Raw genomic sequence first — 55,418 nt, 5'->3', positions numbered from 1 at the left:
TGGTCGGAGCGAGAGGATTCGAACCTCCGACCCCTAGTCCCCCAGACTAGTGCGCTAACCGGGCTGCGCCACGCTCCGACACCCCGAAGGGTCGGCGGGTGATAGCTTTCAAGCTTGCGTGGCGCAACCCTTATCCGACGATGTCCTCACGCCTGTGCCGGCCTGACATGCGGGTCGTGCTTGTCGGGTGTCGTGTCGTGCGGATCCTGGCCGCGCTTTCGCGCGAACCGGATGAGGATCTTGCGGATCACGACGTAGAAGACCGGGGTGAGGAACAGGCCGAACACCGTCGCGCCGATCATGCCGAAGCAGACGGCGGTGCCGAGGGCCTGCCGCATCTCGGCGCCGGGGCCCGTGGCGATGACGAGGGGCACGGTGCCGAGGATGAAGGCGAAGGCCGTCATCAGGATCGGACGCAGGCGCAGACGGCAGGCTTCCACTGCCGCGGCGACAGGTCCCTTCTTCTCGGTCTCCTCGAGCTGGTGAGCGAATTCGACGATGAGGATCGCGTTCTTGGCGGCCAACCCGATCAGCACGATCAGACCGATCTGGGTCAGGATGTTGTTGTCTTGGCCCCGTAGCTGCACAGCGCCGAGGGCCGAGAGGACGCCGGTCGGCACCACGAGGATGATCGCCAAAGGCAGCGCCCAGGATTCGTACTGTGCGGCCAGGACGAGGAACACCAGGAGCACGCCGAGGCCGAAGACAAGGATCGCTGTGTTGCCGGCCGCCTTCTGCTGGAAGGCGATTTCGGTCCAGTCGTAGGCGTATCCCTGCGGCAGGCTCTGGGCGATCTTCTCCATCGCATCGAGGGCCTGGCCAGTGGAGATTCCGGGTTTGGCGTCGCCCTGGATCGGCACCGAGTAGAACAGGTTGAAGCGTTGCACGATCTGCGGGCCGGTGATCTCCCGGATCGAGGCGAGCGTTCCCATCGGCACGAGGGCGCCGGTGGAGGAGCGAACCTTGAGCTGCTCGATGTCGCGCTTCTCCAGGCGGAAGGGGGCATCGGCCTGGGCACGGACCTGGTAGATGCGGCCGAAGGTGTTGAAGTCGTTGACGTAGGCGCCGCCGAGATTGGCCTGCAGCGTCGAGAACACGCTTTGGAGCGGCACGTTCAGCATCCGCGCCGTGGTCCGGTCGATGTCGATGAAGAGCTGCGGGGTGTCGTTGCCGAAGGTGGTGAAGACGCGCTGGACGTCATTGCTCTGGTTGGCCTGGCCCAGCACTTCGTTGACCGCAGCGAGAAGCGGCCCGATCTCCGAACTCTGGCGGCTCTCGATCTGCATCTTGAAGCCGCCGCCGGTGCCTAAGCCCCGGACGGGCGGTGGCGGGATGAAGAGGACGCGGGCCTCCTGGATGCCGGCGGTCGCCTTGAAGACGTCGCCGGTGATGGCGGCGGCGGTTCTACCGGTCGCCGCACGCTCCTTGGCTCCCTTGAGGGTTAGGAACATCACCGCGCCGTTGGTGGTGTTGGTGAAGGTGGCGCCGTCGAAGCCCGAGATGATGACCGCGTTGGCGACGCCGTCGACCTCTTTGGCGAGTGCGGCGGCCCTGCGCACCACCGCTGTCGTGCGCTCCAGGGCCGAGCCTGCGGGCAACTGGACGACGCCGATGAGGTAACCCTGGTCCTGTTGAGGGATGAAGCCCGTCGGCGTCGTCGCCGCGAGGTGCAGGGTCCCGGCGATCACCGCAGCGTAGAGCACGAGCATGCCGAGGACGCCGATCATCTTGCCGGTCAGGAAGCCGATGACGCGGGCATAGCCGTGCGAGAGCTTGTCGAAGCCGCGGTTGAACATGTCGGCGCACCAGGCGACGAACCGCGACAGGAAGAAGGTCGGCTTCTTGTGCTCGTGGTGAGGCTTGAGCAGGATCTTGCAGAGCGCCGGCGACAGCGTCAGCGAATTGAACATCGAGATGATGGTCGAGGCCGCGATCGTCAGCGCGAACTGCTTGTAGAACTGGCCCGAGATGCCCGGGATGAAGGCGGTCGGGATGAACACCGCCGACAGGACGAGGGCGATGGCGATGACGGCCCCGCCGACCTCGTCCATGGTCTTGTGCGCGGCGTCTCCTGGCGAGAGCCCCTCGGCCATGTTGCGCTCGACGTTCTCGACCACGACGATCGCGTCGTCGACGACGATGCCGATGGCGAGGACGAGACCGAACAGGGTCAGGTTGTTGATCGAGAATCCGAGCGCCTGCATCACCGCGAAGGTGCCGATCAGCGAGACCGGAATCGCGATCACCGGGATCAGGGCGGTGCGCCAGCTCTGCAGGAACACCATCACCACGACGACGACCAGTGCGACCGCCTCGAACAGCGTCTTGTAGACCTCGTAGACGGATTCCTCGATGAACTCGGTCGGGTTGTAGGCGATCTTGTATTCGACCCCCGGCGGGAAGTTCTTCTTGATCGTCTCCATGGTCTGGCGGACCTGCTTGGCCGCTTCCAGGGCGTTGGTGCCGGGACGCTGGAACACGCCAACGCCGACCGCAGGCGTCGCGTTCAGGAAGGACTGAGTGGTGTAGAGCTGCTGGCCGAGCTCGACCCGCGCGACGTCCTTGATGCGCACCAGGCGGCCGTCGCTCGCCTTGACGATGACCTCTGTGAACTCCTCCGCCGTCTGGAAGCGGCCCTGCGACTGCACCACGAGCTGGAAGGCATTGTCCTTCGGGGCCGGCGGCGCACCGAGAGCGCCGGACGCGACCTGGACGTTCTGCTCCTGAAGGGCCGAGACGATGTCGCTGGTGGAGAGGCCGTAGGCGGCGAGCTTGTTGGGATCGAGCCAGATCCGGAGCGCATATTCCGAGCCGCCGAACACCGTGATGTCGCCGACCCCGTCGAGGCGCAGGAGCTCGTCGCGGATGCGCAGGTAGATGTAGTTCGAGAGGTAGTTCTGGTCGTAGGAATTGTCGGGCGAGAGCAGGTGCACGACCATCATCAGGTCGGGCGAGGACTTGCGCACGGTCACGCCGAGGTTGCGCACATCCGGCGGCAGGCGCGGCTGGGCGACCGAAAGGCGGTTCTGCGCCAGCACGTTGGCGATATCGAGGTTGGTGCCGACCTTGAAGGTGACGGTGAGCTGCATGGCGCCGTCGTTGGTCGACAGCGAGGTCATGTAGAGCATGTTATCGACGCCGTTCACCTCCTGCTCGATCGGCGTCGCGATCGTCGCGGCGACCGTCTCGGCGTTGGCGCCCGGATAGGAGGCGCGCACCACGACGGTAGGCGGCACGATCTCGGGATATTGCGCCACGGGGAGCGTTTCGTAGGCGACGTAGCCCAGGATCAGGAAGATGATCGACGTCACGGACGCGAAGATCGGCCGATCGACGAAGAAGTGGGCAAAGCGCATCGGTCAGACCTCTCGCCGCTGAATGGCCCGAAGGACCCCGGCGGCAGCGTTTCTTCCTACACAAGTCGCCGTCAGCAGGCCGAGACGCCTCCTTCCGGTGTCCGGGGCCCTGGTCGCCCCGTCATTCACGCCGCCCGTCCCCTCTCCGTGAGATTCCCCCGAATGGGGCCTCGAAGGAGAACTCCAGTATCGTGGGCTGCCTCCTGGGGCGCCTCAGGACAGAATCGCCGGACGGGGCATATCGCAGCGCACCGCCCTTGCCGCTACGTCCGCGCCGGCGGCAGCGTCGTCGCCTCCGCCGCGACCTTGGCGCCGGGTCGGACGCGGGCAAGGCCGTTCACGACGACGTTCTCGTCGCCCTTGAGGCCCGAGCGGATCACACGGTAGCCGTCGACCTTGGGGCCGAGCTGAACGTCTCGCGTCGCAACCGATCCATCCTCGGCCACCACGTAGACGATGCGCTTGTCCTGATTTGCGGAGACCGCCTCGTCGGGCAGAAGAACGCCCTGAGCGGGCTTCGTAGCGGGCAGCGAGACGATGCCGAAGAGGCCCGGCTTGATGAACCCGTCGGGGTTCTCGACGGTGGCGCGCAGGAGAACCGTACCGGTGGCGTTGTCGACCCGGTTGTCGACGAAGTCGAGCAGGCCCTTGCGGGTCGGCTTGGCCTCGTTGGTGAGGGCGATCATGATCGGCGCGGCGTTCTGCTTCTGCGTCGCGCCCATGCCGATCTTGAGGGTGCTCTGGTATTTCAGGAACGAGCGCTCGTCGACCGTGAAGCTGAAATAGATCGGGTCGAGGGAGACGATCGTCGTCAGCATCGTCTGGTCGGTGATGACGATGTTGCCCTCGGTGACGAGACGGCGGCTGATGCGGCCAGAGACCGGAGCCTTCACCTCGGTGAAATCGTAGTTGAGCTGGGCCTGGCGCAGGGCGGCCTCGGCGCTGTCGACATTGGCCTGCGCGGTCTGCGAGGCCTGCCGGCGCTGGTCGGTGACCTGCTCGGAGATATTGCCCGACCGGCTCAAGGTCTGGGCGCGTTCGAGGTCGGTCTGCGAGAAAGTCAGGCCGGCCTTCGCCGAGGTGAGCGCGGCCTGTGCCTGGTCGAGGGCCGCCTTGTAGGGCCGGCGATCGATGATGAAGAGCGTGTCGCCCTTCTTCACGGTGGCGCCGTCCTGGAACAGCACCTTCTCGAGATAGCCTGTGACGCGCGCGCGGACCTCGACGTAATCGACCGCCTCGAAGCGGCCGGTATAGGTGTCGGTTTCGACGATCTCGCGCACGACGGGCTTGGCAGTCGTCACCTTCGGCGGCGGGCCGCCGGGGGCCTGCGCCTGTGCCGAAAGGGGCATCAGGATGGCGAGGCCCACCGTCACGAGACGGAGAATTTGTCGAGGCTTACGCATGTTCGGGTTCCCTGCGCATGCCGAGCTAGTGGTTCGTACCGCGGCACGGGGTGCGCTCGCGCACATGATCAGCCTTTTGTCATTTTGGCGACATTCGTCAGGCATCCACCGGCTCGCCGGCTGACACCCAGTCCTTGAAGCCGCCCCGGTAATGCGCCTCGATCGGGAGGCCGGCTTCCTGGGCAGCGTTGAGGGCGTGGACCGACCGCACGCCCGACATGCAGGAGAAGACCGGGCGTCGGGTGTCGTTGGCGATCAGTTCGGCGAGAGCCTGTGTGTCAAAGGTCGAGAGCGGGTGCGGCACGGCGCCAGGGATGTGACCCGCTTCGAATTCATGCGGCTCGCGCACATCGATGAGCAGGATCTCGTCGTCGGCGAGACCGCGCTTGATGTCGTCGCGATGAAGGTCGATCACGGTCATGGCTGGCCTCTCCCGATATCGGCGGGCCGCGGCCCGAAAGCCTTCGACCGCCACGCTGTACGACGGCAGTCCTTATTCACCGACCATGACATCCGCAAACCATCGCATCTGCAAATCGCGCTCCCCTCACTCGTGAAGCAGCGGCTCCGCGATGGTAAAGTGGTCGCCCCAGGTGGGGGCGGCATAATCCGCGAGGCGAGCCGCCATGGCCGCGCGCAATCCGGATTTCGGGTCGCTCACTGCGAGGATCGTCCGGCGCCAGCCGGCGCCGTCGAGGGGATGAAGGAACTCGGCGAAACCCGCCCCGATCTCGCGATGGACCGGGATGTCCGAGGCGATCACCGGCAGGCGGCAAGCCGCCGCCTCGACCACCGGGATGCCGTAGCCTTCGGCGAAGGACGGCATCAGGAGCGCGGTGGCGCCGCGCAGGAGGTCGGCAAGTCCGGCGGTTGAGAGGCCGCGCACCTCGGTGACATGGTCGGCGACCGCTCGACAACGATCGAGCATGTCGACGACGTTCTCGGCCTCCCAGCCACGGCGCCCGACAAGGACGAGGCGGGGCGTCTGCGGCCCGAGCTCCGCGGCGAGATCGCGCCAGAGATTGAGCAGGAGGAGGTGGTTCTTGCGCGGCTCGATCGTGCCGCAGACCACGAATGTTGGGCGTTCGGGAGCGAAGTGCGTCGGCCCTTCGGCGAAGGACGGCTCAACCCCGAGCGGCGCTACGGCAACCGGCCGCGCCGGCAACGCGCGGTGGGCGAGGTACCCCGAGAAATGCGCCGCGACATCCGCCGAGTTGGCAATGATCTGAGCTCCATGGCGCGCCATCGTCTCCATGCGCACCGCATGACGTTCGGCCTCGCCAGGCCGGCCGTATTCGGGATACGAGATCGGGATCAGGTCGTGGACGAAGAAGACGGTGCGGACGTCCTGTCGGTCGTAGAGCCAGTCGAAGCGCTCGGGTCGGTCGAGGCGCAGATGCGAGGTATGGAGATAGGTCGTGCCCTGCGGCAGCGCCTCGTGCCCGCCCGCCCGCAGAACGCGCAGGGCCGTCTCGACCCGCAGGCGACGCCGGGTGTCCCGAGGGCGCGGGGAAGCCGACGCAATCGCCGGCGCCGGGCCGGTTCCCAGCTTCGCGAGGAGGCCGCGATAGACTGCGTCGCCGGCCGCTTCGAGGGATTCTTCCCAACCCTCCGCCGCCGCGGCGACCACGGAAGCGGCGGCATCCCGGTCGAGGACGCGGGGCCCGAGCGCCGTCGAGACGAGGCCGAAGCGCTCGCCCGGCTGCGCCAACACGTGGCGGGCATAGGCGAGGTCAACCCGGTCGATCCCGCTCGGGCTCGGATGAGCGAGCCGGGTGATCATCCGGGTGAGGTCGACGGCGATGGCGGACATGATCCTCCGGGATCGGTCTGGGCGGTTTGTTGGCGCTGCCGAAACAGGCGCGACGCGCGACGCGACGCGGCGTCGGATATCCTCGGCGAGGCGGTATATCGCGGTTCGCCCGATCCGGCCTATATGCGGATCGGCAGCGCCCGAGGCCATCCGTTCGGCGGTCCTGCAACGGCCCCTTCGCCCGAGAGAGAGCGTCCCTTGTCCCCCGGCTATCTTCCCTTCGCGGGCGCCCTGCAGCTTCCCGCCTATACCTGCGACAATTGCGGCTTCTGGCAGCGCCATTTCGAGGCGCCCGCCTCCTGCCCGATGTGCCTCGATGCCCGCCACGTGGTGCCGCAGGGCGGCTGGCAGTTCTGGAGCGAGCGCGAGGCCCAGGATCGCTTTCCCTGCCATTGGGAGGAGCTGGAGCCGGGGGTCTGGCGGTTCTGGAACGAGCCGGTCTCGGGCATCGGGCCGAGCGCCTACCTGATCGTCACGCCCAATGGGAACATGGGTTTCGAGGCCTGTCCGGTCTTCAGCGAGGCGGCGTTGAAGCACATCGCGGATCTCGGCGGCATGCAGATCCTTTCGGCCTCGCATCCCCATTCCTACGGCGCCCTGGTGCAGCTGCAGGACCGGTTCGATCCCGAACTCTGCCTGCCGGCGGCCGACTTCACATGGAGCGCCGCCCTGCAGGTCTCTTGGCCCTACGACGACGTCCTGGAGCCGCTGCCCGGTCTCGAGCTCCACCGCACCGCCGGCCATTTCGACGGCCACGCGGTGTTGTTCGACCGGGCGCGAAAAATCCTGTTCTGCGGCGACGCGCTCAAGTTCGAGCTCGATCCGGCGGCCCCGCGGAAGGCCCTGACGATCTCGGCGCACAAGGCCTTCGTGCGCGGCGTGCCGCTGACGCGGGGCGAATTGCTGCGCTACCGCGAGGTCTTCTCCGCCCTCGACTTCGCCCAGACCTGGACGCCGTTCGAGCCGGCGGCGAATGTCGGCCGGGCGGAGGTGCTGGCGCTCATCGACGCGATGCTCTCGGCCCGGCCACATGCGGCACCGGTACCGTTGGACGACCTGAGGCGCTAGCTCAGTCGCGCTTGGCCGTCTGCCCGAACATCACCCTCTTGGCGTCCTCGCTCATGGGCTTGCCGAAGTCGGGATTGACCTCCACCGCGCGGGCATAGGCCGCCTTGGTGGCGGGGCGCTCGGCGATCGCCTCGAACCAGCGCTGCAGGTGCGGGAAGTCGCTCAAGGTCTGTCCCTGCTTCTCCCACGGCACGATCCAGGGGTAGGAGGCCATGTCCGCGATGGAATAATCCTCGCCGGCGAGGAAGGCCCTGTCGGCGAGGCGCCGGTCGAGGACGCCGTAGAGGCGGTTCGTCTCGTTGACGTAGCGGTCGATGGCGTAGGGGACCTTCTCCGGCGCGTATTGCGTGAAATGGTGGTTCTGGCCGAGCATCGGCCCGAGGCCGCCCATCTGCCAGAACAGCCATTGCAGCACCTCGGCCCGGCCATGCAGGTCTGCCGGGATGAATTGCCCGGTCTTCTCGGCGAGGTAGAGCAGGATCGCACCGGATTCGAACAGCGTGACCGGCTCCGTTCCCGAGGCCGGGACATGGTCGACGATGGCCGGCATCCGGTTGTTCGGCGCGATCTTGAGGAAGCCCGGAGCGAACTGATCGCCCTTGCCGATATTGACCGGCTTGATCGCGTAGGGGAGGCGGGTCTCCTCCAGGAAGAGCGTCACCTTATGGCCGTTCGGGGTCGGCCAGTAATACAGGTCGATCATCGCCTCGTCCTTCACTTCATCCCGTCGCCAACTCTCGGCGGCGCAGGTGGGGCCAGCGCGTGGCATGGTCAAGCCTGCATCCGATGATTCAAATGCGATCGGATTCGCGCACCCGGACTAAAGGGTTGCCGTGCCATTTCGCCTGAGGTGAGAGAGGCGGCAATGATCAGCGCGGTATCAATTTCGGCCGGAGGCATGGCGGCCGCTTCGCAGCGATACGCGGTCGCGGCGGAGGAGGTCGCGACGATCGGCACGAGCCTGCCCCAGGCGACCCAGATCGATCTCTCCGCCACCGCCGTGCAGCTGATCGAATCGAAGTTCGAAATCGGCCTGAACGCGGCCGTCCTGAAATCCTCCCTCGATACCGAAAAACGGGTTCTCGACATCCTGGTATGAGAGCCAGGCTCATTTGCGCGTGCGAAGGCCGCTTGCCCCCTGGTGGCGAAAACTCTATGCCCCAGAGGCGCGCGAGCGCGTCGGGGTGTAGCGCAGTCTGGTAGCGCATCTGGTTTGGGACCAGAGGGTCGTAGGTTCGAATCCTATCGCCCCGACCATTCGCCGTACGAGGCTGTTCGACCACAGACACGAGGCCGGAATCACCGATGTCGAGCGCGCGCATCTATCAGCCCGCCAAGGACCCCTCGCAGTCCGGGCTCGCCCGCACCAAGCAGTGGATCCTCGAATTCGATCGGACAGAGCCGCGCGAGACCGATCCGTTGATGGGCTGGACGAGCTCAGGCGACATGCTCCAGCAGGTCAAGCTCGAATTCGATACCAGGGAGGATGCGGTCGCCTACGCGACACGGGCCGGCCTCTCCTACAGGGTCGAGGAGCCGCAGAAGCCGGTGATGCGCAAGGGCCTGTCGTATTCCGACAATTTCAAGTTCAACAGGACCGCGCCCTGGACGCATTGAGCGCGTCTGACGGCATCCACGAGCCTCAGGGTTTGCGCGCCCTCCAGGCGGCGTAGGGCTCGGTCGCACCCGGCACGTCGAGATGCGCCAGCCGCATCGGCTGCTCGTCGAGCGGCCGGCACAACTCGGCATAGATCTCGGTGCCGAGGAGTCCGAACCCGGCCGCGGTCGCGGCGGCATTTGCGAAATAGCCCTCGCGGATGCCCGATAGCCGCATCGCGGCATGGCACATCGGGCAGGGCTGACCACTCGCATACATGATGCTGCCGGAGAGATCACGGTCGTTCAGGCGCTGGCTCGCCACCCGGAGCGCCACCATCTCGGCATGGCCCGTGGGATCGTTCGTCGCGTGGATGTTGTTGGCGACGCTCGCCAGGACCTCGCCGTTGCGGACGAGCACGGCGCCATACGGCGAGCCGCCATCTTGGACGTTGTCGGCGGCGAGTCTCACCGCCTCGCGCAGGTAATCCTCATGCGTGCTCATCGGCTGTTCTCCCAAGATGGTCAGAAAGCGTAGCGCACCCGGCAATAGGGGATGCGCTCGGCCATGAGGTCCTTGAAGCGGGCGATCCAGCGTCCCTTCCACGGGCTCCGGTAGCGCAGGTTGGCCCCGCCGCCCTCGGAGATCTTGGCCTCCTGGATGTCGGGGCGCCAGAGCAGATCCTCGGCCTTGGGGTGCCAGCCGAGATTGACCGCGTGGAGATCGGCATTGTGCGTCAGCATGATGATCTCGGCCTTGAGCTGAGCCTTGGCGGCCGGGCCGATCCCCGCGTCGAGGGCCTCGAACAGGTCTCGCCAATCCGCCTCCCAGCCCTCGTAGAGGATGACAGGCGAGAAATTGACGTGGACCTCGTAGCCGGCCGCCACGAAATCGTCGATCGCGGCGATCCGCTCGGCGATCGGCGAGGTCCGCACGTCGACGATCCGGGCGATCCGCTCGGGCATGAGCGAGAAGCGGATCCGGGTGCTGCCCCGCGGCTCGTAGGCGAGGAGGTCGCGGTTCACCGCCTTGGTGGCGAAGCTTGCCTTGGCGTTGGGAATGTCGCGGAACAGGGCGACGAGGTCGCGCACGGTACCGCTCACCATCGCGTCCACCGAGAGGTCGCCGTTCTCGCCGATATCGTAGACCCAGCGCGCCTCGTCGATGGTGTCGGGCTCCGGCAGGGCGCCCTGCTTGGCGGCATGGCGGCGGATCGCCTGCCCGATCGCCTCGACATTGACGAAGACCGAGATCGGGTTGGCGAACCCCTTGCGCCGCGGCACGTAGCAATAGGCGCAGGCCATGGCGCAGCCATTGGAGGTCGAGGGCGCGATGAAATGGGCGCTGCGTCCGTTGCGCCGCATCGTCAGCCCCTTCTTCACCCCGAGCACCAGGGTCGAGCGCTTGATCCGCACCCAATCCTCCACCGAGCCCTCGTTGCCGTGGAGACTCGGGATGTTCCAATGCGAGGGAACCTCGATGCGCCTGGCGTCGGGGAACCGATCGAGGATCTCGCGGCCGCGGGCGAAGTCCGGAACCGCCGGCTCGTGATAGATCGTGCCGATGTCGATGAGGTCGCGCGGGAGTGCCATGGTGAGCCGGCCCGCGCCCTCAGAGCCGGGCCAGGAGTTCCGCCTTCTTGGCCGCGAACTCGGCATCGGTGAGGACGCCCTTGCCGTGCAACTCGGCGACCTTCTCCAGCGTCGCGAGGACCTCGGAGGCCGTGCTCCGGGTGCTCGCCGAAACGGGCGCCGGGGAGGCGGCCGGCGGCCTCTGGGTCTCGGCCGGCCGCAGTTGGGAGGCCGCCTCCGGCTGCCAGGGTGCCGGCTCATGAGGAGCGGGAGGCACGTCTTGACCGTCGTCGACGCGCTTCAACTGGTCGAGGTCGACGCTGCCGCCGCGGCCGCTGAAACGCAGAGACTGGCTTCCGCCCTGCTGCTGCGACACGCCGCTGATGTCGTATTCGCCGGTATCGTACAGGGCGAGCACGTCCCCGGACTCGATGGCGAGCCGCCGGCTCTGCGGAAAATAAGCGTAGCGCAGGCCGTTCTGCGCGCCCGAGGTCGCGGGACGGCCGAGCCCGTCCGGCCACCAGCCGCCTGAGGACACGCTCGACCAGCCACCCGGGGGCAGCGAGCCGGCGAGTTCGGAGCAGAGCGCGGCGACACGGTTCTTGAGGTTCTGGTCGAACATCTGGCCGATCATGATCATGCCGCCGGCGGACCACTGTCCGAAGCCGCCGAGATCGGGATGGTTGAACTGCGCCATTGTGCCGTTTCCAGCTTCAAGTGCCTGGAGAAGATGGCGAACGGCGTCGAGGCCGACACCATGGCGATCGGCCACCGCCTGGAGGCCGTCGCCCGTCTCCAAATCCCGATCGGTCATGGCTTTCCCCTCGCAGCACCGACGATACCGACACTGAGCGTCGGTCGGCCTTTCTCGAAGAACTGGACGAAAGCGGAGAGCCTCGCAATCGGCACGATGCGCCGCAGCAAAAATTTCCCGGCCTCGCGGGAGCTTAAGCGGAAACGGCCGCGTTCACGTCGCGATCAGGCAATCCGTTCCGCGCCTACGGCGGGGCGGTGCCACCCCCGGAGCAATCATGGCCGACGATTCGACGTTTCAGGCAGGCCCCTTCTCTCAGGGACGCGCACCCCAATCGCGCATCCGCGAGGGTTCGCCCTATCCCCTCGGCGCCAACTGGGACGGGCTCGGCGTGAACTTCGCGCTGTTCTCGGCACATGCCACCAAGGTGGAACTGTGCCTGTTCGACGATGCGGGCGAGCGCGAGATCGAGCGGATCGAGCTGCCCGAATACACCGACGAGATCTGGCACGGCTATCTGCCCGATGCCCGGCCGGGGACGATCTATGGCTACCGCGTGCACGGGCCCTACGAGCCCAAGGCTGGCCACCGCTTCAACCATAACAAGCTGCTGATCGATCCCTACGCAAAGGGCCTCGTCGGCTCCATCACGTGGCATCCGGCCCTTTTCGGCTACCAGATGGAGAGCGGCGACGACCTGACGTTCGACGAGCGCGATTCGGCGCCGTTCACCCGTCGCAGCCGCGTCATCGATCCGGCCTTCACATGGGGCCGCGACCGCAAGCCGAACGTGTCGTGGGAGAAGACGGTCCTCTATGAGACTCACGTCAAGGGATTCACCAAGACCCATCCGCTGGTGCCCGAGCGGCTGCGCGGGACCTATGCGGGCCTCAGCAACCCGGCGGTGCTCGACTACATCAAGAGCCTCGGGGTGACCTCCGTCGAGTTGCTGCCCGTCCATGCCTTCGTGCAGGACGATTACCTTCAGGAGAAAGGCCTCGTTAACTACTGGGGCTACAACACGATCTCGTTCTTCACACCGGCCCGGCGCTACGCCGCCGTGCCGGATTTCGCCTTTTCCGAGTTCAAGGAGATGGTGGCCCGCATGCACGGCGCCGGCCTCGAGGTGATCCTCGACGTCGTCTACAATCACACGGCGGAGGGCAACGAGAAGGGGCCGACCCTCTCGTTCAAGGGCGTCGACAACGCCTCCTATTACCGGCTCCTGCCGGGCCAGGAGCAGTTCTACATCAACGACACCGGCACGGGTAATACCCTCAACCTGTCGCATCCGCGCGTATTGCAGCTCGTGACCGACTCCTTGCGCTATTGGGCCACCGAGATGCGGGTCGACGGTTTCCGCTTCGATCTCGCCACCATCCTGGGACGCGAGCCGCACGGCTTCGACGAGGGCGGCGGCTTCCTCGATACCTGCCTGCAGGACCCGGTACTGAACGGGGTCAAGCTCATCGCCGAGCCTTGGGATTGCGGTCCTGGCGGTTATCAGGTCGGTGGTTTCCCCCCGGGCTGGGCCGAGTGGAACGACCGTTTTCGCGACGACGTGCGCGGCTATTGGCGCGGCGACGAGGGACTTCTTCCGGCTCTCGCCTCCCGCATCACAGGCTCGGCCGACAAGTTCAACAAGCGCGGCCGCAAGCCGTGGGCATCCGTGAACTTCCTCACTGCCCATGACGGGTTCACGCTCGCCGACACGGTCTCCTACAACGAGAAGCACAACGAGGCGAACGGCGAGGGCAATCGCGACGGGCACTCGCACAATCTCTCGATGAACTATGGCGTCGAGGGGCAGACGGACGATCCCGAGATCAAGGCCGTGCGCCAGCGCCAGATGCGCAACATGCTGGCAACCTTGTTCCTGTCGCGCGGCACGCCGATGCTGCTTGCCGGCGACGAGTTCGCCCGCAGCCAGGGCGGCAACAACAACGCCTATTGCCAGGACAACGAGGTGTCCTGGGTGAACTGGGAGGCAATCGGAGCCAGCGAGCGCGATCTTGCCGCGTTCACGCAGCGCCTCATGCACCTGCGCTCGGCCCTGCCGATCTTGACGCGCGGCCGCTTCCTCACGGCGGCCTACGACGATGATCTCGGGGTCAAGGACGTGACGTGGCTTCGCCCCGACGGGGAGGAGATGACGACGGAGAACTGGACGCAGGGGGACGCGCGTTCGATGGCGGTCCTCCTCGACGGGCGCGCCCAGGCCACAGGCATCCACCGCCGCGGCGGCGACGCCACCCTGCTTCTGCTCTACAACGCCTATCACGACATGGTGTCGTTCACCCTGCCCGAATCGGTCGGAGGCGAGGCCTGGACCCGCCTCATCGATACCAATCTGTCCGACAGCCAGGAGGCGGCGCATGTGGGAATCGGAGAAACCTACGACGTGACCGGCCGCTCGATGCTGATGTTCGTCCTCAAGCCGAAGGAGGCGAAGGGCGAGGTCGCAACGGACATGGTGCGCTCGTACCATCACGTGATGCAGGCCTTCGAGCGAGCCAACATCGACGCGGTCCGCTTCGAGCCACCGACGGATTGAGGAGCCTGACTGAGCTGCAAGACAGCAGCCGGCTCAAGCTCCGACGGCAGCGGGCCTCGACATCGCGGCGGTGATCACCATCTCCCTGGGGAGCAAATTCCCCGGGGACGATCCCAGCGAAGCGATGGCAGCAGCCGGCCCGTCATGAACGATAGAGTTGGAATGCCCCTGTCCGGTGCTTCCCCACGGGTCGAGACGGGGGCGTCGTCCGAAGTCCGCAACCATCACAGCGACATCTTCTTCGCCGCCGTCGAGGCGACGCGGATGCCGATGATCGTCACCGACCCACGGCAGCCCGACAACCCGATCCTGTTCGCGAACAAAGCCTTCATCACGATGACGGGTTACGCGCCCGAGGAGCTCGTCGGGCGCAATTGCCGATTCCTTCAGGGCCCGGAGACCGACGAAACGACGGTTGCGGAGATACGCCGCGCCGTCGCGGAACGTCGGGAACTCGCCACCGAGATCCTGAACTACCGGAAAGATGGTTCGACCTTCTGGAACGCGCTGTTCATCGCGCCGGTCTATAATGCCAAGAACGAGCTGGTGTACTTCTTCGGGTCTCAGCTTGACGTGTCGCGCCGCCGCGATGCCGAGAACGCCCTGGTCCAGGCCCAGAAGATGGAAGCGGTCGGCCAGCTCACCGGCGGCATCGCGCACGACTTCAACAACCTGCTTCAAGTCATTGTCGGCTATGTCGACATTCTCGCCGCCGCCCTCGGTCAGCCAGACCCGGACCGCAGCCGCATGGGTCGAGCCACCGAGAACATCCGAGTCGCGGCCGAGCGGGCGACGAGCCTGACCCGACAGTTGCTCGCTTTCGCAAGCAAGCAGCGGCTCGAGGGACGCTCGGTCAACCTCAACAATTTGGTCCAGGACATGGTCGACCTCGCCGGCCGGACCTTGGGTCCGGGAATCTCCGTCGACCTCGCTCTGACGCCCGACCTCTCGACCTGCCGAGTCGATCCGACCCAGATGGAGGCGGCGCTCATCAACATCCTGATCAACGCCCGCGATGCGATGCCTCATGGCGGCCGCGTCACGATCACCACGGACAATCACGCGGTCGAGAAGGAAGGACGGGAATCGTCCGGGTTGGAGGCGGGCCGCTATGTCAGCGTCTCGGTGAAGGACGGGGGCTCGGGAATTGCGCCGGAGGTGCTGACCCGCGTGATGGACCCGTTCTTCACCACCAAGGAGGATGGGCAGGGCACGGGCCTTGGCCTCTCCATGGTCTACGGCTTCGCCAAGCAATCAGGCGGCAGCGTGCAGATCGAATCGGTCCTCGGAGAGGGCACGACGGTGCGCCTGTCCTTTCCCGCCGACGAGCGCCAGGAGCGGCCGTTGGTACGGCCCGTACCGAGCCCCGTCGAGCAGCAGGGCACGGAGACCGTCCTCATCGTCGACGACCGAGAGGATGTCGGCGAACTTGCCCGCACCATCCTGCGCGATTTCGGCTACACGACGCTGATCGCCCGAGACGGCCGCGAAGCCCTCGAGATCATCGACCAGACCGAGACGGTGAATCTTCTCTTCACAGACCTGATCATGCCCGGCGGCATGAACGGCGTCGTGCTGGCGCGGGAAGCCCGCAAGCGCAGGCCGCAGATCAAGGTTCTGCTCACCACCGGTTATGCGGAAGCCAGTTACGAACGAACTGACGCCGGGGCTTCGGAGTTCGATATCCTGAACAAACCCTACCGCCGCATCGACCTGATCCGACGGGTCCGCGCCGTCCTCGACGGGCCGACCGGCATCGATTGAAGCGGCGGGCCACGATGGAGCCGGCAATGCCACAGGGCGACAAGAGGAAATACACCGACAAGCAGATCCGCAAGGCCGAGCATATCGCCGATTCCTATGAATCGCGCGGCGTACCCGAGAAGGAGGCCGAGGCGCGGGCCTGGGCGACCGTCAACAAGGACGATGGCGGCGGCAAGAAGCCCGGCGGGTCGGGGCGGGCCAAGGCCACCGGTCATCCAGCTGCCCGCCGCGGAGGCACTGCCTCAGCCGGCCGGACCGCCGAGCAGCGCTCGGCCTCGGCCAAGAAGGCGGCAGAGACGCGCAAGCGCAATGCCGCGAAGGGGTAGTCAGCTCATCACCCGAGCGGACGCGGCATCCGGAACGGCAGCATCAGGCGCACCAGCGGATTCATGAACCGGTCGAGGGACAAGCTCTCGTGGACCGGCTTCACCGCCTTGCCGCACAGGGTCGAGGCGAGGAGCGAGCGGGCGTAGAACGGCGTATCCTCGAAGGTCCGCACCACTTCGGCGCGGCCGTCGTCGCTGCGGGTGGAGCGCGGCATGCGCCAGAATCCGGTCTTGGGTAGGCCGGCGGGGGAGGGCGGTTCGATCTCACGGGCGCTGCCGTCGGCGTCGAATCGCAGCGTCAGGTCCTGCGTGCTGCCGTCGCGGCGCACGACATCGTAGAGGATCGCCGCGCCCGGCTTCAGGTCGGCCCTGCACCAGGTCCACCGCGAAAATCCGTCTTCCAGGGGCTCGTCGCCGTGATTGGTGTCGAAATAGGCCGTACCCGACCAGGAGACGCCCGGCTCGGTCAGGTTCACCTCGACGGGAGAGGCGGGTGCCATCGGCCACCAGCGATGGCGTCCTCTCGCATCGAGGGTCTGAGGTGCCTGGGTGATGCCCGGCGGGTGGACCCGCACCGTGCCGCGCACCCGTGACGGGATAGGCGCCGTGACCTCGTCGAGGCGGATCGTCAGGCTGGTGCCGTCCCATTCGAGGCCGCTCGGGCCGATCTGGATGGTGCGGGCGTCCCGCGACAGGGATCGCTCGCCCCGTTCGGTCATGCAGAAGGCGTTGGAGCGGTCGCCGTAGAGGACGACGTTCACGGAACAATGGGCGAAGGGGTTCCGGCTGCGATCCCAGGCGTAATAGGGCGAGAACACGCTGCCGATGAAGGCGATGATGGTCAGCCCCTGGCGGCCGTCGTCGCTCAGGGCGTCGACATACCACCAGACATAGCCGCCCGGACCGACCGGGGTGTCGAAGCGCGGCGTGAGCCGTGATCGGCCATTAGGCTCTCCGCCGCCAGCCGGCCCGACTGCGCCGCCATTGGCACCCCCGGCCCCGGATGGACGCTCCCGCCCGCCAGATACAGCCCCTGCAGCCGCGTCCGCGATCCCGGCCGCTTGAACGACGCCATCCAGCCGTGAGAGGCCCGGCCGTACAGCGCTCCCCCCGTCGCCGGGAACAGGCCCGCGAAGCCCGCCGGGTCCGTCGTCACGCTGCCCGGCTCCTCGGCCAGCGTCAGGCCAGAGGCTTCGAGCCGCTGCCGCATCGTGGTCTCGCATATCCGCAACTCCGAAGGATCGAGGGGACGATCGCCGATGGCCGGCGCGTTGACGAGGCAGAGCAGGCGCTCGGAACCGCCCGTGGAGGGCACCGGTTCGTCGCCGCGGTCCTGGGCGCAGACATAGACCGTCGGGTCCGCGGGCAGGCGCCGGTGCCGGCGCAGATCCGCGAATTCGGCGGCGTAGTCGCGCGAGAAGAAGACGGTGTGCCGCAGAAGCGGGAAGCCCTCGGCCCGCGCGACCATGCAGGTCGTGACCGCGGACAGGGAGCGTTCTGCCGGGGCGAGGCGCTGCGTCACCCGCGCCGCCTCGGGGCCGAACAGGCCGGCGCCGAGCGCGCCGACATCGGCATTGGCGACCACCGCATCGGCGGCGATGCGCTCGCCGTTCGCGAGCTCGACGCCCGCGACGGCGCCGCCCTCGACGATGATCCGTTCGACCTCGGCGCAGTAGCGGAATCGGGCGCCGCGCGCCTCGGCGAGCTCGGCACAGGCCCCCGCGAGCCGGCTCAAGCCACCCTCGATCGACCAGACGCCCTCGGCCTCCACATGGGCGACGAGCATCAGCGTCGCCGGAGCCTCGAAGGGCGAGGCGCCGCAATAGGTGGCGTAGCGCCCGAAGAGCTGGCGCAGGCGCGGATCGCCGAAATACTCGCCGAGCGCTCCCCACAGGGTGGCGAAGGGCTGGATGCGCCAGAGGTCGCCAAGGCCCGAGAACCCGACACGGCGGGCAAGCTCCACCGGGCTGGGCCTAGCGCCGCGGATGAACGGCCCTTCGAGCGTGCGGTAGACCTCCGCCGCGCGCGCGCTGAACCGCCGAAATCCATCCGCCTCGCGGGGGCCGGCAAAGGCGCGCACCGCCTCCACCGAGGCCTCGTGATCGGCAAAGAGGTCGAGCTGCTCGCCCGGATCCCAGGCATGGCGGGCGAGGACCCGAGCGGGGGTGAGGGCGACGCTCGCCTCGAGATCGGCCCCGCATTCGGAGAAGAGCTCGTCGAAGACCCACCGCATCGTGAAGACCGTGGGCCCGGCCTCGACGGTGCGCCCGGCGGCCGAGACGCTGCGCATCTTGCCGCCGGGCCTTGCCCCCCGCTCGAGCACGGTGACGTCGAGCCCCGCATGGGCGAGGCGCAGGGCGGCTGCCAGCCCCCCGATACCCGCTCCGATCACCACGACCTTGCGATCCGTCACCGCCGCTACGCTCCCCTCGCGAAAACCTCGCTTGACGAGTGTCAATCTAATCTGACACTTTTGAATGACAACCACAAACGACATGGGAGTCGCCGGGATGGACGCCAGCAGACGCATCGAGACGGCTCTCGACAATGCCGTGGCCCATGCCGAGGCGCCCGGCGCTCCGCCGCGCCTTGCCGAGGCGATCCGCTACGCCGTGTTCCCGGGCGGCCACCGTATCCGGCCGCGGCTCTGCCTCTCGGTGGCTCGCGCCTGCGGCGACGACGATCCGGCAGCGGCGGATGCGGCTGCGGCGGCGATCGAGCTCCTGCACTGCGCCTCCCTCGTCCATGACGACCTGCCCTGTTTCGACGACGCGCCCATGCGGCGGCAGAAGCCTTCGGTCCATGCCGCCTACGGCGTGCCGCTGGCGGTGCTCACCGGCGACGCCCTGATCGTCGCCGCCTTCGAGACCCTGGCGCGGGGTGCGGCCTGCCATCCCCAGCGCCTCGCCGCCCTTGTCGGACTGGTCGCGAGGGCGGTCGGCTCACCGGCCGGCATCGTCGCCGGACAGGCCTGGGAATCGGAACTCACCGTCGGCCTCACCGAGTACCAGCAGGCCAAGACCGGCGCCCTGTTCGCCGCCGCGACAGTCGCGGGAGCCGCCGCCGCCGGTGCGCCGCCCTTGCCCTGGCGGCTGCTCGGCGAGTGCCTCGGCGAGGCCTATCAGGTCGCCGACGACCTCAGCGACGTCGCCTGCAGGCAGGAAGAGATCGGCAAGCCCGTCGGCCGCGACGCCACCCTCGGACGCCCCAACGCCGCGGCGCTACTCGGAATCGGCGGAGCGATGGCTCGCCTCAAGCACCTCGTCCGCGAGGCGATCGAGGTGATCCCGCCCTGCCCGGGGGCGGAGGTCCTGCGCGCCGAGATCGTGGCGCAGACCCGCCTGTTCCTCCCCGCGAGCCTCGCGGCCGAACCGCTGCACGCGATGGCTTGAGCGGCAGCCCGGTCGGTGCCCGCCGAATCACTCGTGCCCAAGGCATGGAACCTCGACGCTTCCTCACCGGAGGATGATGGGAAAGCGGCCCCCGTGTCCTGGCGCGAGCGTTGGCTCGCCTTCCGTAACCGAACGATCGCCAAGCCGGGGTTCCAGCGCTGGGCCGCCGGCTTCCCGCTGACCCGACGCACCGCCCGGCGCAACACCCGCGCGCTGTTCGATCTCTGCGCCGGCTTCGTCTATTCGCAGACCCTGTTCGCCTGCGTCCGCCTCGACCTTTTCGCGATGCTCGAGAACGGGCCGCGTTCCGTCGACTGGCTTGCCGAGCGCCTCTCGCTCCCGCCGGAGCGCGCCCTGCGCCTCCTCAAGGCGGCGGCCTCCCTCGATCTCCTGACCCGCCTTCCGGACGGCCGCTTCGCGCTCGCCGATCTCGGCGCCGCGATGATCGGCAACCCGGCCATCGCCGCGATGGTCGAGCACCATGCCATGCTCTACGAGGACCTTTCCGATCCGGTGGCGCTCCTGCGCGGCGAGTCCGGGCCGACCCGTCTGTCGACCTACTGGCCCTATGCCGCCGAGGCGAAGCTCGGGAGCATGGGGGCCGAATCGGTCGCGCCCTATGGCGGCCTGATGGCGGCGTCGCAGGCCCTGATCGCGACCGACATTCTCGACGCCTATCCGATCCATCGTCATGCCCGGCTGATGGATGTCGGGGGCGGAGAGGGGGCTTTCCTGAGCGCCGCCGCTCTCTCGGCGCCGGACATCGCCCTGACCCTGTTCGATCTGCCTGCCGTCGCGGAACGGGCCCGGGCCCGCCTGGCAGCGGACGGATTGATGGAGCGGGCGAGGACTGCCGGCGGCAGCTTCCGGCATGACCCGCTTCCCACCGGCGCCGACCTGATCTCGCTCGTGCGCGTGGTCCACGACCACGACGACGACACCGTCCGCCTGCTCCTACGCAAGGTCTACGAAGCCCTGTCCGGGGGAGGCACCCTCCTTCTCGCCGAGCCGATGGCCGAGACGCCCGGAGCGGCGCCGATCGCCGACGCCTATTTCGGCTTCTACCTGCTCGCCATGGGAAGCGGACGCTGCCGCAGTCCAGCCGAGCTGCGTGCGCTCCTCAACGAGGCTGGGTTCGTCGGAACGTGTGAGGTCGCGACACGCCGGCCGCTCCTCACTCGGCTGCTCGTCACCCACAAGTGACAAGCTGAGTTGACACTCCAGGCGTAAATAAGGGTTGACGTCTGTTAGTGTCTATCTAGGATGACATTTACAGCCGGTCCGAATGGATGGCGCCACAAGAAGAAAGGAGGACGATCCGATGCATTCCCGCGCCGTCGTCCTCGAACAGCCCGAGCACCTCTCCCTCGCCGACCTCGCCCTCGATGCGCCGGGCCACGACGACGCCGTCGTCGCCGTGCGCTGGAGCGGGATCAGCACCGGCACGGAGCGTCTGCTCTGGTCGGGCCGGATGCCGCCTTTCCCGGGCATGGGCTATCCCCTGGTCCCCGGCTACGAATCGGTTGGCGAGGTCGTCGAGGCCGGCGCCACCTCCGGTCTCTCGATCGGACAGACGGTCTTCGTTCCCGGCGCCCGCTGCTTCGGCCCCGTGAAGGGCCTCTTCGGCGGCGCCGCCTCGCATCTCGTCAGTGCCGGCAGCCGATTGGTCCCGATCGATTCGGGCCTCGGTGAGAGCGGCATCCTGATCGCCCTCGCCGCCACAGCCTACCACGCCCTCCATGGCGTCGTTCCGGGCGCTCGCTCGCTGATCGTCGGCCACGGGGTGCTGGGTCGGCTGCTCGCCCGCCTCACCGCCATTGCCGGCGGCGAGCCGGTGGTCTGGGAGACCAACCCGGTCCGCGCGATGGGCGAATACGGCTACGCCGTCATCGATCCCTCCACCGACGAGCGCCGCGACTACGCCACCATCACGGATGTGAGCGGCGATGCGGGCCTGCTCGACACCTTGATCGGACGACTGGCGCCAGACGGCGAGATCGTGCTCGCCGGCTTCTACGAGGCGCCGCTCTCCTTCGCCTTCCCGCCGGCCTTCATGCGCGAGGCCCGGATCCGGATCGCCGCGCAATGGCGGCCGGAGGACCTGGCCGCCGTCACGGCGCTGGTCGCCTCCGGCCAGCTCGGCCTCGACGGCCTGATCACCCACCGTTCGGCTGCCGAGGATGCGCCGGATGCCTACCGCACGGCCTTCGGCGATGCGGCATGCCTCAAGATGATCCTCGATTGGAGAACCCGTTCATGAACATTCCGCTGAACGGAGCCGCCCTCAAGGGCGCCGAAGCGCTTCGGGCCGAAGCCGCGATCGAGCCGGATCCGGTGTCGACCAAGGCCACCAAGGAAACGCAGATCATCGCGATCTACGGCAAGGGCGGCATCGGCAAGTCGTTCACCCTGGCGAACCTCAGCTACATGATGGCCCAGCAGGGCAAGAAGGTCCTGCTCATCGGCTGCGACCCGAAGAGCGACACCACCTCGCTCCTGTTCGGCGGCCGCGCCTGCCCCACGATCATCGAGACCTCGACGAAGAAGAAGCTCGCCGGCGAGCAGGTCGCCATCGGCGACGTCTGCTTCAAGCGTGACGGCGTCTACGCGATGGAACTCGGCGGCCCCGAGGTCGGCCGCGGCTGCGGCGGTCGCGGCATCATCCACGGCTTCGAACTCCTCGAGAAGCTCGGCTTCCACGAATGGGGCTTCGACTACGTGCTCCTCGACTTCCTCGGCGACGTGGTCTGCGGCGGCTTCGGCCTGCCGATCGCCCGGGACATGTGCCAGAAGGTCATCGTCGTCGGCTCGAACGACCTCCAGTCGCTCTATGTCGCCAACAACGTCTGCTCGGCGGTGGAGTATTTCCGCAAGCTCGGGGGCAATGTCGGCGTCGGCGGTCTCGTCATCAACAAGGACGACGGCACCGGCGAGGCCCAGGCCTTCGCCGAGGCCGTCGGCATCCCGGTCCTGGCCTCGATCCCGGCCGACGACGACATCCGCAAGAAGAGCGCGAATTACGAGATCATCGGCCGGCCCGAGAGCCGCTGGGGCTCGCTCTTCGCCGACCTCGCGCAGAACGTCCACGATGCGGCGGCCAACCACCCGACCCCCCTGAGCCAGGACGGACTGCTCGGCCTGTTCAAGGGCGAGGCCGTGGGCCGCGGCGTCACGCTCGTGCCAGCCACGTTCGAGGATATGTGCGGCACGGCGCAGGTCGTGAAACCGTCCCTCGAAGTCGTCTACGACGAGGTCTGACGCACATGGCCGTCACCCTCGACATCGCGGACCTCCGCGCCCGCAAGGAGCGCCCGGCATCGAGCCTCGCCGCTCCGGTTGCCGCTCCCGTGGCCGTCAACCTCGCCGCAACGAAGTCCGACGGGCTCGGCTGCCACGCCGGCAAGGATGCGATGAAGGCCGCCGCCAACGCCGCCGGCATGAGCGAGACGCTCGATCAATACGCCAAGGACTACCCACAGGGGCCGCACGACCAGCCCCAGAGCATGTGCCCCGCCTTCGGCTCCCTGCGCGTCGGCCTGCGCATGCGCCGCACCGCGACGATCCTCTCGGGGAGCGCCTGTTGCGTCTACGGCCTGACCTTCACCTCGCACTTCTACGGCGCGAAGCGGACGGTGGGCTACGTACCGTTCAATTCCGAGACGCTGGTCACCGGCAAGCTGTTCGAGGACATCCGCGAAGCGGTGTTCGAGGTGGCTAAACCCGCCGATTACGACGCCGTCGTCATCATCAATCTCTGCGTGCCCACCGCCTCGGGCGTGCCCTTGCGCCTGCTCCCGAAGGAGATCGACGGCGTGCGCATCATCGGCATCGATGTGCCGGGCTTCGGCGTGCCGACCCATGCCGAGGCCAAGGACGTACTCGCCGGCGCGATGCTGAAATTCGCCCGGACGGAAGCCGAGCAGGGTCCCGTCCAGGCGCCCCGCACCGGCCGCTCGGAGCGCCCGACGGTGACGTTGCTCGGCGAGATGTTCCCGGCCGACCCCGTCGTGATCGGTGCCATGCTGGAGCCCCTCGGCCTCGCCGCCGGCCCGGTGGTGCCCACCCGTGAATGGCGCGAGCTCTATGCCGCCCTCGACTGCGCCGCGGTGGCGGCGATCCATCCCTTCTACACCGCCTCCATGCGCGAGTTCGAGCTCGCCGGCCGGCCCATCGTCGGCTCGGCCCCGGTGGGCCATGACGGCACCGCCGACTGGCTCGACCGGATCGGCGAGACCTGCGCCGTACCGCGCGCCACGGTCGAGGCCGCCAAGAATCGGTTCCTGCCGATGATCAGGGGCGCGCTCGCCGCGACTCCGATCAAGGGGCGCATCACGCTCTCGGGCTACGAGGGCTCGGAGCTTCTGGTCGGGCGCCTCCTCGTCGAGAGCGGCGCGGATCTCCGTTACGTCGGCACCGCCTGTCCGAGGACCCCCTATTCCGAGGCGGATCGCGACTGGTTAGAGGCCCGCGGCGTCCAGGTCCGCTACCGCGCCTCGCTGGAAGACGACCTCGCCGCCATGCACGAATACCGGCCGGACCTGGCGATCGGGACCACGCCCGTCGTCCAGAAGGCCAAGGCGCTGGCCATTCCTGCCCTCTACTTCACGAACCTCATCTCCGCCCGCCCGCTGATGGGCGTGGCCGGGGCCGGCTCGCTCGCCAAGGTGATCAACGCGGCGCTCGGCAACCAGCACCGCTTCGACGCGATGCGAGAATTCTTCGCCGGCGTCGGCGAGGGCCACGCCGCCGGCATCTGGGAGGAAGTCCCGCAGGTCCGCCAGAACGTCGCTGCGGCGGCTCGCGGCAAGCCCGCTCACAATCCGATCGGGGAGATGGCCTGATGCTCGTCCTCGATCACGACCGGGCCGGCGGCTACTGGGGCGCCGTCTACGTCTTCACTGCCATCAAGGGCCTGCAGGTCGTCATCGACGGTCCCGTCGGCTGCGAGAACCTGCCCGTCACCTCGGTGCTGCATTACACCGACGCGCTGCCGCCCCACGAACTCCCGATCGTCGTCACCGGCCTCGCCGAGGAAGAACTCGGCCGCCACGGCACCGAGGCCGCGATGAAGCGGGCGCATGCGACCCTCGATCCGGGCATGCCGAGCGTCGTCGTCACGGGTTCCATCGCCGAGATGATCGGCGGCGGCGTGACCCCGGAGGGCACCAACCTCCAGCGCTTCCTGCCGCGCACCATCGACGAGGACCAGTGGCAGACCGCCGACCGGGCCATGTCCTGGCTCTGGCAGGAATATGGGGCGAGGAAGTTCGCCAAGAAGGGCATCCCGGCGCGTCCCGAGCGCAAGGAGGGCGTGAAGCCCCGCGTCAACATCATCGGCCCGGCCTACGGCACCTTCAACATGCCCTCGGATCTGGCGGAGATCCGCCGCCTCGTCGAGGGCATCGGGGCGGAGGTGAATCTCGCCTTCCCCCTCGGCTCGCACCTCGCCGACGTGCCGAAACTCGTCAATGCGGATGCCAATATCTGCCTCTACCGCGAGTTCGGGCGGCTTCTCTGCGAGAGCCTGGAGCGGCCCTACCTGCAGGCGCCGATCGGCATCCACGCCACCACCAAGTTCCTGCGCAAGCTCGGCGAGATCCTCGGCCTCGACCCGGAGCCCTTCATCGAGCGCGAGAAGCATACGACGATCAAGCCGGTCTGGGACCTGTGGCGCTCGGTGACGCAGGATTTCTTCGGCACAGCGAGCTTCGGCATCGTCGCCTCGGAGACCTATGCGAGGGGCGTCCGGCGCTTCCTCGAAGACGAGATGGGCCTGCCCTGCACCTTCGCGATCTCGCGCCTGGCAGGGGCCAAGACCGACAATGCCGCGGTCCGCGAGGCCATCGCCAAGAACCCGCCGCTGGTGCTGTTCGGCTCCTTCAACGAACGCATGTACGCGGCCGAAGCCGGATGCCGGGCGGTTTTCGTGCCGGCCTCGTTCCCCGGCGCCATCATCCGGCGCCATACCGGCACTCCGTTCATGGGGTTCTCGGGGGCGACCTACCTCGTCCAGGAGGTCTGCAACGCGCTGTTCGACATGCTCTTCCACATCCTGCCGCTCGCGCGGGACATGGACGCGGCGGTCGAGGCGACGCCGGCCCGGCTCCATCGCGAGCTCGCCTGGGACGACGACGCCCGCACGCTCCTCGACGACCTCGTCGAGCGCCAGCCCGTTCTGGTCCGCATCTCGATGGCCAAGCGCCTGCGCGATGCCGCCGAGCGCGGCGCCCGCACCCAAGGCGCCCTGGAAGTCGGCGAGGGCCATGTCGCCCGCGCCCATGACGCTCTCAAGCTCGGGGCCGCCGCATGACCGCCTCCGCCGCCCCGCGCCACGCCTTCACCCCGCCCTCGGCCAAGCCGCAATCCGCGGCCCGCCACATGGAGACCCACGCCATGCCCCGTACGCTCACCATGCCCCGTACGCTCAGCGCGCCGTCCTCCCGGCAGCACCAGGACGAGATCCAGTTCCGGGTCATCCTGGCCGCCACCTACCCGTTCTTCCTGGTCGCCGCCATCGCGCAGCGCCTGGTCCCCGCGGCCGACGCACGGCCGCTGCCGGTGCAGCGCCGCTCGGTCTTCGCTGAGGCCAAGGCCATGGCGGTCCAGGCCATTCCCTTCGCCTTCATGGGCTGAGGAGCGCCGGGCTCCACGAGCCCGCGCACCCGGCCGAAGGACAAGATCCGTCGGGCTCCCGCCTAGAGCCCGACGATACCCGCCGCACCGCACCGGAGCGGCCTGTCAGAGCGGAGGCTCATCACCATGGCCAATGGAATAGTCGAGAAACCGAGCAGCCTGTCCGGGCTGACGGAACCGGAAGCCAAGGAGTTCCACGCGATCTTCTTGACCAGCTTCATCGTCTTCACGGCGATCGCCGTGGTCGCACACATCCTCGTCTGGATGTGGCGCCCGTGGCTGCCGGGACCCAAGGGCTACGCCGCCCTCGACACCGTCACGAGCGCCGCGCACGGCCTCGTCTCGATGATCTCGTAAGGAGGACCGCACGATGCACAAGGTCTGGCTCCTGTTCGATCCGCGCCGCACCCTGGTGGCGCTCTTCACCTTCCTGTTCATTCTGGCGCTGCTGATCCACTTCATCCTGCTCAGCACCGACCGGTTCAACTGGCTGGAAGGCCCCAAGGCACCCAAGGCTGCGAACGCTCAGACGCTCGTCCTGCCGACGATGCCCGCCTGATCGACATCAGGCTCTACGCCGGCCCCTCGGCGATCGAGGTGGCCCGCGACCCCTTGCGGACGGGACGTCGACAGCTTTCGGCGCCCGTCCGCTGCCCTTCAAGACGATGATGTGGAACCGGGAGGGTTTCGCGATGGCGATGCTGAGTTTCGAGCGAAAATACCGGGTCCGAGGCGGCACCCTCGTCGGCGGAGACCTGTTCGATTTCTGGGTGGGACCGTTCTACGTCGGCTTCTTCGGCGTCACGACGCTGTTCTTCTCCGTCCTCGGAACGGCGCTGATCATCTACGGCGCGGCCATCGGCCCGACCTGGAACATCTGGCAGATCAATATCGCCCCGCCCGACCTCAAATACGGGTTGGCGCTGGCGCCGCTTAAGGAAGGCGGCCTCTGGCAGATCATCACCTTCTGCGCGACCGGCGCCTTCATCTCCTGGGCCCTGCGAGAGGTCGAGATCTGCCGCAAGCTCGGCATCGGCTACCACGTGCCCTTCGCCTTCTCGGTGGCGATCTTCGCCTACATCGCCCTCGTGGTGATCCGCCCCTTCCTTATGGGCGCCTGGGGCCACGGCTTCCCCTACGGCATCCTCTCCCACCTCGATTGGGTCTCGAATACCGGCTACCAGTACCTGCATTTCCACTACAATCCGGCGCATATGCTCGGCGTGACGTTCTTCTTCACGACGACGCTCGCGCTCTCGCTCCATGGCTCGCTGATCCTGTCCTCCACCAATCCCGGCAAGGGCGAGGTGGTGAAGACACCCGAGCACGAGGACACCTTCTTCCGCGACACCATCGGCTACTCGATCGGCACGCTCGGCATCCACCGCCTCGGGCTGTTCCTGGCCCTCTCGGCGGGCTTCTGGAGCGCCGTCTGCATCATCATCAGCGGACCCTTCTGGACCCAGGGCTGGCCGGAATGGTGGGGCTGGTGGCTCAACCTCCCGGTCTGGCGCTGAAGAAGGGGGATCGCACACCATGGCCTATTACCAGAACATCTTCTCGGCGGTGCAGGTCAGGCCGGTCACGCCCGAACTCGGGATACCGGTCGACAGCGACAAGCGCTGGGGCAAGCCGTTCAACAGCTACCTGTTCGGCCTGATCGGCAATTCCCAGGTCGGACCGATCTATGGCGGCTACCTCGGCATCCTGTCCTTCGCTTGCGGCCTGATCGCCTTCGAGATCATCGGGCTCAACATGTGGGCCAGCGTGAACTGGGATCCGGTGCAGTTCGCGCGCCAGCTCCCCTGGCTCGCCCTCGAGCCGCCGCGGCCGCAATACGGCCTGCGCATCCTGCCCCCGCTCAACGAGGGCGGCTGGTGGCTGATCGCCGGCTTCTTCCTCACGGCCTCGATCATGCTGTGGTGGCTGCGCCTGTTCCGCCGGGCCAAGGCCCTCGGCCTCGGCTACCACGTGCCCTGGGCCTTCGCCTCGGCGATCTGGCTCTACCTGGTCCTCGGCTTCATCCGGCCGATCCTGATGGGCTCCTGGAGCGAGGCGGTGCCCTTCGGCATCTTCCCGCACCTCGACTGGACCGCCGCCTTCTCGCTGCGCTACGGCAACCTCTTCTACAACCCGTTCCACATGCTCTCGATCGTCTTCCTCTACGGGTCGACGCTGCTCTTCGCGATGCATGGCGGCACCATCCTGGCGGTGAGCCGCTTCGGCGGTGAGCGTGAGATCGACCAGATCGTCGATCGCGGCACGGCCACGGAACGCGCCGCCCTGTTCTGGCGCTGGACCATGGGCTTCAACGCCACGATGGAATCGGTCCACCGCTGGGCCTGGTGGTTCGCGGTCCTCACGACCCTGACGGGCGGCATCGGCATCCTGCTCACCGGCACGGTCGTCGACAATTGGTACCTCTGGGCGGTCAAGCACGGCGTCGCGCCGAGCTATCCCGAAGTCTATCCCGGGATCGTCGATCCCTTGAGTGCAGCGGGGACAGCGCGATGAGAACTTTCTTCACCGTCCTCGCAGGCTCGATCGCCTTCTTCCTCACGGTGGCGATGTTCGGCACCGCGGGTTGGAACAAGCCGCCCCTCGTCACCACTCAGAACGGCTTTCGCGGCACCGCCATGGCCCAGGTCGAGACCAAGGCCGGGGCCGCGGAGAACCGGGACGCCAACATCGCCCCGGCCGCCGCCGATCCGGCCGAGCCCGGCGGCGAGCTCGCCGGCAAGACCTACGAGAACGTCCAGGTCCTGCAGAACATCACGACGAACGAGTTCAACCGCCTGATGGCCTCGATGACGGAGTGGGTCAGCCCCGAGCAGGGCTGCACCTACTGCCACAACACCGAGAACATGGCCGACGACAGCCTCTACCAGAAGCGCGTCGCCCGGCGGATGCTGCAGATGACCCAGCACATCAACAGTGCCTGGAAGGACAACCACGTCGGCGGGACCGGCGTGACATGCTACACCTGCCACCGCGGCCAGCCGGTGCCGGCCAACGTCTGGTTCACCGATCCCGGTCCGAGTGCGCGCTCGGGCATCATCCCGCGCAACAACGGCCAGAACCTCGCCAAGGAATCGGTCGGCCTCGCCTCGCTCCCCTACGACACCCTGACCGAGTACTTCGCCAACAAGGACATCGATAACAACGCCATCCGGGTGAACGCGACCACGGCCCTGCCCACCTCGAAGGGCAAGCCGATCCAGGATGCCGAGAAGACCTTCGGGCTGATGATCCACATGTCGCAGGGGCTGGGGGTCAACTGCACCTTCTGCCACAACACCCGCGCCGTCGCGGACTGGTCGGAGAGCACCCCCAAGCGCACCACCGCCTGGCACGGCATCCGCCTCGTTCGGGATCTCAACGGCAACTACCTGGAGCCGCTGACGTCCACCTTCCCGGCCAACCGCCTCGGCGTCCTCGGCGACGTCGCGAAGGTGAATTGCACGACCTGCCACAACGGCGTGAACAAGCCGCTGAACGGCGCCCCCGTCGTCGACGCCTATCCCGAACTCGCCGGCCCCGTGGCGGCCGCTGCGGAAACGGCGCCGGCTCCAGCGCCCGAGCCGAAGCCGCAATAGGCGCATCGCGAGACTGCTGAAGACAAGAGGCCGCCGGATCGCATCCGGCGGCCTTTCTCGCTACGGGCGAGCGAAGCGCGAATCGATCGGTCCGGCGTGGTCTAAGGGCTTTCTCTTCCTCGGGAATTCCCGGCGACTTTCAGGCATGTCATAGTCATGACGCCGACCGGTGCCTAGAAGTCGGATCGGCACGACCCGGCCGATCGGTGTGGCGCCGACGGCAGGACGAAAGGGCTCAAGGAATGACAACGCGCGGTTCGGTCGAGATCGCCTCGTCCCTTGCCCGTTGCAGGACGGCATTCATCGGCGTCGCAGTGATGAGCGGGCTGATCAACGTCCTCTATCTCACCGGCTCGTTCTTCATGCTCGAAGTCTACGACCGGGTGATACCGAGCCGGAGCGTGCCGACGCTGATCGGGCTGATGGTCCTCGCCCTCGTCCTCTATGCCTTCCAGGGCGTCCTCGAGATGCTGCGCTCGCGCATCCTCGCCCGTGTCGGCGCGGCCCTCGACGAAGCCTTGAGCGCGCGCGTCTTCGATATCGTCGTACGCGCGCCCCTGAAGGGTGCCGCGCCAGGCGATGGCCTGCTTCCGCTTCGCGACCTCGACCAGTTGCGCGCGTTCCTGGCGGGCACCGGCCCCTCGGCGTTGTTCGACCTCCCGTGGATGCCGATCTACGTGGCGATCTGCTTCCTGTTCCATCCGCTGATCGGCGTCGCGGCCCTCGCCGGCGCCGTCATCCTCGCGCTGCTGACCTACCTGACCGACCGTTCGACCAGGGAGCCTTCGCAGACCTCCACGGGGCATGGCATGCGCCGCAACGGCCTCGCCGAAGCGGGGCGGCGCAACGCCGAGGTGCTCGCGGCCATGGGCATGCAGGGTCGTTTCGCGACGCGCTGGGGCGCGGCAAACCGCGACTACATGACCTCGCAGCAGCGGGTCTCGGACGTGGCCGGAGGCTTCGGTGCGGGCTCGAAGGTGTTCCGCATGGCGCTGCAATCGGGCGTCTTGGCGCTCGGCGCCTGGCTCGTCATCAACAACCTGGCCTCGGGCGGCATCATCATCGCGAGCTCGATCCTGGTGGCGCGTGCGCTCGCCCCGGCCGAGCTCGCCATCGCCAACTGGAAGGGCTTCGTCCAGGCTCGCCAGAGCTGGGCGAGACTCTCCGAGCTGTTCGCCCGCTTGCCAGCCACCGGCCAGCCGCACGCGCTGCCGGCGCCGACCCAAGCCCTGACCGTGGAAGGGATCAGCATCGCCCCGCCCGGCGCGCAGCGGCTCGTGGTGCAGGATGTGAGCTTCGGACTCAAGGCCGGTCAGGGACTCGGCGTCATCGGTCCGAGCGCGTCGGGCAAGTCCTCGCTGGTACGGGCGCTGGTCGGCGTCTGGCCGCCCCTGCGCGGCAAGGTGCGGCTGGATGGCGCCGCCCTCGACCAATGGTCGAGCGCCGACCTGGGGCCGCATATCGGCTTCCTACCCCAGGAGGTGGAGCTCTTCGCCGGGACCGTGGCCGAGAACATCGCCCGGTTCGATCCGCAGGCCGAGTCCGTCGACATCATCGCAGCCGCTCGCGCGGCCGGTGTCCACGACCTGATCCTGCGCCTCTCCGAAGGGTATGACACCCGCCTCGGCGAAGGCGGCGCAGGCCTCTCGGCCGGCCAGCGCCAGCGCGTCGGCCTCGCCCGCGCCCTCTACGGCGACCCGTTCCTCGTCGTTCTCGACGAACCCAACGCCAACCTCGACAACGAGGGCGAGCACGCCTTGACCCAGGCGATCCTCGGCGTGCGCAAGCGGGGCGGCATCTGCGTGGTGGTCGCCCATCGCCCGAGCGCGCTCGCTGCCGTCGACCTGATCCTGATGATGGCCGACGGGCGCGCCCAGGCCTTCGGCCCCAAGGACGAGGTGTTGAAGCGCGTGCTGCGCCCAGCCCCCGCTCAGGGCGCCGTCACCCTGCAGGAAAGCGCCTGACATGACGACCGCGACGCAGACCCTCGCCTTCACGCCGATCGCCTCGTCGGCCCCCGTCCAGGACATTGCCCTCGGTTCGATCCGGCGGCATCTCGCCCTGGCGATCGGCGTCGGCGCGGCCCTGGTTCTCGGCGTCGGTGGCTGGGCGACCTTCACGATGATCTCGGGCGCTGTGATCGCACCCGGCCAGCTCGTCGTCGAATCGGACGTCAAGAAGGTCCAGCACCCCACCGGCGGCGTAGTCGGCGAGCTGCGGGTCCGAGAGGGCGCCCGGGTCAAGGCCGGGGACGTGCTCATCCGACTCGACGAAACCCAGACCCGGGCCAGCCTCGACATCGTCCGCAAAGCCCTCGACGAGCTCGCCGCGCGGCGTGCACGTGGGGAAGCCGAGCGCGACGGTGCAGCCCTCGTGACCTTCCCGGCGGACCTCCTGGCGCGGCGCGAGCGCGACCCTGCCGTCGCCCACCTCATCGAAGGAGAGGGCCGGCTCTTCGCCGCCCGCGTTGCAGGTCGAGAGGGTCAGAAGTCGCAGCTGCGCGAACGGGTGCTGCAGCTGCGCCAGGAGATCAACGGCCTCACCGAGCAGGCCGCCGCCAAGGAGCGGGAGATCGCGCTTATCGGCGGCGAGCTCGTCGGCGTGCGCGATCTCTACGCCAAGAACCTGGTGCCGCTCTCGCGGGTCAACGCCCTCGAACGCGATGCGGCCCGCCTCATCGGCGAACGCGGCCAGCTCGTCGCCTCGACCGCCTCGGCCAAGGGCAAGATCGCAGAGACCGAGCTGCAGATCCTCCAGGTCGACAGCGATATGCGCAGCGAGGTCGGCAAGGACATGGCCGAGATCCGCGGCCGCTGGTCGGAATATGTGGAGAAGAAGGTCGCGGCAGAGGACATGCTCAAGCGCGTCGACCTGCGCGCGCCTCAGGACGGTACCGTTCACCAGATGACGGTCCACACCATCGGGGGCCTCGTGACGCCGAGCGAGCCGGCGATGCTGATCGTGCCGGAAGCGGACCAACTCGCCGTCGAGGTCAAGATCCAGCCCCAGGACATCGACAACGTGCGGCTGGGCCAGGCGGCGGTTCTGCGCTTCCCCGCCTTCAACCAGCATGTGACGCCGGAGATCAACGGCGTCGTCAGCCGGGTCTCGGCCGACGTGACCCAGGACCAGAAGAGCGGGATGAGCTTCTACGTCGCCCGCATCGCGATCCCCGAGGATCAGAAGACGCGGCTCGGCGGGGTGCGCCTCGTGCCCGGCATGCCGGTCGAATCATTCATGCAGATCGGCGAGCGCTCGGTGATCTCCTACCTGACCAAGCCCTTGGCGGACCAGATCGCCAAGGCGTGGAAGGAACGCTGAGGCGCAGGCGGCTCATCGGCGGTTTCGCGGCTCGCGCGTCTTGCCTAAACAGGCCGAATGCTGGTATGGCGACCGCCTTTCCGCGATGCGTGACCGCTCATCGCCGGCGCACTCGTGAGCGCGCCGCTCCCGAGACCCTTTGGACAGGCGGCCGGCAAGCCCGCGCCGACGTGAGACCGATGAAGATTCGCAACTCCCTCAAGTCGCTGCGCGGCCGTCACCGCGACAACCAGATCGTCCGCCGCAAGGGCCGGGTCTACGTCATCAACAAGACCCAGAAGCGCTTCAAGGCCCGCCAGGGCTGATCGGGCGGCGCGCCCGAACGGGCGCGTCAGCACGACAGGTTGACGGTTCGCGTGCGGGCGTGAAAGCTCGCGCCATGCCGATCTTCGCAAAGCCGCCGATCCGCCTGCTCCGGCCCGTATTGAGGGCCGGAATGGTCGTGGGTCTCATGCTGGCGAGCCCGGCGACTGGATTAGCGGCGCCCGAGCCTGCTCCCCTGCCCAAGACGCAGCCTGTCACCCTCGACGACCTCTTCGCGCGCCTCAAGGCGGCCGAGGACGATGCCGAGGCCAAGGGCGTCGCCACCCTGATCGATCGGCGCCTCGATCGCTCGGGCAGCTCGACGGCCGACCTCCTCACCGAGCGTGCGCGCCAGGCGATGAGCGGCCGAGATCTGCCGCTGGCCATCGAGCTGCTCGACCGGGCCACGACCCTCGAGCCGGGCTGGTCGGAGGGTTGGAACAGGCGGGCTACGGTCTTCTGGCTCCTCCAGGACGCGCAGAGCGCCATCTCCGACCTGAAGCGGACCCTCGTGATCGAGCCGCGTCACTACGAGGCCTGGGCCGCCCTTGGGCGCATCTACCAGAGCCTCGATGACAAGAGCCGGGCGCTCGAGTGCTTCCGGCGCGCCGCGGCGCTCTATCCGCGTATGCCCAAGCTCCAGACCGCCATCGATCGGCTCGCACCGGACGTCGACGGGCGCGAGCTTTAAGAGCCGTGCCAATCGTTCACGGCTTGGGATTGCTGCTTGCCGGGCTGCTCGCGCTCATCGCGTCGACGGTCGGTGCGGCGGCGCTCGCGACACTGATCATCCACCTGCGCGTCAGCGAGCGGTTTCCGCCGCAGGGTCAGTTCGTCGACGTCAGCGGCGGCCGGCTTGCGACGATCGAAGCGGGACCGAACCCCTCGGCGCGCGGCACCGTGGTGCTCCTGCACGGAGCCTCCGCCAACGCGTCGGACCCGATGGAAGGCGTGGGACGCCGGCTCGCCGCCCGCGGCTTTCGTGTCGTCGCCTTCGACAGGCCGGGCTTCGGCTGGAGCGACCGTCTCAATGGTTCCGCGATGGCGAGCCCTGCGGCACAGGGAAGGGCGATCGCCGAAGCAATGGACAGGCTCGAGCTGGGGCCGGCGATCGTGCTCGGGCACTCGTGGGCAGGTGCGCTTGCGACGGCGATCGCCCTCGATCGTCCCTCACAGGTGTCGGGCCTCGTCCTCGTCTCGCCCGTGGCCCTTCCGTTCCCGCGCGAATACGCCCTGCCGTGGTACTGGGACGTCGCTCTCAAGCCCCCGGTGCTGTGGTTCCTGACCCACACCATCGCCGCGCCGCTGGGGCTCTACTACCTGCCGCGCGTCGGCGGCACGGTCTTCCGTCCGCAGGCGGCGCCGACCGATTACGTCGAGACCAGCCGCGCCGCCCTGGTGCTGCGGCCCGGAACGATGCGGGCCAACATTCAGGACCTCGTCGCCCTGCCGGATGCGCTCGCGGCCCAGAGCCCGCGCTACGCCACCATCCAGGCACCGACCGTGATCGTCGCGGGCGACGCCGACCCCGTCGTCCTCACCGAGCAGCAGGCGAAGCCGCTGGCGCAGACCATCCCGGGGGCCAAGCTCGTCGTCCTGCCCGGGATCGGCCACATGGTGCAGATCGTCTCGGCCGAGGCGTTGGTGGGCGAGATCGAAGCCCTCGCCGAACGCATCGCCCAGCCCCTCCCGGCCTCACCGGCCGAGAGATGATCGATCCTCACGCCTTGGCGGCGTGATCGCGGGTCACATAGGCGATGCGCACGAGATTGGTGGCACCGGGCGTCCCGAACGGTACACCGGCGACGACGATGACCCGGTCGCCGATCTCGGCGAAGCGCTCGCGGACGGCGAATTTCGCGGCGCGAAACGCCATGTCGTCGATGTCGCTGGCATCGTTGGTGACGATGGGATGGGTGCCCCAGCACATGGCGAGCCGGCGAGCGGTCTCGCGCTTGGGCGTCAGGGCGATGATGGTCGCGTTGGGCCGCGAGCGGGCGAGCCGCATCGCGGTCGAGCCGGAATGGGTCCAGGCCATTATCGCCGTGAGATCCAGGGCATCGACCATCTGATGGGCCGCCGCCGCGATGGCGTCGGAGGCCGTCGCATCGGGCTCCGAGCGCTGGGCCGTCAGGATCGTCCAGTAGAGGGCATCCTTCTCCACCTGCTCGGCGATGCGGCTCATCATCGAGATCGCCTCCACCGGAAAGGCCCCCGAGGCGCTTTCGGCCGACAGCATCACCGCGTCAGCACCCTCGTAGACCGCGGTGGCGACGTCCGAGACTTCGGCGCGGGTCGGGACCGGAGCCGTGATCATCGATTCGAGCATCTGCGTCGCGACGACCACGGGCTTGCCGAGCCGGCGCGAGCCGCGGGTGATGCGCTTCTGCACGCCGGGTACCTGCTCGAGCGGCATCTCGACGCCGAGGTCGCCGCGGGCAACCATGATGCCGTCGGAGATCTCGATGATCTCGTCGAGACGTGTCAGCGCCTGCGGCTTCTCGATCTTTGCCATCACCAGGGCGCGGCCGGCGGCGACCTTCTTGACCTCGGCGACGTCCTCGGGCCGCTGCACGAAGGAGACCGCGATCCAGTCGGCGCCGGCATTGAGGCCGGCCTCCAGATCGCCGCGGTCCTTCTCGGTCATCGCCGCCACCGGAATCACGGTGTCGGGCAGCGAGACGCCCTTGCGATTCGAGATCTTGCCGCCAACCTCGACGCGCGTGACCGCGCGCCCTTCCGACACCTCGGTGACGGTGAGGCGGAGCTTGCCGTCATCGAGGATGACGACGTGGCCGGGCTCCAGAGCCGAGAGGATCTCGGGATGGGGGAGGAACACGCGGGTGGCGTCGCCCGGCGCCGGGTCGCTGTCGAGGACGAAGCTCTCGCCGTTCTTGAGCATGGCGCTGCCCTCGGCGAAGGCGGCGACGCGGAGCTTCGGGCCCTGAAGGTCGACGAGGATCGCGATCGGCCGCCTGAGCTCGCGCTCGATGGTGCGGATGACCTCGATCTTTTCCGGCAGCTTCTCGCGCGGCAAGTGGCTCATGTTCAGCCGGAATACATCTGCGCCGGCGCGAAATAGCGTCTCGATTATCTCCGGCGTGTCGGAGGCGGGGCCGAGGGTGGCGATGATCTTGGTGCGACGGGCGCGTTTCACTTCGGCCTCCAACCTTTGCAAGCGAGCCCGTCGTGGTCGATGGGCCGAACGTGTGCGAGCGGCCACAAGCACCGCCACCGCCATCGCGTCAAGCTTGTCAGCCGTCACGGGAGCGGGAGGGTCGAAACATTCCTTCTCCTCCGGACATGAATCGCCGGTATCGGGCGTAAGGGCCCGGATACGGCGCCCCCCGATTTCCCGCTACGAAATCTGCTAAGCTTCGCCGCTATTCGCTGCCGTACCGTTCCCCGGAGCCTTGCTTGTCCCCGTCCCGTCCCGCCGATCCCCGCCATGATGCCGTCGACGCGGTGATAGCGATCCCCGTCCGCAACGAGGCCGAGCGGATCGCCGCCTGCCTGAACGCCATCGAGGCCCAGGCGGGTCTCAAGCCGGGAAGCCTCGGCGTCGTCCTGTTCCTCAACAACTGCACCGACGGGACCGGTGAGATCGTGGCGGAGCTGCGGGCGCGGATGTCGATTCCGGTCAAGGTGACCGAGCTGCAGTTCGCCGGCGCCAATGCCGGATGGGCGCGCCGCGAGGCCATGGAGATCGCGGCAGAATGGATCGAATCCGGCGGACAGGCCGGCACCATCCTCTCGACCGATGCCGACAGTCGGGTTCCGCCCAATTGGGTCGCACGTAATCTTGCGGCGATCGAGGCGGGGGCGGACGCCGTGGCCGGCCGGGTCGAACTCGATCCGGCGGAGGCGGCGCTGCTGCCGCCCTCGCTTCCGGCGCGGGGCCGGCTGGAAGACGAGTACAGCGCGCTCCTCACCGAGGCCGAGTCGATCCTCGATCCCGACCCGCACGATCCCTGGCCGTGCCACCGCACCACGATCGGGGCGACCCTTGCGGTTACCCTGAAAGCCTATCGCAAGGTCGGCGGCATGCCGCCGATCGCCCTCGGCGAGGACGGCGCCTTCGTCGCAGCGCTGCTCCAGCACGGCCTTCGGGTCCGCCACGCCGTCGACGTGGTCGTGACGATCTCGGCGCGCCTGACGGGTCGCGCGCCCGGCGGCGTCGCCGATACGATACGATCCCGCTGTGAATTGCCGGACGCGCTCTGCGATGCGCGGATGGAGACCGTTCCGCGCGCGCTCTACCGCTACGCCTGGCGCGGCTACCTGCGCCGCCTCCACGCGCAGCGACGGCTTGGAGACAGCATCGGCTGGGCGAGGCTCCTGTCGATCTCGCCCGAGGAAGCGCGGCTGATCGCGGCGGTCCCGCTTGCCGGCTTCGCCATCGCCCAGGCCGAACGTGCGAGCCCGCGATTGGTCTATCGCCCGATCGGCCCCAAGGCCCTGCCGCGCCAGATCCGCATCGCCGCCGCGGTCCTCTCGGTCATGCGGATCGCGAATCGATGGCGAGGGCCCCGATCCGGGCGAGCGACGGCTCCGGAGGCTCGTGAAGCGTGAAGCCGGAAGGCCTGGCCGCCGCTCAAGCGGACCAGGTCTGCTGATAATGGGGTGCCAGCGTCAGTCCGTTCGGCCTTGTCGAGACGGGCGGCGGCGCACTGATGCCCTGGTGGAGGTAATTGAGCACCGCCATGACCCCGCTCGACGTGTAGGGCTTTGCGATGACGCCGACGGCGCCCGCGAAATCGTCCGGCAGGAGCTTCGGATTGGCCGTCATGAACACGACGGAGGTTCCGTGTTGCTGGCGGAACAGGTCGGCCACCGCGATACCGGTGATGCCGGTGATGCCGTCGGAGAGGTGGACGTCCACGAAGGCAAGATCCGCGGCGACGTCCCGCATCAGTTCCTCGGCCTCGCTGAGACAGGTCGCCCAACCGACCGTGACGTGTCCGGCGTCTTCGAGCATGTTCTCAAGCTGCATCGCCAGGATGGCTTCATCCTCGACGATAACGACATTCAGCGGGCGGGACGACGTCATGTTCCCCGCGCCCGCTGCTCGACCGGCATGGTGATGTCAACGCGTGTTCCCGGGTCGGCATCAGCCCACGTGGTCCGGGCCTGAAGCTGTCGCCCCAAACGCTCGATCAGCTTGCGTCCAAAGGTCGCTTGAGTCGAGGACGAGGCAGCCATTCCTCGGCCATTGTCCACCACCGTGATCCGGCATGCAGGGCCGTCCCGCCGGACGATGGCCCGTATGGTCCCGGGCGTGTCGTCGGCGAAGCCGTGCTTGATGGCATTGGTGATCACTTCGTTCACCATCAGCGCCAAGGGCGCCGCCTTGTCGGCCGGGACCTTGATGGCTTCGAGGTCGAGCTCGATGGCGATGTTCTGCCGGCCCGTCGCCATGACGAGGTCGGAAACGAGATCCCGAACGAACTCGGAGATATCGAACCGCGCCACGTCCCCGGATTGATAGAACCGCCGGTGCACGGTGCTCATCGCCTCGACGCGGCTGAGCGTCGTGGTCAGCGAAGCCCGGATCGTCTCGTCGGGAATGGACCGCAGCTGCATGCCGATCAGCGATGCGATAATCTGCATGTTGTTCTTCACGCGGTGGTCTACCTCGTGAAGGAGCGTCGTACGCAGTTCCAGAGCCGCAGCGAGTTCGCGGTTCGAGGCTTCGAGCTCGCGGGTGCGCTCGGCGACGGCCCTCTCGAAGCGATCCTTGTCGGCGTTCACCTGGAATTCGTTCATCTTCCGATCGGTGACGTCGAGCTGCGAGGCGAAAAAGAACAGCAATTCGCCTTCCTCGTTGATCACCGGGCTGATGTAGAGCGCATTCCAGAAGCTGGTTCCGTCCTTGCGGTAGTTCAGGAGGTCGACGCTGACGTCCTGCCGGCTCTCGACCGCCTCTCGGATGCGCGCGACCTCGGTCGCATCGCTGTCGGGCCCCTGCAAAAACCGGCAGTTGCGACCCATGACTTCATCTCGGGTGTAACCCGTCATCTGGAGAAAGGCGTCGTTCGCGAACGTGATCGGATTGTCCGGCAGGCGCGGATCGGTGATGATCATCGCCATGCGCGTGGCCCGAACGGCCGCTGCGAACGGGTCGCCCTTGCCATGCTCGGCGTTCAAGCGGTCGGTGATGCGCCAAGCGTCCGTCTTCTCCACGATCGTGGTTTTCCCTATCCTAGTTCGACCACGTGTGACGGCCGCTCGAAGCCCGACCCCAAGTTGGAACCCGGAGAAATGTTCCCGGTCGACAGCTTGGCCGATGTCGGCGCCGATGTCACGGCGGCGCCATCAGTATCCGATCGGGAGGCCCTCAGGAAGCGATCCCGGCCCTCCGCCCGAGCGAGATCTCACGGGTTCGGCGCCGCCACCGGCTGGTTCGGATCGGTGAGCTGGATCGTCCAGCTCTTCTGCTCGCCGGTATCGACTTCGTAGAAGCCGTTGCGGTCGAAGCCCCTGGCGAGGCAATCCTCGACGCCTCGGATCGTGAACTCGGCATCCTTGGTGCACATCAGCGAGCGGCCGCTCCACTCTCCGCCGCGTGTATAGTCCACCGCGAACACGTAGTAGAAGCGGGCGGCCAGCGCGCCCTTGAGCAGGGTTTCGCAAGCCTTGGGCGTGAGATCCCACCAGCCTTCCGTCACCCATCCCTGCGTGTCGCGGTAACCGAGTGCGATGCCGACCTTGCTGGCGGTCTGGTTGCACAGGCGCAGGTCGGCCTGGGCAGGGCTAGCGGTCGCGAAAAGCAGTGCGAGCCCGGCCAAAGCCGCCCGCAACGCCCCCCCCTTTGCGAACGGGGCAACGGAGCTCAGCCATTCCGAAACGTTAGCCGACAAGGATGATCCGGCAATCATTGACATTGGTGCGCGTCGGTCCGGGCTGGACGAGATCGCCGATCGTCGCGAAGAACTTCGTCGAATCGTTGTCCGCCAGCATCGCTGCCGGATCGAGCCCCGCGGCGCGGGCGCGCTCGAGAGTCGTCGGGTCAACGAGCCCCCCGGCCGGATCGGTGGCCTCGCCGCGGCCGCCATCGGTACCGTCGGTATCGGCCGCGATGCCGAGGATGCGGGGATGGCCGTCGAGCGCCAAGGCGAGCGCCAGAGCGTATTCCTGGTTGGGGCCGCCATGGCCCTCGCCCCGGATCGTGACGGTGAGCTCGCCGCCCGAGATGATCGCGACCTTGCGTCCGGCTTCAGCCATCTCGCGCGCCATCCGCGCATGCTCGGCGGCGACCTCGCGGGCCTCACCCTCGACGTCGGGGCCGAGCATCACGAGGTCGTAGCCCGCGGCCTTGGCGGCCGCCGCCGCAGCCTCGAGCGCGTCGATCGGCCGGGCGATGATGCGATACTCGGAGCGCGCGAAGGCTGGATCGCCGGCCTTCGGCGTTTCGTTGGCGGGATCGTTGAGGAGCGCGCGGGCGGTCTCGGGGAGCGGGATCCCGCGGCGCTCGCAGATCGCCAGCGCGTCCGCCAGCGTCGTCGGATCGGGGACGGTGGGACCCGAGGCGATCACCGCGGGATCGTCGTGAGGCACGTCCGAGATCGCAAGCGTCAGGATCGAGCGGGCGTTGCGGGCCTTCACGGCGAGGCGGCCGCCCTTGATCCGGGAGAGGTGCTTGCGCACCGCGTTGATCTCGTCGATGGGCGCGCCGGAGCGCAGCAGCGCCTTGGTCACCGCTTGCTTCTCGATGAGCGTCAGGTCGCCGGCAGGGGCGATCCAGTTGGCGGAACCGCCGCCGGAGAGCAGCACGAGGACGTCGTCCTCCGGTCCGGCCTCACCGGCGATGCGAAGGGTTTCGATCGTGGCGTCGATACCGGCCTGGTCGGGCACCGGGTGGCCGGCCTCGACCATGCGGATCATCGGCGCCTCCTCGCCGTAGCCGTGGCGGGCTACCGCAAGGCCGGTGATGCGGCTGGCGTCGACGCCGTGCTGCTCGGCGTAGAACCGGCTCGCCAGCGCCGCCATGCTGCCGCCGGCCTTGCCCGCCCCGAGAATGATCAGGCGCCCGGCACCCGGAGCCGGAAGGTGAGGGACGAGGCACCGTGCCGGGTGGGCGGCCGCGATCGCCTCGTCGAGGAAGCGCAGAAGGAGGGCGCGGGAGGCGGAATGGTCGGAGGAGGGCGCGGTCATCAGAGAAATCCGTCATCTTGCTCTTCGGCTCGCGCGGGCAATCCGGCCTGGCTCCTCAGCCATGTCGCCGGATTGTTGCCGTGGCGTCGCGATCCGCGATACGTGCTGTGCCCGACGCTCGGCCCTCGGGCAAGCGCGAGATGTCGCGGCCGCTTGCTTGCATGGCCGCCGGCCAACCCGGAGCCGCCCCGCCCGATGCATCCTCCCCATCCCGTCGAGACGATCCCGGGCAATCCCGGTAGCGGCCTCCTGGTATTGTGCGACCACGCCTCGAACCATGTCCCCGAGGATCTCGCGCAGCTCGGTGTGGCGGCGCCGGAATTCTCGCGCCACATCGCCTACGATATCGGCGCCGCCGGAGTGACGCGCCGGCTCGCGGCGCTCATGGGCGCCCCGGCGGTTCTCACGACGTTCTCGCGCCTGATCATCGATCCCAACCGCGGCCGCGACGACCCGACCCTCGTGATGCGGCTGTCCGACGGTGCGGTGGTGCCGGGCAACGCCCGGATCGACGAGCCCGGCAAGGCCGAACGGATCGCCCGCTTCTATGACCCCTATGATCGCGCCATCGATGCAGCGGTCGCACAGGCCATGGCCACCGGGGCGCCGCCGGCCATCGTGACGATCCACAGCTTCACCGCCTGCTGGCGCGGCTACATGCGGCCCTGGGAGGTCGGCATCCTCTGGGACCGCGACGACCGCCTCAGCGCACCCCTGATCGCCGGCCTCCGGGCGGATCCGGCGAATTTCACGGTGGGCGACAACGAGCCTTATGGTGGTGGATTGCCCGGCGACACCATCGACCGTCACGCCATCGCCCGCGGGCTGCCGAACGCCCTCGTAGAGATCCGCCAGGACCTCATTGCCGGCGAGGATGGGCAGATCGCTTGGGCGGAGCGGTTCGCCAAACTCCTGCGGCCGTTCCTGCATCCGGCGGCTTGACGCGAAGGCGCAGCGCGCCGACCTGTCGATCACCGAGTCCGAGGAACCAGACCATGACCGAGATCGACCCTGCCACGCGGACGGAACTCGAAGCCGCCGTCTTCCGCCGCCTCGTCAACCACCTCCAGACGCGCACCGACGTGCAGAACATCGACCTGATGAATCTCGCCGGGTTCTGCCGCAACTGCCTCTCGAACTGGATGAAGGATGCCGCCGACGAGAAGGGTCTCGCCATGACGAAGGACGAGAGCCGCGAGCGTGTCTACGGCATGCCCTACGAGGAGTGGAAGCGCCTGCATCAGGCCGAGGCGAGCGCCGACCAGCAGGCCGCCTTCGCCAAGGCCCAGGCCGAGCCGCACTAATCTCCCGGTAAGCTTGACGGCTTAACGAAAAACCGACCGGCACGGCCCCGAGGGGTCGCGTCTTCCTGACAAGGACCGAGCACGATCATGGCCGCTTCTCCTGCCCCCGCCGTCGACGCGTCCTCCGTCGCGGCAGACCAGCTCAAGAGTTTCATCGAGCGCATCGAACGCCTGGAGGAAGAGAAGGCAGGGCTCGCCGGGGACATCAAGGACGTCTACGCCGAGGCCAAAGGCACCGGCTTCGACGTGAAGGCCCTGCGCAAGATCGTGTCCCTCCGCAAGAAGGACCATGCCGAGCGCCAGGAGGAGGAGGCGATCCTGGAGCTCTACATGCAGGCACTCGGAATGGTCTGACCCGAGCCCCACTATCCTTCGTCTCTCGCGAAGGATTGGGCTGGAACTCTCGAATTGCGAACCATTCAAATCTGAGCGCAGGGTAACGCCCGAACCGGGTGATGCGCGAGATCGAGGATGCAGGCAGCGGGGTTACTGAGCGGACACGGCACGGTCGTCGCGACCGGCCTTCTGCTCGCCCTGTGCATGGGCCTCTGGGCGACCGGCCTCGTCGCCGAGATCGTCACCGCGCTCCTGTTCTTCTGTACCGCGATGCTGCTGCGGCTGGCCCCGGCCGCCACGGTCTTCTCGGGCTTCGCCTCCTCGGCTTTCTGGCTGGTGCTCGGCGGTATGGTCGTCGGCCTCGCCATGACGAGGACCGGGCTCGGCGACCGACTCGCACGCGCGCTCTCGGGACGGATGCCGGGCTCCTATGCCGGCTTCATCGCCGGCCTCGTCGCCCTGGCCTTCGTCCTGTCCTTCGTGATGCCGTCCAATCTCGGCCGCATCGCCCTGCTCGTCCCGGTCGTGCTGGTTCTGTGCGACCATGTCGGATTGGTCGACGGGCGGCCGGGGCGCATCGGTGCCGTACTCGCGGTGGGGCTGGCGACGCCGCTGCTCTCCGCGGCGATCCTGCCCGCGAACGTTCCCAACCTCGTCATGGCCGGCACAGCCGAGGTCCAGTACGGCCTGCATATCGCCTACCTACCCTACCTCGTCCTTCACGCGCCCGTTCTGGCGCTCGTCAAAGGCACGCTCGTGGTCGCGGCGGTGCTGTGGCTGTTTCCCGATCGGCTTGACCCCGCCGCGGAGGATACCGCAGCGGTTCCCCGCGAGCCCCTCAAGCCGGCTGAGCGGCGTCTCGCCATCGTGCTCGGCCTGACCCTGGGCCTCTGGGTTACCGACAGCATCCACCACATCGCCCCGGCCTGGATCGGGCTCGCCGCCGCCCTGGTCTGCCTCATGCCGCGGATCGGGGTGCTGGGACCGGAGGCCTTCGGCGCCGTCAATCTGCGCACCTGCTTCTATGTCGCGGCGCTGCTCGGCCTCGTGGCGACGGTCAACGAAACCGGCCTCGGGGCAAGCCTCGGCCACGCCCTGCTCGGATTGGCACCGCTCAGGCCCGACGCCCCGTTCCAGAACTTTGGCGTCCTGACCGGCCTTGCCGCACTCCTCGCCGTCGTGGCGACGGCCAACGGTGCCCCCGCCCTCTACACCGCGCTCGCGGGCGAGATGAGCAGGGCCAGCGGGCTCTCCCTCGACGACGTCGTGATGGCACAGGTGGTCGGCTATTCGAGCCTGTTCCTGCCCTACCAGGCGCCGCCAATCATCCTGACGATGCATCTCGGCGGGATTCGACTCCTCGACGCAACGCGGCTCACCGCGCTCGTCGGCGCCGCATCGCTCATCATTGTCACGCCGCTCGATTACCTGTGGTGGCAGACCCTGGGGCGGCTGTCATGATAGATCGCGCTGCATTGCAACACATTCTGGTGCGGTGCCGCATCCGCGCCTTGCGCGTTTGCGGTGAACCGATACTCCTTCGAACAACTCCAGACATGCTCCACCGTCTCAACCGAGGATCATGAGCCCGATGCCTCCCACGCTACGCCCCACGACCGCGCAGCCGCTCTCGCCCCATCTCCAGATCTACCGCTGGACCTGGACCATGGCGATGTCGGTCTTCCACCGCATCACCGGTACCGCGCTCTATGGCGGCTCGGCCCTGGTGGCGATCTGGCTGGTGGCTTTGGCCTCGGGACCTGCCGCCTACGGGTGGGTCGCCTGGTTCTTCGGGTCGATCGCGGGACAGCTGGTGCTGTTCGTCTACACGTGGATCCTGATGCACCACATGCTCGGGGGCCTGCGCCACTTCGTCTGGGATTTCGGCCATGGCCTCGACCGCGAGCGGCGGCTGTGGCTGGCGCGAGGAACCCTGATCGGCTCGATCGTCCTGACGATCCTGATCTGGGCCCTGGCCCTGACGTTGCGCTGAGGAGGCGAGGACATGGTCGACAACCGCCAGAACACGAACCTCACCATGCGCACCCCGCGCTCGCGGGTGAAGGGGCTCGGCGCCTCGGGCCACGGCGCCAGCCATTGGTGGCTGCAGCGCCTGACCGCGGCCTCGAACGCGCCGCTGATGGTCGCCTTCGTCGTCGTCATCGCGCTGATGGCCGGGCGGCCTTACGCGGAAGCGGTCGCCCTGATGTCGCACCCCATCGTTGCACTCATCCTGATCCTCGCCGTGATCTCGGTCACGCTCCACATGAGGATCGGGATGCAAGTCATCATCGAGGATTACGTCCACGACAAGGGTCTCAAGATCGTAAGCCTCTTCGCCAACAACTTCTACGCGGTCATCGTCGCCGTCTCCTGTCTCTACGCGATCCTGCGCGTGAGCCTCGGCAAGCTGGTCTGACCGCACCCGGAACCCGAAGGATATGCCCATGGCCACCAACGGAACCAACGGCAACGGCGCGCCCGCCTACACCATCCACGATCACACCTTCGACGTGGTGATCGTCGGGGCGGGCGGCGCGGGGCTTCGCGCCACGGTCGGCTGCTCTCAAGCCGGCCTGCGCACCGCCTGCATCACCAAGGTCTTTCCGACGCGCTCCCACACGGTAGCGGCACAGGGCGGCATCTCGGCGTCGCTGGGCAATATGGGCCCCGACGATTGGCGCTGGCACATGTACGACACCGTGAAGGGGTCGGACTGGCTCGGCGACCAGGACGCGATCGAGTACCTCGTCAGGAACGCGCCCGCGGCTGTCTACGAGCTCGAACATTGGGGCGTGCCGTTCTCGCGGACCGAGGAAGGCAAGATCTACCAGCGGCCCTTCGGCGGCATGACCACCGAATACGGCAAGGGCACCGCCCAGCGCACCTGCGCCGCCGCCGACCGCACCGGCCACGCCATGCTCCACACCCTCTACGGGCAGGCGGTGAAGAACCAGACCAACTTCTTCATCGAGTACTTCGCCCTCGACCTGATCATGGACGAGGATGGCCGCTGCCTCGGCGTCATCGCCATCGACCAGGCGTCCGGCGAGATCCACCGTTTCCGTGCGCAGCAGACGATTCTCGCCACCGGCGGCTATGGCCGGTCCTACTTCTCGGCGACCTCGGCCCATACCTGCACGGGCGACGGCAACGCCATGGTGCTGCGCGCCGGCCTTCCGCTGCAGGACATGGAGTTCGTGCAGTTCCACCCCACCGGCATCTACGGCGCCGGCTGCCTGATCACGGAAGGCGCGCGCGGGGAGGGCGGTTATCTCACGAATTCCGAGGGCGAACGCTTCATGGAGCGTTACGCGCCGTCCGCCAAGGACCTCGCCTCCCGCGACGTGGTATCGCGCTCGATGACGATGGAGATTCGGGCCGGGCGCGGTGTCGGCAGGAACAACGACCACATCTACCTGCACCTCGACCATCTCGACCCGGCGATCCTGCACCAGCGCCTGCCGGGCATCTCCGAGAGCGCCAAGATCTTCGCCGGTGTCGACGTCACCAAGGAGCCGATCCCCGTGCTCCCGACGGTGCATTACAACATGGGCGGCATCCCGACGAACTATCACGGCGAGGTGCTGACCCTGAAGAACGGCAACCCCGACACGGTCGTGCCGGGCCTGATGGCGCTCGGCGAGGCGGCCTGCGTCTCGGTGCATGGCGCCAACCGCCTCGGGTCGAATTCGCTGATCGACCTCGTCGTGTTCGGCCGTGCCGCCGGCCTGCGCTGCGCCGAGATCGTCGAGCCGGGCCGCCGCCAGATGGATCTGCCCAAGGACTCGGCCGACAAGGCCTTGGGCCGCCTCGATCGCTTCCGCTACGCCAATGGCGGCACGCCGACCGCCGAGTTGCGCGCCGAGATGCAGAAGACGATGCAGAACAACTGCGCCGTCTTCCGCACCGGCGAGGTGCTGGAGGAGGGCAGGACCCTCATCCACAAGGTCGCCGCCGGCACGGCCGATATCGGCATCCAGGACCGCTCGCTGATCTGGAACACCGACCTCCTCGAGACGCTCGAGTTCGACAACCTCATCGGCCAGGCGGTGGTGACGATGGAATCGGCCGCCAACCGCAAGGAAAGCCGCGGCGCCCATGCCCGCGAGGACTTCCCCGACCGCGACGACAAGGAGTGGATGAAGCACACCCTCGCCTGGATGGACGACACGTCGAAGCAGGTCAGCATCGATTATCGGCCGGTTCACACCTACACGATGTCGAACGAGATCCAGTACATCGAGCCGAAGGCGCGTGTGTATTGAGGATGGAATGCAGTCGTCCTCAGATCAGATGCTTTGATAAGAAATAGGCACGCCGATCATGGCCCAGTTCTCTCTCCCCAAGAACTCCCAGCTCACCGAGGGCAAGACCTGGCCTCGGCCGCCTGGCGCCAACAATCTGCAGGAGTTCCGGATCTATCGTTGGAACCCGGATGACGGCGCCAACCCGCGGGTGGACGTCTATCAGGTCGACCGAGACGATTGCGGGCCGATGGTGCTGGACGCCCTGCTCTGGATCAAGGCCAAGGTCGACTCGACCCTCGTCTTCCGCCGTTCCTGCCGCGAGGGCATCTGCGGCTCCTGCGCCATGAACATCGAGGGCCAGAACGCGCTCGCCTGCACCATGGGCATTGACGAGTGCCAAGATCACACCAAGGGGCACGCCAAGGGCAAGAAGACCGGTGCGGTTCGGATCTACCCATTGCCGCATATGCCGGTGCTCAAGGATCTCGTGCCGGACCTGACGAACTTCTTCGCACAGCACGCCTCGATCGAGCCCTGGCTCCAGACCGAGACGCCGGCGCCCGAGGGCGAGTGGAAGCAGACGCCGGAGGATCGCGCACAGCTCGACGGGCTCTACGAGTGCATCCTCTGCGCCTGCTGCACGACGTCCTGCCCGAGCTATTGGTGGAACGGCGATCGCTTCCTCGGGCCGGCAGCGCTCCTGCAGGCCTATCGCTGGCTGATCGACAGCCGCGACGAAAATACCGGTGAGCGCCTCGACGCCCTGCATGACCCGTTCCGGCTGTATCGCTGCCACACGATCATGAACTGCGCCAATACCTGCCCGAAGAACCTGAACCCGGCAAAAGCCATCGCCGAGATCAAGAAGATGATGATCTCGCGCGAGGTGTGAGGACGTAGCGCCTCTCCTCCCCCATAGATCTCAGGCCAGCCCGAGATCGGCATGTTCGGTGCCCAAGTCGGGCAGGCCCGACGTGGGTGTGGGGACGAGGTGGGGGTGTTCCGCTTGCCTGAACCCAGGGTCGCCCAGCCACCTTCGATCCCTCCCCTCAAGGGGGAGGGAGATACCTACTACTCGGCCGGTGCGGGGTGAGCTGAAGGCTCTGGTTTGTCCTCCGCCTCCGTCTTCGGGCCCTCCGCCGCGTCCTTCCGGCGGAATAGCCGCATCACCACCACGAAGAACACTGGCACGAACATCACGGCGAGCACCGTCGCCGAGATCATGCCGCCGAGCACGCCGGTGCCGATGGCCTGCTGGCTCTTCGAGGCCGCCCCCGTCGCGATGGCGAGAGGCACGACTCCGAAGATGAAGGCGAGCGAGGTCATCACGATCGGGCGGAAGCGGAGCGTCGCGGCCTCCACCGTGGCGTCGACCAGCGACTTGCCCGGCTTCCAGAGGTCTTTGGCAAATTCCACGATCAGGATCGCGTTCTTGGCCGAGAGGCCGATGATCGTGATGAGCCCGATCTTGAAATAGACGTCGTTGGGCATGCCCCGCAGGTAGACCGCCGCCACCGAGCCGACGACGCCGAGCGGGATGACGAGCAGCACCGAGAAGGGGATCGACCAGCTCTCGTAGAGCGCGGCGAGACACAGGAACACGATGAGGATCGAGAGGGCGAGCAACAGGGTCGCCTGGCTGCCGGCCTCCTTCTCCTGCAGCGACTGGCCGGTCCAGGTATAGCCGAACCCCTTGGGCAGCTGCTCCATCAGGCGCTCCATCTCTGCGATGGCGTCACCCGAGGTGTAGCCGGGCTTCGGCTCGCCGGTGATGCGCACCGACTGGTAGCCGTTGAAGCCGATGATCTGCGCCGGCCCGACGCTCCATTTGAGGTCGGCGAAGGAGGACATCGGCACCATGGTGCCCTGTGCGTTCCGGACGCCGTAATTCAGGAGGTCGGCGGCCTTCAACCTTTGCGAATCCTCGGCCTGGACGATGACGCGCTGCATCTTGCCCCGGTTCGGGAAGTCGTTGGTATAGACCGACCCGAGATTGACCTGGATGGTGTTATTGATCTCCTCGAAGGCCACCCCCAGTGCCGCCGCCTTCTCGCGGTCGATGACGAGTTCGGCCTGGGGCGCAGGCGGCAATCCCTCGACATAGACCTTCTGAAGCACCGGGCTCTTCTTGGCGAGGGAGAGCAACTGCTCCTGAGCCGCCATCAGCGCCGAGTACCCCTTCTGGCCCCGGTCCTGAAGGCGGAAGGAGAAGCCGGAGGCGTTGCCGAGATTGTCGATCGGCGGCGGCTCCAAGGCTTGGATGATGGCATCCTTGTAGGTCGAGAGCGCCTTGTTGGTGCCCTCCACCAGCTTGGCCGCGGAGTTGGCCGCGTCGCGCTCGCCCCAGGGCTTGAGGGTGACGAAGGCTTGGCTCGTCACCTGGCCCTGTCCCGAGAACGAGAAGCCGTTGACGATGGTGACGCTCGCGACACCGGGTTGGGCGAGGAGGTGCTCCTCGACCTTCTTCACGGCCTGCTCGGTGCGGTTGAAGGAGGATCCCGGTGGCGTCTGGATATCCACGGTGAAGAAGCCCTGGTCCTCCACCGGAAGGAAGCCTTCGGGAAGGCGGACGAAGGCATAGGCGAGGCCCGCGACCAGGATCAGGTAGACCACCATGACCCGGCCCGAGCGAGCGATGAAGGCCGAGACGCCGCGCCCATAGCGGGCTGTCTCACGGTCCACGAGCCGGTTGAACCATCCGAAGAACCCGCCCTTGGCATGACCGTGCCCCTTCTCGACCGGCTTGAGCAGGGTCGCGCAGAGGGCCGGCGTCAAGGTGAGGGCCAGGAGCGCCGAGAAGGCGATCGAGGTCACCATGGCGATCGAGAACTGGCGATAGATGATGCCGACCGAGCCCGGGAAGAACGCCATCGGGATGAACACCGCCACCAGCACCAGCGTGATGCCGATGATCGCGCCGGTGATCTGATCCATGGCCTTGCGGGTAGCCTCCTTCGGGGGAAGGCCTTCCTCGTTCATGATGCGCTCGACGTTCTCGACGACGACGATGGCGTCGTCGACGAGGATGCCGATGGCGAGCACCATGCCGAACATCGTCAGCACGTTCACCGAGAAGCCGGAGAGCAGCATCACCGTGCAGGTGCCCATCAGGGCGATCGGCACGACGATGGTGGGGATCAGCGTGTAGCGGATGTTCTGCAGGAACAGGAACATCACCACGAAGACGAGGACCACCGCCTCGATCAGCGTCATCAGCACCTTCCAGATCGAGGCGTTGACGGCCGGTGTGATGTCGTACGGAATATCCCACTTCACGTTGGACGGGAAGAACTCGGACAGTTCCACCATCTTGGCGCGGATGGCGTTCGCGGTCTCGAGGGCGTTGCCATCCGGCGCCAGGGTTACCGAAATACCGGCGGCAGGGCCTCCGTCCAGACGGGTGGTGAATTTGTAGTCCTCACCGCCGAGCTCGATCCGGGCGATATCGCGCAGGCGCACGTTGGAGCCGTCGGGGTTGGCCCTCAGGACGATCGCGCCGAACTCGTCCGGCGCCGTCATCTGGCCCTTGACGATGATGGGGAAGTTGACCGGGTTGTTCGACGGGCTCGGCGCCGCGCCGACGGCGCCCGAGGCGATCTGGACGTTCTGGTTGGTGATCGCCTGCGAGACGTCGGATGCGTTGAGGGAGAGCCCGCGCAGCTTATCGGAATCGACCCAGATCCTCAGCGACCGCTCGGTCGAATAGAGGGTCGCGCGACCGACGCCGGGAATGCGGCGGATCTCGTTGATCACGTTCCGCATCAGGAAGTCGCCGAGCGCGATCTCGTCCATCGACCGGTCGGGGGAGATCAGGGTGATGATGTTGAGTGTCGCGGCGGAGGCTTCCTCCACCAGCGTTCCCTGCTGACGGACTTCTGCCGGAAGGCGTGCCTCGATGCGCTTCAGTCGGTTCTGCACTTCGACGCCGGCGAGGCTCGAATCCGTGCCGGGACGGAACTGCGCCGTGATCTCGATGACTCCGAAGGCGTCGCTGGCGCTCTCGAAGTTGAGAATGTTGGCCGCGCCGTTGAGTTCGTCCTCGATGAGGCGCGTCGTGCCGGTATAGAGGTTCTCGACGGATGCGCCGGGATAGGCCGTCGAGAGTGCGATCGAAGGCGGCGCTATCACTGGATACTGAGCAATGGGCAGCATCGGGATGGCGAGCACGCCGCCGAGACAGATGAACAGGGCGACGACCCAGGCGAAGATCGGCCGGTCGATGAAGAAGCGGGCCATGGCTCAGCGCGCTCCCGCTTCGCTCTGCGGCGCGAGCGTCGCGGTCGCCTCCGCCTGAGATGCCTCAGCCGTCTCCGTCTTCAGCGGCACCGGCTTCACGACCATCCCCGCGCTGATCTTCTGGACGCCCTCCACCACGACCCGCGTACCGGGCTGGAGGCCGTCGCGGATCAGCCAGTTGTTCTCGACGATGGGGCCGACTTCGACGGGCTGCAGCATGACCTTGTCGTCCTTGCCCACCACCCAGACCTCGGCCTTGCCGTCATTGGTGCGCTGGATCGCCTGCTGCGGTACTGCGATGGCGTCCTTGTCGATGCCCTGCTTGATCCGGGCGCGGACATACATGCCGGGGAAGAGCTCGTCGCTCGGGTTCGGGAAGAGCACGCGCAATGTCACCTGCCCGGTGCTGGGGTCCGCGGTGACGTCGGAGAAGAGAACGCGTCCGGGCGAGGGGTAGAACGTCCCGTCATCCATGATGAGCTTGGCGTTGGCATAATCCTGGGCCAGGCGGTCGAGCTCGCCGCTGGCGAGGTCGCGGCGGAGCTTGTTCAGTTCGCCGACGGATTGCGTGATGTCGACATAGATCGGGTCGAGCTGCTGGATCGTGGCGAGGTTGGCGGTTCCGCCCTGCTCGACCAGAGCGCCCTCGGTGAGCAGCGCCCGGCCGATCCGGCCCGAGATCGGGGCGCGGACATCGGTGTAGCTGAGATTGAGCTTGGCCCGGTCGCGGGCCGCCCTTGCGCCGGAAACTTCGGCCTCCGCCTGCTTCTGGGTCGCGTAGGCGCTGTCGTACTGCGCCTGGCTTGCGGTCTGGCGGGAGAGCAGCGTCTCGAGACGCTCGGCCTGCTGGCTTGCGAGCACGAGGGCTGCCTCGGCCTTGGCGAGGACGGCCTCGGCGCTCTGGAGTTCGACCTCGTAGGGCGCCTGGTCGATCTTGTAGAGAACATCGCCCTCCTTGACCTGGCTGCCCTGCTCGAAGGTCCGCTTGATCACGAGGCCGCCGACCCGGGCGCGGACTTCGGCGATACGCAAGGGTGCCACGCGTCCGGGCAGGTCGCGCTGATAAGGGATCGGCTGTGGTTTCACCGTGACGATGCTGACCTCCGGCGGCGGCGCAGTGGGGACCGCTGCCTGCTGCTTTTGGTTGCAGCCGGTGACCGCTGCGGCGATCGCGACGCCGGCGATACCGGCGCGCAGACGCCGCAGGCCATGCATCCGGTCGGCATGAGTGAGGGACGAAGGCACGATCGGAACTCTCCTGATCCATATGCTGGACCGCTTGCCGAGCCAGAGGAGGCCGCCGCGCAGCGTGTCCATTCGAAGCAAAGGCCCTAAGAAGGGTTGTAGCGCGAGATCCTATGCACTCTCCACGCCGGAAATGGCGAGGATGCGGCCAAAGCCGCCGCATTAGGATTCGAAGAGGCTGCGCAGCCGCAGCCTTGGCCTGCGATCAGGCGGTCCTGGGTGGCCGCTCGGGCAGCCACGGCCGGAGGCTCCGGAAGGAGATCGCCCCGATCTGCTGGACGCTCGGAGCGGCCTTCGGGTCGGCGATCAGCCGCACTTCACGGAGGGCATGCTCGCCATCCGAGACGTCGTCGACCATCTCTGCCATCGAGGCGGAGGGAATGAATGGCTTGATCCCGCCGGCTGTGGACGTGACGCCGAGCGGGCGCACGTCCAGGCCTCGATAGGCGCTGACGTCGACCGGCGACAGGATCGCAAGCAGCAGCAGCAGGACGGCGAGGAGACGATCGACTGTCGTGGCCGACACCCGCCGAGGGGCATGATCCGGCGAGAGCACAGCGTCGCTGCCGCGCAAGCCAACGGATTGCACGGCACTCGAAAGGGCTGCTGCGATGATCGGACCTGGTTGCACGGGGTCAAGACTGGTGCGGCGACGGCAAAGCTGCAATCCGGTTGCGACATTCTGTCAATGCAAGTCGTCCGAAGGAAAGTCCTTCAGGCTGAATGAAAAGCGAATGCCGGCGGGGCTTTGGGCGTCATGCGGCCGGATCGGGAACCGTGACTCAAAATCCACGACTCCCGAGCCACTGTCCCGGTTGGGTTGACCGGCCGGGCCCTAGCGGCCAACGCTGCGCGCCCTTGAGGAAACGGCTCGGCAATCGAGGCCGCAGGCGCTCCGGAAAGCGACGGGCCCAGCCTGTTCGCCGCAGGATGCACCGCAGCGACGAGAGAGAACGACCATGCGCCTTCCCCGCATCTTCGCGGCACCCGCCTTCGCGGCCCTGGTCCTGGCCGGCCAACCTGCGACCGCCAACCCGTTCGACAGCGGGCCGATCGCCGACTTCATGAACATTTTCCGCGAGCAGGCGATCCCGCGCGAGACCGTCGCGTGGAAGGGGTCCGAGAAGCCCGGCACCATCGTGGTCTCCACGAGCCAGCGGCGGCTCTACTACGTCCTCGGCAACGGGGCGGCGGTCCGCTACGGCGTTGGCGTCGGCCGCCAGGGCTTCTCCTGGTCGGGGGTGAAGTCCGTGACCATGAAGAAGGAATGGCCGGATTGGCGCCCACCGGCACAGATGCTCGCCCGGCGCCCCGATCTGCCGCGTTTCATGGCCGGCGGCCAGGACAACCCGCTCGGCGCCCGCGCGATGTATCTCGGCTCCTCGCTCTACCGGATTCACGGCTCGAACGAGCCGGAGACCATGGGCGCGGCCGTCTCTTCCGGCTGCATCCGCATGACGAACAAGGACGTGGTCGATCTCTACGACCGGGTTCGGGTCGGCACCAAGGTGATCGTCCGCAACTGAAACACGAGAAAGCCCACCGGTTTTCGGTCGGTGGCGACCGGAAACCGGTGAGGCTGGAATGATCTTCGGCGTCGACATCACTCTGGTGGCGGGCTTGTTCGCCGTCGCCGTTGCGGCAGGCTGCGTCGACGCCATCGCCGGGGGAGGGGGCCTGATCACGGTGCCGTCGCTACTGCTGGCCGGACTCGATCCCGTCGCAGCCATCGCGACGAACAAGCTCCAGGGCAGCGCGGGCGCGATCTCCTCGACCATCGCCTTCGCTCGGCGCGGGCATATCCATTGGCCGGCGGCCTGGAAGATCGCGCTCAGCGCAGGCCTCGCCTCGATCGGCGGGGCGCTCTGCGTCAGCCTGCTGCCACGCCCGGTCCTCGACGCTGCCGTGCCGATCCTTCTCGTCGGGATCGCGCTCTACTTCGCCTTCGCCAAGCGCATGAGCAGCGAGGACGCGGCCGCGCGCCTCACGCCCGGCATCTTCGCCCTGACGGTCGCGCCGGTCGTCGGCTTCTATGACGGCGTCTTCGGCCCTGGCGCCGGGGCGTTCTACATGATCGGCTTCGTCACCCTCCTCGGGTTGGGGGTGGTGCGGGCCACAGCCCATACCAAGCTCGCCAACGCCGCGAGCAATCTCGGCAGCCTCGCCTTATTCGCGATCGGCGGTCACGTCGTCTGGGTGATCGGCATCGCCATGGCGTTCGGCGCCTTCCTCGGGGCGCAGATCGGATCAGCCCTGGCGATACGGCTCGGGGCGCGGCTGATCCGCCCGCTCCTCGTCACCATCGCCTGCGCGATGGCTCTGCGGTTGCTGTCGAACCCGGAGAATCCGCTGCGTCGGGCGGTCATGGGAGTGTTCACGGGCGGCTGAAGCTCTGGATCGCACCAGGCACGACGATTGTGCGATGGCTTGCATCCCATGCCA

Annotated in this window: 52 protein-coding genes and 2 tRNA genes; 35 read left to right on the top strand and 19 right to left on the bottom strand. The window is 67.5% G+C overall.

Annotated features, from left to right (window positions below; genetic code table 11):
* The 5 genes from K2Y56_RS10290 to K2Y56_RS10270 all read right to left on the bottom strand — a co-directional run bounded on the left by K2Y56_RS10290 (position 1) and on the right by K2Y56_RS10270 (position 6,572).
* Positions 1-78: transfer RNA gene (locus K2Y56_RS10290), tRNA-Pro, on the bottom strand.
* A gap of 68 nt (positions 79-146) precedes the next feature.
* A complete protein-coding gene (locus K2Y56_RS10285; protein ID WP_292507268.1) occupies positions 147-3,356 on the bottom strand; it encodes a multidrug efflux RND transporter permease subunit in 3,210 nt (1,069 codons plus the stop codon).
* A gap of 263 nt (positions 3,357-3,619) precedes the next feature.
* A complete protein-coding gene (locus tag K2Y56_RS10280; protein WP_292507285.1) occupies positions 3,620-4,705 on the bottom strand; it encodes an efflux RND transporter periplasmic adaptor subunit in 1,086 nt (361 codons plus the stop codon).
* Positions 4,706-4,856: 151 nt separating this feature from the next.
* Positions 4,857-5,180, bottom strand: coding sequence for a rhodanese-like domain-containing protein (locus tag K2Y56_RS10275; protein WP_292507267.1), 324 nt, complete (start codon positions 5,178-5,180; stop codon positions 4,857-4,859).
* Between the two features lie 126 nt (positions 5,181-5,306).
* Positions 5,307-6,572 (bottom strand): glycosyltransferase family 1 protein, encoded by a 1,266-nt coding sequence (locus tag K2Y56_RS10270; protein WP_292507266.1) that lies wholly within the window; start codon positions 6,570-6,572, stop codon positions 5,307-5,309.
* A gap of 198 nt (positions 6,573-6,770) precedes the next feature.
* On the opposite strand from K2Y56_RS10270, the gene K2Y56_RS10265 reads away from it, so the two are divergent.
* Positions 6,771-7,640 carry an MBL fold metallo-hydrolase gene (locus K2Y56_RS10265; protein ID WP_292507265.1) on the top strand — a complete coding sequence of 290 codons (870 nt, stop codon included), beginning with the start codon at positions 6,771-6,773 and terminating at the stop codon, positions 7,638-7,640.
* Between the two features lies 1 nt (position 7,641).
* On the opposite strand, the gene K2Y56_RS10260 is transcribed toward K2Y56_RS10265, so the two are convergent.
* On the bottom strand, positions 7,642-8,343 hold the full coding sequence (locus K2Y56_RS10260) for a glutathione binding-like protein (protein WP_292507284.1): 702 nt from the start codon (positions 8,341-8,343) through the stop codon (positions 7,642-7,644).
* 195 nt (positions 8,344-8,538) lie between these two features.
* On the opposite strand from K2Y56_RS10260, the gene K2Y56_RS10255 reads away from it, so the two are divergent.
* The 3 genes from K2Y56_RS10255 to K2Y56_RS10245 all read left to right on the top strand — a co-directional run bounded on the left by K2Y56_RS10255 (position 8,539) and on the right by K2Y56_RS10245 (position 9,257).
* Positions 8,539-8,739: a hypothetical protein gene (locus K2Y56_RS10255; RefSeq protein WP_292507264.1), complete on the top strand. Its 201-nt coding sequence runs from the start codon at positions 8,539-8,541 to the stop codon at positions 8,737-8,739.
* 81 nt (positions 8,740-8,820) lie between these two features.
* A tRNA-Pro gene (locus K2Y56_RS10250) sits at positions 8,821-8,897 on the top strand.
* A 48-nt stretch (positions 8,898-8,945) separates the two neighbouring features.
* Positions 8,946-9,257: an ETC complex I subunit gene (locus K2Y56_RS10245; RefSeq protein ID WP_292507263.1), complete on the top strand. Its 312-nt coding sequence runs from the start codon at positions 8,946-8,948 to the stop codon at positions 9,255-9,257.
* A 25-nt stretch (positions 9,258-9,282) separates the two neighbouring features.
* On the opposite strand, the gene K2Y56_RS10240 is transcribed toward K2Y56_RS10245, so the two are convergent.
* The 3 genes from K2Y56_RS10240 to K2Y56_RS10230 are packed head-to-tail and all read right to left on the bottom strand — an operon-like array spanning position 9,283 to position 11,622.
* On the bottom strand, positions 9,283-9,741 hold the full coding sequence (locus K2Y56_RS10240; RefSeq protein WP_292507262.1) for a nucleoside deaminase: 459 nt from the start codon (positions 9,739-9,741) through the stop codon (positions 9,283-9,285).
* A 20-nt stretch (positions 9,742-9,761) separates the two neighbouring features.
* Complete coding sequence (locus K2Y56_RS10235) at positions 9,762-10,829, bottom strand: spore photoproduct lyase family protein (RefSeq protein WP_292507261.1); 1,068 nt, start codon at positions 10,827-10,829, stop codon at positions 9,762-9,764.
* 19 nt (positions 10,830-10,848) lie between these two features.
* Entirely contained in the window at positions 10,849-11,622 is a 774-nt protein-coding gene (locus K2Y56_RS10230) for an SHOCT domain-containing protein (RefSeq protein WP_292507260.1), read from the bottom strand.
* Between the two features lie 217 nt (positions 11,623-11,839).
* Between K2Y56_RS10230 and glgX the strand changes: the two genes are divergently transcribed.
* From glgX to K2Y56_RS10215, 3 genes are all read left to right on the top strand, one after another.
* Entirely contained in the window at positions 11,840-14,116 is a 2,277-nt protein-coding gene (gene glgX / locus K2Y56_RS10225) for a glycogen debranching protein GlgX (RefSeq protein ID WP_292507259.1), read from the top strand.
* Between the two features lie 162 nt (positions 14,117-14,278).
* Positions 14,279-15,880, top strand: a complete 1,602-nt coding sequence (locus K2Y56_RS10220; RefSeq protein WP_292507258.1) for a histidine kinase famiy protein — start codon at positions 14,279-14,281, stop codon at positions 15,878-15,880.
* Between the two features lie 26 nt (positions 15,881-15,906).
* The gene (locus K2Y56_RS10215; protein WP_292507257.1) at positions 15,907-16,206 is read left to right on the top strand and encodes a plasmid stabilization protein; all 300 of its coding nucleotides are present in this window, start codon (positions 15,907-15,909) and stop codon (positions 16,204-16,206) included.
* Between the two features lie 8 nt (positions 16,207-16,214).
* Here the strand turns inward: K2Y56_RS10215 and K2Y56_RS10210 are convergent, their stop codons facing one another.
* Together K2Y56_RS10210 and crtD are read right to left on the bottom strand one after the other, a co-directional pair.
* The gene (locus tag K2Y56_RS10210; protein ID WP_292507283.1) at positions 16,215-17,075 is read right to left on the bottom strand and encodes a carotenoid 1,2-hydratase; all 861 of its coding nucleotides are present in this window, start codon (positions 17,073-17,075) and stop codon (positions 16,215-16,217) included.
* Entirely contained in the window at positions 17,072-18,619 is a 1,548-nt protein-coding gene (crtD, locus tag K2Y56_RS10205) for a 1-hydroxycarotenoid 3,4-desaturase CrtD (RefSeq protein WP_292507256.1), read from the bottom strand. Before crtD ends, K2Y56_RS10210 begins: the two co-directional genes overlap by 4 nt.
* Before the next feature lie 97 nt (positions 18,620-18,716).
* Here crtD and K2Y56_RS10200 point away from each other — a divergent pair, with 97 nt between their 5' ends.
* The 17 genes from K2Y56_RS10200 to K2Y56_RS10120 all read left to right on the top strand — a co-directional run bounded on the left by K2Y56_RS10200 (position 18,717) and on the right by K2Y56_RS10120 (position 35,164).
* Positions 18,717-19,598: a polyprenyl synthetase family protein gene (locus K2Y56_RS10200; protein ID WP_292507282.1), complete on the top strand. Its 882-nt coding sequence runs from the start codon at positions 18,717-18,719 to the stop codon at positions 19,596-19,598.
* Positions 19,599-19,691: 93 nt separating this feature from the next.
* Positions 19,692-20,801 carry a methyltransferase gene (locus K2Y56_RS10195; protein WP_292507255.1) on the top strand — a complete coding sequence of 370 codons (1,110 nt, stop codon included), beginning with the start codon at positions 19,692-19,694 and terminating at the stop codon, positions 20,799-20,801.
* Positions 20,802-20,919: 118 nt separating this feature from the next.
* Entirely contained in the window at positions 20,920-21,858 is a 939-nt protein-coding gene (gene bchC, locus K2Y56_RS10190; protein WP_292507254.1) for a chlorophyll synthesis pathway protein BchC, read from the top strand.
* Entirely contained in the window at positions 21,855-22,856 is a 1,002-nt protein-coding gene (locus K2Y56_RS10185; RefSeq protein WP_292507253.1) for a chlorophyllide a reductase iron protein subunit X, read from the top strand. The genes bchC and K2Y56_RS10185 overlap by 4 nt, the downstream gene beginning before the upstream one ends.
* A 5-nt stretch (positions 22,857-22,861) precedes the next feature.
* A complete protein-coding gene (gene bchY / locus K2Y56_RS10180; protein WP_292507252.1) occupies positions 22,862-24,439 on the top strand; it encodes a chlorophyllide a reductase subunit Y in 1,578 nt (525 codons plus the stop codon).
* Positions 24,439-25,908, top strand: coding sequence for a chlorophyllide a reductase subunit Z (bchZ, locus tag K2Y56_RS10175; protein ID WP_292507251.1), 1,470 nt, complete (start codon positions 24,439-24,441; stop codon positions 25,906-25,908). The genes bchY and bchZ overlap by 1 nt, the downstream gene beginning before the upstream one ends.
* A 68-nt stretch (positions 25,909-25,976) precedes the next feature.
* Positions 25,977-26,231, top strand: a complete 255-nt coding sequence (locus K2Y56_RS10170) for a hypothetical protein (RefSeq protein ID WP_292507281.1) — start codon at positions 25,977-25,979, stop codon at positions 26,229-26,231.
* A gap of 126 nt (positions 26,232-26,357) precedes the next feature.
* Positions 26,358-26,588: a light-harvesting antenna LH1, beta subunit gene (gene pufB, locus K2Y56_RS10165; protein ID WP_292507250.1), complete on the top strand. Its 231-nt coding sequence runs from the start codon at positions 26,358-26,360 to the stop codon at positions 26,586-26,588.
* Between the two features lie 13 nt (positions 26,589-26,601).
* Positions 26,602-26,790 (top strand): light-harvesting antenna LH1, alpha subunit, encoded by a 189-nt coding sequence (pufA, locus tag K2Y56_RS10160; RefSeq protein ID WP_292507249.1) that lies wholly within the window; start codon positions 26,602-26,604, stop codon positions 26,788-26,790.
* A gap of 133 nt (positions 26,791-26,923) precedes the next feature.
* Positions 26,924-27,748 (top strand): photosynthetic reaction center subunit L, encoded by an 825-nt coding sequence (gene pufL, locus K2Y56_RS10155; protein ID WP_292507248.1) that lies wholly within the window; start codon positions 26,924-26,926, stop codon positions 27,746-27,748.
* A gap of 19 nt (positions 27,749-27,767) precedes the next feature.
* Entirely contained in the window at positions 27,768-28,745 is a 978-nt protein-coding gene (gene pufM / locus K2Y56_RS10150; protein ID WP_292507247.1) for a photosynthetic reaction center subunit M, read from the top strand.
* Entirely contained in the window at positions 28,742-29,827 is a 1,086-nt protein-coding gene (pufC, locus tag K2Y56_RS10145) for a photosynthetic reaction center cytochrome PufC (RefSeq protein WP_292507246.1), read from the top strand. The genes pufM and pufC overlap by 4 nt, the downstream gene beginning before the upstream one ends.
* 242 nt (positions 29,828-30,069) lie before the next feature.
* Positions 30,070-31,791 (top strand): type I secretion system permease/ATPase, encoded by a 1,722-nt coding sequence (locus K2Y56_RS10140; RefSeq protein ID WP_292507245.1) that lies wholly within the window; start codon positions 30,070-30,072, stop codon positions 31,789-31,791.
* A gap of 1 nt (position 31,792) precedes the next feature.
* Positions 31,793-33,148 (top strand): HlyD family type I secretion periplasmic adaptor subunit, encoded by a 1,356-nt coding sequence (locus K2Y56_RS10135; RefSeq protein WP_292507244.1) that lies wholly within the window; start codon positions 31,793-31,795, stop codon positions 33,146-33,148.
* Positions 33,149-33,327: 179 nt separating this feature from the next.
* Entirely contained in the window at positions 33,328-33,453 is a 126-nt protein-coding gene (gene ykgO / locus K2Y56_RS10130) for a type B 50S ribosomal protein L36 (RefSeq protein ID WP_056222898.1), read from the top strand.
* 131 nt (positions 33,454-33,584) lie between these two features.
* On the top strand, positions 33,585-34,142 hold the full coding sequence (locus K2Y56_RS10125; RefSeq protein ID WP_292507280.1) for a tetratricopeptide repeat protein: 558 nt from the start codon (positions 33,585-33,587) through the stop codon (positions 34,140-34,142).
* A gap of 5 nt (positions 34,143-34,147) precedes the next feature.
* Entirely contained in the window at positions 34,148-35,164 is a 1,017-nt protein-coding gene (locus K2Y56_RS10120; RefSeq protein WP_292507243.1) for an alpha/beta hydrolase, read from the top strand.
* 7 nt (positions 35,165-35,171) lie between these two features.
* On the opposite strand, the gene pyk is transcribed toward K2Y56_RS10120, so the two are convergent.
* The gene (pyk, locus tag K2Y56_RS10115) at positions 35,172-36,608 is read right to left on the bottom strand and encodes a pyruvate kinase (protein ID WP_292507242.1); all 1,437 of its coding nucleotides are present in this window, start codon (positions 36,606-36,608) and stop codon (positions 35,172-35,174) included.
* 260 nt (positions 36,609-36,868) lie between these two features.
* Between pyk and K2Y56_RS10110 the strand changes: the two genes are divergently transcribed.
* A complete protein-coding gene (locus K2Y56_RS10110) occupies positions 36,869-38,023 on the top strand; it encodes a glycosyltransferase (protein WP_292507241.1) in 1,155 nt (384 codons plus the stop codon).
* 22 nt (positions 38,024-38,045) lie between these two features.
* Here K2Y56_RS10110 and K2Y56_RS10105 read toward each other — a convergent pair whose 3' ends face one another.
* The 4 genes from K2Y56_RS10105 to K2Y56_RS10090 form a co-directional block, all read right to left on the bottom strand.
* Complete coding sequence (locus tag K2Y56_RS10105) at positions 38,046-38,501, bottom strand: response regulator (protein WP_292507240.1); 456 nt, start codon at positions 38,499-38,501, stop codon at positions 38,046-38,048.
* Positions 38,498-39,634, bottom strand: a complete 1,137-nt coding sequence (locus K2Y56_RS10100) for a PAS domain-containing protein (RefSeq protein ID WP_292507239.1) — start codon at positions 39,632-39,634, stop codon at positions 38,498-38,500. The genes K2Y56_RS10105 and K2Y56_RS10100 overlap by 4 nt, the downstream gene beginning before the upstream one ends.
* A gap of 191 nt (positions 39,635-39,825) precedes the next feature.
* Positions 39,826-40,329, bottom strand: a complete 504-nt coding sequence (locus K2Y56_RS10095; RefSeq protein ID WP_366848563.1) for a DUF1036 domain-containing protein — start codon at positions 40,327-40,329, stop codon at positions 39,826-39,828.
* A complete protein-coding gene (locus K2Y56_RS10090) occupies positions 40,301-41,605 on the bottom strand; it encodes a glycerate kinase (RefSeq protein WP_292507238.1) in 1,305 nt (434 codons plus the stop codon). The genes K2Y56_RS10095 and K2Y56_RS10090 overlap by 29 nt, the downstream gene beginning before the upstream one ends.
* Positions 41,606-41,800: 195 nt before the next feature.
* Between K2Y56_RS10090 and K2Y56_RS10085 the strand changes: the two genes are divergently transcribed.
* The 8 genes from K2Y56_RS10085 (at position 41,801) to K2Y56_RS10050 (ending at position 48,387) form a co-directional block, all read left to right on the top strand.
* On the top strand, positions 41,801-42,547 hold the full coding sequence (locus K2Y56_RS10085) for an N-formylglutamate amidohydrolase (protein WP_292507237.1): 747 nt from the start codon (positions 41,801-41,803) through the stop codon (positions 42,545-42,547).
* A gap of 53 nt (positions 42,548-42,600) precedes the next feature.
* The gene (locus K2Y56_RS10080) at positions 42,601-42,909 is read left to right on the top strand and encodes a DUF1244 domain-containing protein (protein WP_292507236.1); all 309 of its coding nucleotides are present in this window, start codon (positions 42,601-42,603) and stop codon (positions 42,907-42,909) included.
* 87 nt (positions 42,910-42,996) lie between these two features.
* Positions 42,997-43,263, top strand: a complete 267-nt coding sequence (locus K2Y56_RS10075) for a DUF2312 domain-containing protein (protein ID WP_055880034.1) — start codon at positions 42,997-42,999, stop codon at positions 43,261-43,263.
* Positions 43,264-43,380: 117 nt separating this feature from the next.
* On the top strand, positions 43,381-44,706 hold the full coding sequence (locus tag K2Y56_RS10070) for an SLC13 family permease (RefSeq protein ID WP_292507235.1): 1,326 nt from the start codon (positions 43,381-43,383) through the stop codon (positions 44,704-44,706).
* Positions 44,707-44,836: 130 nt separating this feature from the next.
* Entirely contained in the window at positions 44,837-45,238 is a 402-nt protein-coding gene (gene sdhC, locus K2Y56_RS10065; RefSeq protein ID WP_292507234.1) for a succinate dehydrogenase, cytochrome b556 subunit, read from the top strand.
* Between the two features lie 12 nt (positions 45,239-45,250).
* Positions 45,251-45,664 (top strand): succinate dehydrogenase, hydrophobic membrane anchor protein, encoded by a 414-nt coding sequence (gene sdhD / locus K2Y56_RS10060; RefSeq protein ID WP_292507233.1) that lies wholly within the window; start codon positions 45,251-45,253, stop codon positions 45,662-45,664.
* 28 nt (positions 45,665-45,692) lie between these two features.
* Positions 45,693-47,513 (top strand): succinate dehydrogenase flavoprotein subunit, encoded by a 1,821-nt coding sequence (gene sdhA / locus K2Y56_RS10055; RefSeq protein WP_292507232.1) that lies wholly within the window; start codon positions 45,693-45,695, stop codon positions 47,511-47,513.
* 58 nt (positions 47,514-47,571) lie between these two features.
* Positions 47,572-48,387: a succinate dehydrogenase iron-sulfur subunit gene (locus tag K2Y56_RS10050; RefSeq protein ID WP_292507231.1), complete on the top strand. Its 816-nt coding sequence runs from the start codon at positions 47,572-47,574 to the stop codon at positions 48,385-48,387.
* Positions 48,388-48,566: 179 nt separating this feature from the next.
* Here K2Y56_RS10050 and K2Y56_RS10045 read toward each other — a convergent pair whose 3' ends face one another.
* The 3 genes from K2Y56_RS10045 to K2Y56_RS10035 all read right to left on the bottom strand — a co-directional run bounded on the left by K2Y56_RS10045 (position 48,567) and on the right by K2Y56_RS10035 (position 53,502).
* Positions 48,567-51,731: a multidrug efflux RND transporter permease subunit gene (locus K2Y56_RS10045; RefSeq protein ID WP_292507230.1), complete on the bottom strand. Its 3,165-nt coding sequence runs from the start codon at positions 51,729-51,731 to the stop codon at positions 48,567-48,569.
* Positions 51,732-51,734: 3 nt separating this feature from the next.
* Positions 51,735-52,946 carry an efflux RND transporter periplasmic adaptor subunit gene (locus K2Y56_RS10040; protein WP_292507278.1) on the bottom strand — a complete coding sequence of 404 codons (1,212 nt, stop codon included), beginning with the start codon at positions 52,944-52,946 and terminating at the stop codon, positions 51,735-51,737.
* 235 nt (positions 52,947-53,181) lie between these two features.
* A complete protein-coding gene (locus tag K2Y56_RS10035; RefSeq protein ID WP_292507229.1) occupies positions 53,182-53,502 on the bottom strand; it encodes a hypothetical protein in 321 nt (106 codons plus the stop codon).
* A gap of 433 nt (positions 53,503-53,935) precedes the next feature.
* Here K2Y56_RS10035 and K2Y56_RS10030 point away from each other — a divergent pair, with 433 nt between their 5' ends.
* Together K2Y56_RS10030 and K2Y56_RS10025 are read left to right on the top strand one after the other, a co-directional pair.
* Entirely contained in the window at positions 53,936-54,502 is a 567-nt protein-coding gene (locus K2Y56_RS10030) for a L,D-transpeptidase (RefSeq protein WP_292507228.1), read from the top strand.
* A gap of 58 nt (positions 54,503-54,560) precedes the next feature.
* Complete coding sequence (locus tag K2Y56_RS10025; protein ID WP_292507227.1) at positions 54,561-55,364, top strand: TSUP family transporter; 804 nt, start codon at positions 54,561-54,563, stop codon at positions 55,362-55,364.
* Positions 55,365-55,418 lie beyond the last annotated feature (54 nt).

This window comes from Methylobacterium sp., assembly GCF_019745455.1.
In the GTDB taxonomy this organism is placed as follows: domain Bacteria; phylum Pseudomonadota; class Alphaproteobacteria; order Rhizobiales; family Beijerinckiaceae; genus Methylobacterium.
Note: the sequence above shows the minus strand (reverse complement) of the source record. Positions and strands in the feature narration are given on the sequence as shown.

Bases quoted from the DNA above. Each gene is read 5' to 3' on its own strand.
- K2Y56_RS10285 (WP_292507268.1), bottom strand. From the start codon at position 3,356: ATGCGCTTTGCCCACTTCTTCGTCGATCGGCCGATCTTCGCGTCCGTG.
- K2Y56_RS10280 (WP_292507285.1), bottom strand. From the start codon at position 4,705: ATGCCCCTTTCGGCACAGGCGCAGGCCCCCGGCGGCCCGCCGCCGAAG.
- K2Y56_RS10275 (WP_292507267.1), bottom strand. From the start codon at position 5,180: ATGACCGTGATCGACCTTCATCGCGACGACATCAAGCGCGGTCTCGCC.
- K2Y56_RS10270 (WP_292507266.1), bottom strand. From the start codon at position 6,572: ATGTCCGCCATCGCCGTCGACCTCACCCGGATGATCACCCGGCTCGCT.
- K2Y56_RS10260 (WP_292507284.1), bottom strand. From the start codon at position 8,343: ATGATCGACCTGTATTACTGGCCGACCCCGAACGGCCATAAGGTGACG.
- K2Y56_RS10255 (WP_292507264.1), top strand. From the start codon at position 8,539: ATGGCGGCCGCTTCGCAGCGATACGCGGTCGCGGCGGAGGAGGTCGCG.
- K2Y56_RS10245 (WP_292507263.1), top strand. From the start codon at position 8,946: ATGTCGAGCGCGCGCATCTATCAGCCCGCCAAGGACCCCTCGCAGTCC.
- K2Y56_RS10240 (WP_292507262.1), bottom strand. From the start codon at position 9,741: ATGAGCACGCATGAGGATTACCTGCGCGAGGCGGTGAGACTCGCCGCC.
- K2Y56_RS10235 (WP_292507261.1), bottom strand. From the start codon at position 10,829: ATGGCACTCCCGCGCGACCTCATCGACATCGGCACGATCTATCACGAG.
- K2Y56_RS10230 (WP_292507260.1), bottom strand. From the start codon at position 11,622: ATGACCGATCGGGATTTGGAGACGGGCGACGGCCTCCAGGCGGTGGCC.
- glgX (WP_292507259.1), top strand. From the start codon at position 11,840: ATGGCCGACGATTCGACGTTTCAGGCAGGCCCCTTCTCTCAGGGACGC.
- K2Y56_RS10220 (WP_292507258.1), top strand. From the start codon at position 14,279: ATGCCCCTGTCCGGTGCTTCCCCACGGGTCGAGACGGGGGCGTCGTCC.
- K2Y56_RS10215 (WP_292507257.1), top strand. From the start codon at position 15,907: ATGCCACAGGGCGACAAGAGGAAATACACCGACAAGCAGATCCGCAAG.
- K2Y56_RS10200 (WP_292507282.1), top strand. From the start codon at position 18,717: ATGGACGCCAGCAGACGCATCGAGACGGCTCTCGACAATGCCGTGGCC.
- bchC (WP_292507254.1), top strand. From the start codon at position 20,920: ATGCATTCCCGCGCCGTCGTCCTCGAACAGCCCGAGCACCTCTCCCTC.
- K2Y56_RS10185 (WP_292507253.1), top strand. From the start codon at position 21,855: ATGAACATTCCGCTGAACGGAGCCGCCCTCAAGGGCGCCGAAGCGCTT.
- bchY (WP_292507252.1), top strand. From the start codon at position 22,862: ATGGCCGTCACCCTCGACATCGCGGACCTCCGCGCCCGCAAGGAGCGC.
- bchZ (WP_292507251.1), top strand. From the start codon at position 24,439: ATGCTCGTCCTCGATCACGACCGGGCCGGCGGCTACTGGGGCGCCGTC.
- K2Y56_RS10170 (WP_292507281.1), top strand. From the start codon at position 25,977: ATGGAGACCCACGCCATGCCCCGTACGCTCACCATGCCCCGTACGCTC.
- pufB (WP_292507250.1), top strand. From the start codon at position 26,358: ATGGCCAATGGAATAGTCGAGAAACCGAGCAGCCTGTCCGGGCTGACG.
- pufA (WP_292507249.1), top strand. From the start codon at position 26,602: ATGCACAAGGTCTGGCTCCTGTTCGATCCGCGCCGCACCCTGGTGGCG.
- pufL (WP_292507248.1), top strand. From the start codon at position 26,924: ATGGCGATGCTGAGTTTCGAGCGAAAATACCGGGTCCGAGGCGGCACC.
- pufM (WP_292507247.1), top strand. From the start codon at position 27,768: ATGGCCTATTACCAGAACATCTTCTCGGCGGTGCAGGTCAGGCCGGTC.
- pufC (WP_292507246.1), top strand. From the start codon at position 28,742: ATGAGAACTTTCTTCACCGTCCTCGCAGGCTCGATCGCCTTCTTCCTC.
- K2Y56_RS10140 (WP_292507245.1), top strand. From the start codon at position 30,070: ATGACAACGCGCGGTTCGGTCGAGATCGCCTCGTCCCTTGCCCGTTGC.
- K2Y56_RS10135 (WP_292507244.1), top strand. From the start codon at position 31,793: ATGACGACCGCGACGCAGACCCTCGCCTTCACGCCGATCGCCTCGTCG.
- ykgO (WP_056222898.1), top strand. From the start codon at position 33,328: ATGAAGATTCGCAACTCCCTCAAGTCGCTGCGCGGCCGTCACCGCGAC.
- K2Y56_RS10125 (WP_292507280.1), top strand. From the start codon at position 33,585: ATGGTCGTGGGTCTCATGCTGGCGAGCCCGGCGACTGGATTAGCGGCG.
- K2Y56_RS10105 (WP_292507240.1), bottom strand. From the start codon at position 38,501: ATGACGTCGTCCCGCCCGCTGAATGTCGTTATCGTCGAGGATGAAGCC.
- K2Y56_RS10095 (WP_366848563.1), bottom strand. From the start codon at position 40,329: ATGATTGCCGGATCATCCTTGTCGGCTAACGTTTCGGAATGGCTGAGC.
- K2Y56_RS10090 (WP_292507238.1), bottom strand. From the start codon at position 41,605: ATGACCGCGCCCTCCTCCGACCATTCCGCCTCCCGCGCCCTCCTTCTG.
- K2Y56_RS10085 (WP_292507237.1), top strand. From the start codon at position 41,801: ATGCATCCTCCCCATCCCGTCGAGACGATCCCGGGCAATCCCGGTAGC.
- K2Y56_RS10080 (WP_292507236.1), top strand. From the start codon at position 42,601: ATGACCGAGATCGACCCTGCCACGCGGACGGAACTCGAAGCCGCCGTC.
- K2Y56_RS10075 (WP_055880034.1), top strand. From the start codon at position 42,997: ATGGCCGCTTCTCCTGCCCCCGCCGTCGACGCGTCCTCCGTCGCGGCA.
- K2Y56_RS10070 (WP_292507235.1), top strand. From the start codon at position 43,381: ATGCAGGCAGCGGGGTTACTGAGCGGACACGGCACGGTCGTCGCGACC.
- sdhC (WP_292507234.1), top strand. From the start codon at position 44,837: ATGCCTCCCACGCTACGCCCCACGACCGCGCAGCCGCTCTCGCCCCAT.
- sdhD (WP_292507233.1), top strand. From the start codon at position 45,251: ATGGTCGACAACCGCCAGAACACGAACCTCACCATGCGCACCCCGCGC.
- sdhA (WP_292507232.1), top strand. From the start codon at position 45,693: ATGGCCACCAACGGAACCAACGGCAACGGCGCGCCCGCCTACACCATC.
- K2Y56_RS10050 (WP_292507231.1), top strand. From the start codon at position 47,572: ATGGCCCAGTTCTCTCTCCCCAAGAACTCCCAGCTCACCGAGGGCAAG.
- K2Y56_RS10045 (WP_292507230.1), bottom strand. From the start codon at position 51,731: ATGGCCCGCTTCTTCATCGACCGGCCGATCTTCGCCTGGGTCGTCGCC.
- K2Y56_RS10040 (WP_292507278.1), bottom strand. From the start codon at position 52,946: ATGCATGGCCTGCGGCGTCTGCGCGCCGGTATCGCCGGCGTCGCGATC.
- K2Y56_RS10030 (WP_292507228.1), top strand. From the start codon at position 53,936: ATGCGCCTTCCCCGCATCTTCGCGGCACCCGCCTTCGCGGCCCTGGTC.
- K2Y56_RS10025 (WP_292507227.1), top strand. From the start codon at position 54,561: ATGATCTTCGGCGTCGACATCACTCTGGTGGCGGGCTTGTTCGCCGTC.